General features: G+C 68.0%; 46 protein-coding genes and 1 pseudogene (1 of these 47 cut by a window edge). 24 read left to right on the top strand and 23 right to left on the bottom strand.

Annotated features, from left to right (window positions below; genetic code table 11):
* Positions 1-85: 85 nt before the first annotated feature.
* The 3 genes from D7V88_RS03110 to D7V88_RS03120 form a co-directional block, all read right to left on the bottom strand.
* Positions 86-1,003, bottom strand: a complete 918-nt coding sequence (locus tag D7V88_RS03110; RefSeq protein ID WP_147448581.1) for a M20/M25/M40 family metallo-hydrolase — start codon at positions 1,001-1,003, stop codon at positions 86-88.
* 310 nt (positions 1,004-1,313) lie between these two features.
* Entirely contained in the window at positions 1,314-5,540 is a 4,227-nt protein-coding gene (locus tag D7V88_RS45040; RefSeq protein WP_158624977.1) for a WD40 domain-containing protein, read from the bottom strand.
* Positions 5,541-5,668: 128 nt separating this feature from the next.
* Entirely contained in the window at positions 5,669-7,588 is a 1,920-nt protein-coding gene (locus tag D7V88_RS03120) for an SIR2 family protein (protein ID WP_147448583.1), read from the bottom strand.
* A 126-nt stretch (positions 7,589-7,714) separates the two neighbouring features.
* On the opposite strand from D7V88_RS03120, the gene D7V88_RS03125 reads away from it, so the two are divergent.
* The gene (locus D7V88_RS03125; RefSeq protein ID WP_147448584.1) at positions 7,715-8,824 is read left to right on the top strand and encodes a hypothetical protein; all 1,110 of its coding nucleotides are present in this window, start codon (positions 7,715-7,717) and stop codon (positions 8,822-8,824) included.
* A 9-nt stretch (positions 8,825-8,833) separates the two neighbouring features.
* Here the strand turns inward: D7V88_RS03125 and D7V88_RS03130 are convergent, their stop codons facing one another.
* On the bottom strand, positions 8,834-9,196 hold the full coding sequence (locus D7V88_RS03130) for a cytochrome c oxidase assembly factor Coa1 family protein (RefSeq protein WP_120539090.1): 363 nt from the start codon (positions 9,194-9,196) through the stop codon (positions 8,834-8,836).
* A gap of 64 nt (positions 9,197-9,260) precedes the next feature.
* Entirely contained in the window at positions 9,261-9,668 is a 408-nt protein-coding gene (locus D7V88_RS03135) for a cytochrome c oxidase assembly factor Coa1 family protein (protein WP_120539091.1), read from the bottom strand.
* A 268-nt stretch (positions 9,669-9,936) separates the two neighbouring features.
* Between D7V88_RS03135 and D7V88_RS03140 the strand changes: the two genes are divergently transcribed.
* Entirely contained in the window at positions 9,937-10,479 is a 543-nt protein-coding gene (locus D7V88_RS03140) for a DUF2378 family protein (protein ID WP_120539092.1), read from the top strand.
* 107 nt (positions 10,480-10,586) lie between these two features.
* A complete protein-coding gene (locus D7V88_RS03145) occupies positions 10,587-12,149 on the top strand; it encodes a right-handed parallel beta-helix repeat-containing protein (RefSeq protein ID WP_120539093.1) in 1,563 nt (520 codons plus the stop codon).
* Between the two features lie 67 nt (positions 12,150-12,216).
* On the opposite strand, the gene D7V88_RS03150 is transcribed toward D7V88_RS03145, so the two are convergent.
* Positions 12,217-12,780: a TetR/AcrR family transcriptional regulator gene (locus D7V88_RS03150; RefSeq protein ID WP_244237946.1), complete on the bottom strand. Its 564-nt coding sequence runs from the start codon at positions 12,778-12,780 to the stop codon at positions 12,217-12,219.
* Positions 12,781-12,928: 148 nt separating this feature from the next.
* Here D7V88_RS03150 and D7V88_RS03155 point away from each other — a divergent pair, with 148 nt between their 5' ends.
* From D7V88_RS03155 to D7V88_RS03170, 4 genes are read left to right on the top strand one after another with little or no spacing between them, the layout of a single operon-like run.
* On the top strand, positions 12,929-14,623 hold the full coding sequence (locus tag D7V88_RS03155) for an acyclic terpene utilization AtuA family protein (RefSeq protein ID WP_120539094.1): 1,695 nt from the start codon (positions 12,929-12,931) through the stop codon (positions 14,621-14,623).
* A 32-nt stretch (positions 14,624-14,655) separates the two neighbouring features.
* A complete protein-coding gene (locus D7V88_RS03160; protein WP_120539095.1) occupies positions 14,656-15,534 on the top strand; it encodes an SDR family oxidoreductase in 879 nt (292 codons plus the stop codon).
* A 1-nt stretch (position 15,535) separates the two neighbouring features.
* The gene (locus tag D7V88_RS03165; protein WP_120539096.1) at positions 15,536-17,152 is read left to right on the top strand and encodes an acyl-CoA carboxylase subunit beta; all 1,617 of its coding nucleotides are present in this window, start codon (positions 15,536-15,538) and stop codon (positions 17,150-17,152) included.
* Positions 17,153-17,162: 10 nt separating this feature from the next.
* A complete protein-coding gene (locus D7V88_RS03170; RefSeq protein WP_120539097.1) occupies positions 17,163-19,178 on the top strand; it encodes an acetyl/propionyl/methylcrotonyl-CoA carboxylase subunit alpha in 2,016 nt (671 codons plus the stop codon).
* Between the two features lie 120 nt (positions 19,179-19,298).
* Here the strand turns inward: D7V88_RS03170 and D7V88_RS03175 are convergent, their stop codons facing one another.
* The 3 genes from D7V88_RS03175 to D7V88_RS03185 form a co-directional block, all read right to left on the bottom strand.
* Positions 19,299-20,456, bottom strand: a complete 1,158-nt coding sequence (locus D7V88_RS03175) for a hypothetical protein (RefSeq protein ID WP_120539098.1) — start codon at positions 20,454-20,456, stop codon at positions 19,299-19,301.
* A gap of 207 nt (positions 20,457-20,663) precedes the next feature.
* Positions 20,664-21,359 carry a pirin family protein gene (locus D7V88_RS03180; protein WP_120539099.1) on the bottom strand — a complete coding sequence of 232 codons (696 nt, stop codon included), beginning with the start codon at positions 21,357-21,359 and terminating at the stop codon, positions 20,664-20,666.
* Positions 21,360-21,467: 108 nt separating this feature from the next.
* Positions 21,468-22,376, bottom strand: a complete 909-nt coding sequence (locus D7V88_RS03185; protein ID WP_120539100.1) for a LysR family transcriptional regulator — start codon at positions 22,374-22,376, stop codon at positions 21,468-21,470.
* A gap of 132 nt (positions 22,377-22,508) precedes the next feature.
* Here D7V88_RS03185 and D7V88_RS03190 point away from each other — a divergent pair, with 132 nt between their 5' ends.
* Positions 22,509-23,060, top strand: a complete 552-nt coding sequence (locus D7V88_RS03190; protein ID WP_120539101.1) for a YceI family protein — start codon at positions 22,509-22,511, stop codon at positions 23,058-23,060.
* 18 nt (positions 23,061-23,078) lie between these two features.
* Here D7V88_RS03190 and D7V88_RS03195 read toward each other — a convergent pair whose 3' ends face one another.
* The 5 genes from D7V88_RS03195 to D7V88_RS03215 form a co-directional block, all read right to left on the bottom strand.
* On the bottom strand, positions 23,079-24,005 hold the full coding sequence (locus tag D7V88_RS03195; RefSeq protein WP_120539127.1) for a DUF4382 domain-containing protein: 927 nt from the start codon (positions 24,003-24,005) through the stop codon (positions 23,079-23,081).
* A 73-nt stretch (positions 24,006-24,078) separates the two neighbouring features.
* Positions 24,079-24,999 (bottom strand): carboxypeptidase regulatory-like domain-containing protein, encoded by a 921-nt coding sequence (locus tag D7V88_RS03200; RefSeq protein WP_120539102.1) that lies wholly within the window; start codon positions 24,997-24,999, stop codon positions 24,079-24,081.
* The gene (locus tag D7V88_RS03205) at positions 24,999-26,645 is read right to left on the bottom strand and encodes a caspase family protein (protein WP_120539103.1); all 1,647 of its coding nucleotides are present in this window, start codon (positions 26,643-26,645) and stop codon (positions 24,999-25,001) included. The genes D7V88_RS03200 and D7V88_RS03205 overlap by 1 nt, the downstream gene beginning before the upstream one ends.
* Positions 26,642-27,445, bottom strand: a complete 804-nt coding sequence (locus D7V88_RS03210; RefSeq protein ID WP_120539104.1) for a hypothetical protein — start codon at positions 27,443-27,445, stop codon at positions 26,642-26,644. The genes D7V88_RS03205 and D7V88_RS03210 overlap by 4 nt, the downstream gene beginning before the upstream one ends.
* A 3-nt stretch (positions 27,446-27,448) precedes the next feature.
* Positions 27,449-28,024, bottom strand: a complete 576-nt coding sequence (locus D7V88_RS03215; protein WP_120539105.1) for an RNA polymerase sigma factor — start codon at positions 28,022-28,024, stop codon at positions 27,449-27,451.
* 96 nt (positions 28,025-28,120) lie between these two features.
* On the opposite strand from D7V88_RS03215, the gene D7V88_RS03220 reads away from it, so the two are divergent.
* Positions 28,121-28,333 (top strand): hypothetical protein, encoded by a 213-nt coding sequence (locus D7V88_RS03220; protein ID WP_120539106.1) that lies wholly within the window; start codon positions 28,121-28,123, stop codon positions 28,331-28,333.
* A gap of 107 nt (positions 28,334-28,440) precedes the next feature.
* Here D7V88_RS03220 and D7V88_RS03225 read toward each other — a convergent pair whose 3' ends face one another.
* Positions 28,441-28,866: an OsmC family protein gene (locus D7V88_RS03225; protein ID WP_120539107.1), complete on the bottom strand. Its 426-nt coding sequence runs from the start codon at positions 28,864-28,866 to the stop codon at positions 28,441-28,443.
* A gap of 228 nt (positions 28,867-29,094) precedes the next feature.
* Here D7V88_RS03225 and D7V88_RS03230 point away from each other — a divergent pair, with 228 nt between their 5' ends.
* The gene (locus D7V88_RS03230) at positions 29,095-29,445 is read left to right on the top strand and encodes a hypothetical protein (RefSeq protein ID WP_120539108.1); all 351 of its coding nucleotides are present in this window, start codon (positions 29,095-29,097) and stop codon (positions 29,443-29,445) included.
* Positions 29,446-29,494: 49 nt separating this feature from the next.
* On the opposite strand, the gene D7V88_RS03235 is transcribed toward D7V88_RS03230, so the two are convergent.
* From D7V88_RS03235 to D7V88_RS03245, 3 genes are all read right to left on the bottom strand, one after another.
* The gene (locus tag D7V88_RS03235) at positions 29,495-30,805 is read right to left on the bottom strand and encodes a PQQ-dependent sugar dehydrogenase (RefSeq protein ID WP_208726082.1); all 1,311 of its coding nucleotides are present in this window, start codon (positions 30,803-30,805) and stop codon (positions 29,495-29,497) included.
* A 135-nt stretch (positions 30,806-30,940) separates the two neighbouring features.
* Positions 30,941-31,585 carry an SRPBCC family protein gene (locus D7V88_RS03240; RefSeq protein ID WP_158624978.1) on the bottom strand — a complete coding sequence of 215 codons (645 nt, stop codon included), beginning with the start codon at positions 31,583-31,585 and terminating at the stop codon, positions 30,941-30,943.
* A gap of 233 nt (positions 31,586-31,818) precedes the next feature.
* On the bottom strand, positions 31,819-33,063 hold the full coding sequence (locus tag D7V88_RS03245; RefSeq protein ID WP_120539111.1) for an FAD-dependent oxidoreductase: 1,245 nt from the start codon (positions 33,061-33,063) through the stop codon (positions 31,819-31,821).
* An 849-nt stretch (positions 33,064-33,912) separates the two neighbouring features.
* On the opposite strand from D7V88_RS03245, the gene D7V88_RS44205 reads away from it, so the two are divergent.
* Together D7V88_RS44205 and D7V88_RS03250 are read left to right on the top strand one after the other, a co-directional pair.
* Positions 33,913-34,128 (top strand): hypothetical protein, encoded by a 216-nt coding sequence (locus tag D7V88_RS44205; RefSeq protein WP_244237948.1) that lies wholly within the window; start codon positions 33,913-33,915, stop codon positions 34,126-34,128.
* Positions 34,098-34,501 (top strand): annotated as a pseudogene (locus D7V88_RS03250) (SDR family oxidoreductase). Before D7V88_RS44205 ends, D7V88_RS03250 begins: the two are co-directional and overlap by 31 nt.
* Before the next feature lie 253 nt (positions 34,502-34,754).
* Here D7V88_RS03250 and D7V88_RS03255 read toward each other — a convergent pair.
* Genes D7V88_RS03255 through D7V88_RS03260 form a run of 3 tightly spaced genes read right to left on the bottom strand, consistent with a single transcriptional unit; the run spans position 34,755 to position 36,057 of the window.
* Positions 34,755-35,654, bottom strand: coding sequence for a hypothetical protein (locus D7V88_RS03255; RefSeq protein WP_120539112.1), 900 nt, complete (start codon positions 35,652-35,654; stop codon positions 34,755-34,757).
* Between the two features lie 16 nt (positions 35,655-35,670).
* Positions 35,671-35,829 carry a hypothetical protein gene (locus D7V88_RS42860; protein WP_158624979.1) on the bottom strand — a complete coding sequence of 53 codons (159 nt, stop codon included), beginning with the start codon at positions 35,827-35,829 and terminating at the stop codon, positions 35,671-35,673.
* A 9-nt stretch (positions 35,830-35,838) separates the two neighbouring features.
* The gene (locus tag D7V88_RS03260; protein WP_120539113.1) at positions 35,839-36,057 is read right to left on the bottom strand and encodes a hypothetical protein; all 219 of its coding nucleotides are present in this window, start codon (positions 36,055-36,057) and stop codon (positions 35,839-35,841) included.
* 146 nt (positions 36,058-36,203) lie between these two features.
* On the opposite strand from D7V88_RS03260, the gene D7V88_RS03265 reads away from it, so the two are divergent.
* The 6 genes from D7V88_RS03265 (at position 36,204) to D7V88_RS03285 (ending at position 43,995) form a co-directional block, all read left to right on the top strand.
* The gene (locus D7V88_RS03265) at positions 36,204-36,656 is read left to right on the top strand and encodes an IS5 family transposase (RefSeq protein ID WP_120539114.1); all 453 of its coding nucleotides are present in this window, start codon (positions 36,204-36,206) and stop codon (positions 36,654-36,656) included.
* A complete protein-coding gene (locus D7V88_RS43610) occupies positions 36,653-36,808 on the top strand; it encodes a hypothetical protein (protein WP_167509808.1) in 156 nt (51 codons plus the stop codon). Before D7V88_RS03265 ends, D7V88_RS43610 begins: the two co-directional genes overlap by 4 nt.
* A 328-nt stretch (positions 36,809-37,136) precedes the next feature.
* The gene (locus D7V88_RS03270) at positions 37,137-39,575 is read left to right on the top strand and encodes an ATP-binding protein (protein WP_244237949.1); all 2,439 of its coding nucleotides are present in this window, start codon (positions 37,137-37,139) and stop codon (positions 39,573-39,575) included.
* 3 nt (positions 39,576-39,578) lie between these two features.
* Positions 39,579-41,747: a Z1 domain-containing protein gene (locus tag D7V88_RS03275; protein ID WP_120539115.1), complete on the top strand. Its 2,169-nt coding sequence runs from the start codon at positions 39,579-39,581 to the stop codon at positions 41,745-41,747.
* On the top strand, positions 41,747-42,748 hold the full coding sequence (locus D7V88_RS03280; protein WP_120539116.1) for a PD-(D/E)XK motif protein: 1,002 nt from the start codon (positions 41,747-41,749) through the stop codon (positions 42,746-42,748). Before D7V88_RS03275 ends, D7V88_RS03280 begins: the two co-directional genes overlap by 1 nt.
* Positions 42,745-43,995, top strand: a complete 1,251-nt coding sequence (locus tag D7V88_RS03285; RefSeq protein ID WP_120539117.1) for a DNA cytosine methyltransferase — start codon at positions 42,745-42,747, stop codon at positions 43,993-43,995. Before D7V88_RS03280 ends, D7V88_RS03285 begins: the two co-directional genes overlap by 4 nt.
* Before the next feature lie 979 nt (positions 43,996-44,974).
* Here the strand turns inward: D7V88_RS03285 and trhA are convergent.
* Both trhA and D7V88_RS03295 read right to left on the bottom strand, forming a co-directional pair.
* On the bottom strand, positions 44,975-45,610 hold the full coding sequence (gene trhA / locus D7V88_RS03290; RefSeq protein WP_120539118.1) for a PAQR family membrane homeostasis protein TrhA: 636 nt from the start codon (positions 45,608-45,610) through the stop codon (positions 44,975-44,977).
* A gap of 139 nt (positions 45,611-45,749) precedes the next feature.
* A complete protein-coding gene (locus D7V88_RS03295) occupies positions 45,750-47,921 on the bottom strand; it encodes a methyl-accepting chemotaxis protein (RefSeq protein ID WP_120539119.1) in 2,172 nt (723 codons plus the stop codon).
* A 418-nt stretch (positions 47,922-48,339) separates the two neighbouring features.
* Between D7V88_RS03295 and D7V88_RS03300 the strand changes: the two genes are divergently transcribed.
* The 6 genes from D7V88_RS03300 to D7V88_RS03325 all read left to right on the top strand — a co-directional run.
* Positions 48,340-49,206 (top strand): alpha/beta fold hydrolase, encoded by an 867-nt coding sequence (locus D7V88_RS03300; protein ID WP_120539120.1) that lies wholly within the window; start codon positions 48,340-48,342, stop codon positions 49,204-49,206.
* Positions 49,207-49,884: 678 nt separating this feature from the next.
* Complete coding sequence (locus tag D7V88_RS03305; protein ID WP_147448585.1) at positions 49,885-51,285, top strand: hypothetical protein; 1,401 nt, start codon at positions 49,885-49,887, stop codon at positions 51,283-51,285.
* A gap of 11 nt (positions 51,286-51,296) precedes the next feature.
* Entirely contained in the window at positions 51,297-51,653 is a 357-nt protein-coding gene (locus tag D7V88_RS45445) for a DUF2019 domain-containing protein (protein WP_372241064.1), read from the top strand.
* A 156-nt stretch (positions 51,654-51,809) separates the two neighbouring features.
* Positions 51,810-54,356, top strand: coding sequence for a bifunctional lysylphosphatidylglycerol flippase/synthetase MprF (gene mprF / locus D7V88_RS03315; RefSeq protein WP_120539123.1), 2,547 nt, complete (start codon positions 51,810-51,812; stop codon positions 54,354-54,356).
* On the top strand, positions 54,353-55,912 hold the full coding sequence (locus D7V88_RS03320) for an AcvB/VirJ family lysyl-phosphatidylglycerol hydrolase (RefSeq protein ID WP_244237951.1): 1,560 nt from the start codon (positions 54,353-54,355) through the stop codon (positions 55,910-55,912). Before mprF ends, D7V88_RS03320 begins: the two co-directional genes overlap by 4 nt.
* 137 nt (positions 55,913-56,049) lie before the next feature.
* A protein-coding gene (locus D7V88_RS03325; RefSeq protein ID WP_120539124.1) for a carboxylesterase/lipase family protein crosses the window boundary here: on the top strand, positions 56,050-57,259 show its 5' portion. It continues 341 nt past the right edge of the window; 1,210 of the gene's 1,551 nt are visible here — the first part of the coding sequence; the start codon lies at positions 56,050-56,052; its stop codon lies beyond the right edge, outside the window.

Below are 57,259 nucleotides of genomic sequence, written 5' to 3' on the forward strand. Positions count from 1 at the left end.
CAAAGGCCCGTTATCGAGGCACGCGCCGCAACCTCTTTGACCTCAGGCGACTCGCGGTCGTCCAAAACCTTGAGGTCGCAGCGCGCTACCAGCTCGCGGCGTGACCTAACCTGTTCGACGCTCTAGATGGATGCTGCTCGATCCAGTGGAACACCGCCCTCAGTTCCTCGGCATGGAGCGGGAAGGTCCACAGGGGGACTGACTCGTTCGCGTCATGGATGCGGGAGTGCGAGTCATTGATGCCCAGTGCGAAATAGCGGGCACCTGCCGGTAGATTCAGGTTGAAGGGACACCCGCCCGAAACCGCCGTCTTGTTGAGTCCACGCACCTCCAGGCGAGCGGGAATCCCCCACCGCATGGCGAGCTCGCTCAGGCTGTCGATCAGGGCCTGCAGTGCCACGTCGGGAGGCTCGCTTCCTGTGCGTCCCGGGCCGATCTTGCGCGCGATGAGCCGCAGTGTTCCGTCTTCGTGATCGTGGTAGCCGGTCTCATCCAGCCAGAGGTCGGCTTCGAGTCCTGGCAATTGCTGGCCCAGGATCTGTCGGGCCGCCGAGGAGCCGGTTTCCTCTTCGCCTTGAATGAACCAGGTGAGCGCCGGGGTGTGCTCAATGAGGCCCAGTGCCACGAGGCGGGCTGTCAGAGCGCCCTTGTTGTCACTCACGCCCTGGCCCCACCAGCGCCCGTTCCTTTCGACCAATACCGGCGGTGGGCAATCCCCGTCGTGTGCTCCAGGAGAGCGGGAGGTCACGTCATAGTGGCCGTACATCACCACATGCCCACCCATGCCTCGGGCTGGCCGGTGTGCTTCGATCAGGGCCGGCGCGCCGTCGATGGGCCGATGCAACTTGCAGTCGAAACCCAGCGCGGCCAGGCGCTCGCCGAGCCACTTCGTACAGGCGTCGTGCTCCGCCCCTTCGGGACTCGTGTCGAATGAAAGCAGTGCCTTCAGCACCTCCTGTGTTCCAGGCAGGGGCACCGCCTCGTTCCGAATGCGCGATGTCATGGCGAAGCTCTCCACCTGCCTGACGCCATAGGGAGACGCTCAGCTTCCAGCTCCACTGTTGACACGCTGGTGTGGAGGAAAGCTCTTGCTGCGGGATGCTTGCTCATGCCCCTCCTCTCATGGCCTGGCATTCCGGGTCCTCTCGTCACGGGCCGGGCGGCAGTATAGCCTTGTGCTTTCCGGACGCTGCCTCTCCCAGCTCTATTGCTTCAGTATCGCCACGGATTCGCGCAGATGGATGCTTTGAGGGTGAGCAGTCAGGTGGCCCCGTTGGAGCCACCGGGGGAGGTGCGCGCGGAGTCAGCTCGCGTCACGCGGGTTTGGGCACCTCGGCCAGCCCCTTGCGGCGCAGGTCCGCGAGGTCCTCGGTGAGTCCCGTCTCCAGGCTCCGCTCGGCTTCGATGTAGCGCTGCATGAGCGGGACGGGGCAATACAGACGGCCGTCGCCGTCGGGGACGAGCACGTAGCTCAATTCGCGGTGGTCCATGGCCTCGTCGAAGTCCACCGCTCGGAGGTCAGCACCATGGGCGAGCAGTGCCTGTCGAATCTCTTCGCGCGTAGGGCGTCCCAGCAGCAGGGCTTGTCGCACCACTGCGCGGTGGAGCGGATGGTCTCCCCGCCAGCGCCGGCCCTGGTCGCGCAGGTCCTTGTCCTCGCGGAGGACTCGCTCGAGGTGCTCGCGCGTGAGGGTGTGGACATCGGACGGAATCGACTCGATCAATCCCTTGCAGGCCAGCACCAGCAGGTTGGCCCGGCGTCCGGCCTGCTCCAGCAGGTGTTCGGGGGAGGAGGGCGCGTCCCACTGGAGGCCCAGGGCCGCCATGGGGTCGGTGACGAGCGACAACGCCGACCGTGGATCCAGCGGCTCCAACCGGAGGTGCTCACCGAAATTGCGCAGGGGCTGTTTCTCGTCGAGCACCACGGCCCGGTAGAGGTCCCAGAAGCCCGCGAGGATGAAGTACGCCCGGCCCTCCTCGGCCAGCGCGCGCATGGCTTGCAGCACCGGGAAGCCTGACCGGGCTTCGGCGCGGATGAAGTCGTCGGCCTCGTCGATCAGCCACACGCGGGGCCGTGCGGGCGTTCCGGCGGCGGCCTCCTCGAAAGAGGGGAGCGTCGTGCCGGCTGGCGGCATGCGCTCGCGCTCCCGGACAAGCCGGCGGTGCAGGTCCGCGTCCGCCAGTTCCACGTAGCAGGCGTCCAGGTCCGAGCGCGCCTGGAGCCGCCGGAGCGAGGCGAGCAGGAGGCTGCTCTTGCCCATCTGCCGTTGGCCCACCACCAGGAAGTTGCGGACGGTGCGGTCGGTGATGGCGCGCACCTCGCGCTCGCGACCGAAGAAGAGGGGGTCCACCTTCACGCCGCCAGCCACCTGATAGGGGGACAGCTCGGAGACGGCGACCTGTTCGGAGAGGGTGGTCTCCAGCAGCCGGACGGGCTCGTCGGCGAGGAGCAGGTCCCGCAGGCCGTTGGCGGACAGCACGACTCCGCGGACCCCTGGAACGCCTTCAAGCACCTGCCGCGCGTTCTGGGACTCCGTGCGGTCCAACACGAGCACCTGGCTGGGACCCTGGCCGTCCTGGAAGATGTCCGCCATGCGGCGCCCAGCCTCGCCCGACTCCAGGCGCGTCCCGTCGATGACAATGACGGCCGTGTCCCGGGAGAAGCGCAGCCGCAGTGGTGGGAGAGACAACGCCCAGGTGTCCGTGCCCAGGCTGGCGCCAAGCCTGCCGCCAATGGCTTCCGCGAAGGCTGTTGCCACGGCATGTGGCTCTCTGGAACCTCGAAGTGCCCGCTCCCATCGGGTGACAGGGATGCCCGCGGCGGTGACGATGGAATCGAGCCGCTTCGCGCGCCGCAGCGCCTGGTCCGCCGCGACCAACTGCCCCAGGGGATAGTGCTTGATCGCGGAGGGAGACCGTTGGGCGTCCACCACCAGGGGGTTTCGGTAGACGCGCGCGTAGTACACGCCTGCGAAGAGCAGGATCGCTCCCAGGGCCAATGCCGCATAGGGCGTGAAGGGACCGGGAACCTTCACTTCGGGTTCGGAGAAAGTCCACGTGCGTGGCCACTGCGGATGGCTCGCGTCGAGGTTGAAGGAGAAGCGACCGCTCTGCATGAAGGCAGGAGGAACGGCGAACTTCAGCGTCTGCTCTTGCCCCTCCCCCAGGCTGAGTTCCTGCTGGGGACCGGCCTGCTTCGTCTTGCCCACCTGGAATGCGCTGTTGAAGAAAAGCGGTCCAATGGATTGCGTCCCCGTGTTCTTGAGGCTGACGCTCAGGGTCTTGCCTTCGATGGAGGGTGCGTTCGTCAGCTCCAACTGGGGCGTGCGCAACGGGACAGGGAGCTCGACTGCGCTCTCTGAGCCGAAGGCATGAACGATTCTGAAACGGAGGCTCGAAACCGGGGGAGGGCGACTGCCCTCGGGTCTCAAATAGGAGAGGCCTATCTGGAACTCCGCGGTCTGGCCCTCGTCCAGGTGCTGCAGCGGTGCCGGGGGCAGGAGCATCAATCCGGGAGGAAGTTCCACGGGTTCGATCCGGAGCCAATAGGCCCGCACCGCGCCCGGCTCGTTGGTGAGGGTGACGACGAGGCTTCCCGCGTCCCCGAAATCCCCCGGAGCCTTGCGAAGCACGGCGTGCGCGGAGAGGCGGGGGGGGGAGGAAGGCTCTGGCGGCAGGATGGGTTCGAGCGCGCCATCCGCCTGTCGTTGGTAGAGCAGTCGACCGTCGTCATGGCGGAAGAACGGTTGGCCTTCGATGTGGCCCAGCCATCCATTGCTGGCTCCGCGCAGCAGCCCTCGCAGGGCTTTTCCGCCCTGGGAAGACCACAGGCGCACCGCTCCGTCGCCATCCCCTGATGCCAGGGTGTTTCCATCGGGCGCGAAGGCGATGGCCGGCACATGGCTTGTCAGGGTCAGGGTTCGCGAGTTGGTTCCGGTCGCGATGTTCCAGAACTTGATGGTCTTGTCGATGCTCGCCGAAGCGAGGGCGCGTCCGTCCGGGCTGAAGCGGATGGAGGTGACGAACTGGGTATGGCCTTTCATGCGACGGCGCTCTCGTCCGGTGGCGACGTCCCACAGTCGGACCAGATTGTCATCGCCACCCGAGGCAAGGGTTCGTCCGTCGGGGCTGAACGCCACCGTCCGGACGATGGCCGCGTGTCCCTCCATGCGTCGGCGCTCGCGCCCGGTGGCGACGTCCCATAGCCGGACCGAGCCATCCTCGCTGCCCGAGGCAAGCATTCGCCCATCTGGGCTGAATGCGATTGAAAGGACGGGACTGGAATGTCCTTCCAGCAGGCGTTGTTCAGCGCGGGTGGCCACGTCCCAGAGTCGAACCGTCGGGTCTCCGGTGATGGCCAGCGTGCGCCCGTCGGGGCTGTAGGCGACCGACCGGATGGGGGAGGAGAAACCCGCGGGCAACGGCAGTTCACGACCGCTGGCCACATCCCACAATTTGACCGTGTGGTCTTCGCTGCCCGAAGCGAGGGTGCGCCCGTCCGGGCTGAAGGCCACGGACGAGACCTCCGCGGAGTGGCCTTCCAGATGGAACAGCTCCCGGCCGCTGGCCATGTCCCACAGCCGGACCGTGCCATCCTCGCTTCCCGATGCGAGCGTGCGTCCGTCCGCGCTGAAGGCGGCGGAGAAGACCTCGGCGGAGTGTTGCCCGCCCAGCCGTTGGGTTTCCCTTCCGGTGGCCACGTCCCACACCCGGACCGTGCTGTCATGGCTGCCTGATGCGAGGGTGCGTCCATCCGGGCTGAAGGCCACCGAATAGACCGCGGCGGTGTGTCCCTCCATGCGTCGAAGCTCGCGTCCGGTGGAGACATCCCAGAGGCGGAGGGTCTTGTCTTCGCCGCTGGAGGCAAGGGTGCGTCCGTCCGGGCTGAAGACAACCGAGGACACGTTGCGGGTATGTCCCTCCATGCGCCGCACCGCGCTCCCACTGTCGACATCCCACTGCTGCACCGTGCCATCCCGGCTGCCGGTGGCGAGGGTGTGCCCATCCGGGCTGAACGCCACCGACGACACCTGCCCGGTGCCCGACAAGCGTTTGCGTTCACGGCCCGTGGCCACGTTCCACAGACGGACGGTCTTGTCATCACCTCCGGAGGCGAGTTCGCGCCCATCCGGGCTGAAGGCCACCGAACGAACGAAACCGAGGTGTCCCTCCATCCGTTGTTGCTCGATGCCGGTGGTCACGTTCCAAAGGCGCACTGTCTGGGTCATGCCCCCCGATGCAACGGTCGCTCCATTCGGGCTGAAGGCCACGGAGAGGATGAGTTCCCGGTTCTCCCCCAGACGTCGCAGCTCACGGCCCGTGGCCACGTCCCAGAGCCGGAGGGTCATGTCCAGGCCGCTTGAGACAAGGGTTCGGCCGTCCGGGCTGAAGGCGATGGAGGAGATCTGCGCCGTATGACCCTTGAGGATCCGCAGCTCGCGTCCGGTGGCCACCTCCCAGAGATGCACCATCTGGTCGGCGCTTCCCGAGGCCAGGATTCGGCCGTCCGGGCTGACGGCCACGGAGAAGACGACTCCCATGGATGACCATTCGGCCCCACTGAGAATGCTCTCGGGCTCTCCTTCCGGAACGAGCGGGGCGAGCGTTTCCGCCGCCGCTCCCGTAGCCATCAGTATCAGGGTGACGAAGAGCGCACGGCTGTATCGGCTCAAGGCCTGACATCCTTGCGTGCCAGCACTTCACGTGCGACCTGCTCCACGGCCTTGCACCGAGGCACCGTCCTGCCTGCCGCATCGCTGCGCACCAGCCCCGCGAAATACAGCCGGACCTCCGGGTACTCCACCCGGTGATCGAGCGGCTCCAGGTCCTCCACGCGCTGCCCGTCCAGCAGCTTCGTGAGCACCGACTGACAGCCGCGCTCCCCGGTGTATCCGTTGCGCTCGTCCTCGCGCAGACACTCCAGCACGGCGCCCCGGAGCGACGGACCGCGCACGAGCTTCCCGGTGATGGACTCCGCGTCCAACGCACCATCGGTGATCATGACCTCGCGCAGCAGTCCCGGGTGCCCGCCCGTGGCCTCGTGGAGTTCCCGCGCCCAGCGCGCTCCGCCGTGCCCTCCGCTGTCCAGGAACTGGCGGACCTCGTCCACCGTGAGGTCCGGCACCTCGCGTCGCGGCGCGTCCTTGAACACGGAGAAGCTCTGCATGTTGTGCAACAGCCACGCGGAGCGCTCTCCGCCCGCGATCAGGAAGTGGAACTGCACCTTGGACGGCTCGTCCATCATCCGCCGCAGGTGCCGGCCCAGCGCCGTCAGGTGGTCAAAGGGTCCCCACTCGTAGCGCAGGATGATCAGGTGCTCCCGCCCCATCCGTGCCGCCTTTGCCCTCAGGTGCTCCACCAGGGCATCGAAGCTCGTCACCGTGTTCGCACCCGCGTCGTCACCGGCCAGGGCGCGGCAGTACTCCGCCTCCGTGCAGTCGGGGACGTTGGGTGGCGCAAGCCAGGTGACGCGGTTGCCGTACCGGGCCGCCACGCGACGCGCGAGCGCGCGGGTGCCTCCGTCCTCCGGCGACAGCAAGACCAGCCGGTGCTGGCCCTGAAGGATGCGTGTGTAGTCCTGCTCCAGGGCGGGGCGCGCCACGATGGGCAGCGCTTCCGGGGTGGGCGCCACGGGCGCGGGCCCCGGGATGGGAGGCGACATGGACTGCGGCGGCGCCGGCGTGACTCCGAAGGACAGCGCCTCCGTCTCCATGCTCAGGCTCACGCGCTTGGGACCAAACGCAGCCGCCTCCAGGCCGCGCAGGAACTCCGCCAGCGGCGCACCGTGATCCTCGTACTCCACGAGCTGGATGTTGTACTTCGGCCACAGCGCCCCACGGTCGATCGTTCCCTTCTTCATCAGCGCGAAGCTGGGCATCTGGCGCCCCCGCGTGATGCCGATGACGTGCTCCAACTGCTTGAGCACGTACGGGTCGCTGAAGCTGAAACCCATGTAGAGGAACGGTTTGGAGCGGATCCACTCGCGCAGGCGCACCAGCGCATTCGTGTACTGTGAGTAGCCGGTCGGCTGGGTCCCATCCCCATACAGGCGCTTGTAGTCCGCTCCCGCGAGTACCAGCGTGGACAGCCGGTGGACGGTGCCGTGCAGGTACCAGACGCGCGGTGTTTCAGGAGATGCCTCGGCGTCCATCAGGTTGAGCTCGTCGTCCTGATCGTTGGAGACGGCTTCGGCATCCTCGCGGCCCCAGAGCAACACGTCGTCGTAGTTGGGGGTCATCACCACCGGCGGTTGAAGCTTCCAGAGCGCGTGGATGACGGAGAGGTCCGCGTCGGACGGCTTGCGCACGCGGAACCGCTCACGCAGGAAGCGGTTGAAGCGGTAGGCCCCCAGGTCCTTGAAGGCCAGCTCCGCGGCGGTGAGGAAATCCCCCTGCGCGATGCGCTGGTTCACCTCCTGGATGGCCGACTCAGGAAGGGACTCCTCCTGCATCCGCTCGGAAAGTCCCTCCAGCAGGCGGGGCCAGGACGGGAACATTCCCCGCTTCACCCCCATGCTGATGCCGGCGCCCACGAATGGGACGACCTGGTGCCTGCGGACCGCCTCGACCAGCTCCCTCGGGAAGTTCATGGTGCCCCTCTTGGGCGGCACGATAGCCCGGCCCAGCCACTTCTCCTTTCCGGTTTTGTCCGGGGGGAAGGCTTGTGCCGGGGCAATGCTCCGGCTACACGCTGGCCGCCCGTGGGGTCCCCTCGCATGAGTCCTTCTTCGCAGGCCCCTTCGTCAGTGCCAGCCACGCCCACCTGGGTCCCCTGGGCGCTCACCGCGCTGATGCTGGCCCACCACTTCGGGCTGTGGGTCTGGACGTCCGCCAGCCGTGGAATTCCGCTGGTCCAGATGCTGGATCGCTGGGATTCGAACCACTACAGCCGGCTCGTGCTCGAAGGCTACACGTGGCCCCTCTGGGCCTTCCTGCCGCTCTACCCGGGGACGGTGTGGCTGCTGCTTCAGGGCCTGGGGGGAGCGCTGCCGCCGCAGTTCGTGGGCTGCCTGTTGTCCTCGCTGTGCCTCGTCGCCTTCGTCGCCTGGAACACGCGCTGGGGCCGTCAGGGACGACTGGGGAACTCGATGACTCCCGGCACGGGCTGGGGTTGGTTCCTCCTGCTCTACGGGCCCGCGAGCTTCACCCTGCACTCGCACCACACGGAGGGCCTCTTCCTGCTGCTGTCCTTTGGCGCGCTGGCCTTCGCCTCTCGCGGGGCCCTGCTGCCTTCCGCGCTGCTGGTGGCGCTGTGCGTGTGGACGCGCAACCAGGGCGTCTTCGTGGCCATCACCGCCGCGCTGCTGCTCGCTGGACGCGAGCTCTCATGGCGGGGCCGCGGCCTGCGCTTCGCCTCCCTGGGGGCGCTGGCCCTGCTGGCCTTCGGCGGACTCCTGGCCTTCGAGTGGGCGCGGGCCGGAGACCCCTTCATGTTCCTGAAGGCGCAGCGCGAATGGAACCACGTCGACTCCGTGTGGGGCGCCGTCCGGGGCCTCTGGCTGGGCAATCCCTGGCACCAGGGCTTCAGCGGCTGGCTGTTCTTGCGCCACGTCTTCGGCGCGCTGTGGCTCATCGCCGCGCTGGTGCTGCTTCGCCGGGACCGGGCCCTGGGCCTGTATGCCCTGCTGTCACTGCTGGTGATGCTGCCCCAGGGGGACCTGGGCAATGCGTTCCGCTTCGGCGCTGTGCTCTTCCCGGTGATGTTCCTCGCGGGGGACTGGCTGTCCACCCGGCCCGGCTGGGTGCGCTGGACGGTGGCCTTGCTGTGCGTGTGGCTCAACCACAAGGTCACCCACGCGTATGCCATTGGCCGGTGGGCCTATTGAGCGCGGCGGTCAGGGACCTCCGACGAGGTTGATCACCTTGCCGTCCTCCGCCACCACGCGCAGCCGGCTGAAGCCCCAGACCTTGCTGGTCTGCACGGCCTTCACCTCCAGCACGCCATCCTGCTTGCTGCCGGAGAGGTCGATCGTCATTTCGGCGATCGCGTCATCATCTTGATGACGCGTTTCACCTGAGAAGAAGAAGGCACCGCTGACGGGGGCGCCCAGGGACTTGATGACCTTCGGATTGTTCGTCACCCGCGCCAACGCCTCTTCGTGGGGGAACATGCTCCGGAACCACATGCCTCCGCAGCCGCAGCACATCAGGGGCAATCCCACGAGCGCTCCGACGACCCACTTCATTGTTGGCGACATTTCCTGCTCCTGACTGTGTTGGTCATGACGACTGTATTTCAGGTTTCCAAAGAGACGCCCGGGGTCAGTAGTTCCCCACGACGGTGATTCCCCTGCCGTCCTCCGCCACCACCCGCAGATTGCTGAAGCCCCAGAGGCCGCCCGCCTTGAAGGCCTTCACCTGCAGCACGCCGTCCTGCTTGCTGCCGGACAGGCGGATCCGCATCCGGGTGACGTGATGCCCCGTGGGCGCGTCGAAGTAGGATTCGCTCAAAAAGAAGAACTCGCCGTGAATGGGCGCTCCCAGGGCATGGATGACCGACGGGTGCTTCGCCACCCGCTCCAGGGCCTCTTCATGGGGGAGGGTGCTCCTCGTCAGCAGGAACCCCACGACGAAGACGGTGAGCACCACGAGGAACAACCCCGTGGACGCGCCGCGCGACCGGCCCTCCCCGGGGTGATCCAGGCCGTCTCTCAGGATACGAAAAGGCATCGGGCGGTCCTTCTGAACTCAGGGGTTTCCGGAAACACCCTATAGGCGCGGGCCCGAATCGGCGAAAATCAGGAAAAGGTACAGGGCCCTGGGTCGGTGCGCTTGTAACCAGATCCGTTACGTCCTTCCGCCTGCGAGCCCGGTGGCGGAGCCTTGGTGGTTCAGCTCCTCCGTTGTGCCGGGGCCCCTTCGGGATCGCGCCGGGAATGCGCTACGGTGGGGATGGGTACGGCGGAACTGGGACCGCCGCGACGTGGACAGGTGAAACGTGGCTGAAGAGATTGTGTATCGCCATACGATTGAAGGGCTCTTCCGTTCCATTGGCGACCGTCTCACGCCCGACCTGAAAGACAAGCTGAGCGATGCGGGATTGGATCTGGACGCGAATGCGCCTGGCAACACCTCCCGGACCGTGTTCGCCAAAGCCCTGCGCATCACCGTGCAGTACCTGCATCCGGACGTCGCGGAGGAGGAGGGCTACCGGCGGATCGGCAGCGGCATCATCCAGGGCATGGGGCAGACCCAACTGGGCAAGGCGCTCATCTCCATGTGGCCCATCTTCGGGCCCGAGCGGGTCGTCGTCCGCATCCAGGAGAGCTTCGCCAACGTGAACAACTACCAGAAGAGCGAACTGCTCACCCAGGGCCCCGCGCACCACCTCATCCGCGTGAGCGAGTGCAACGGGAACCCGGGCTACCTGCGGGGCATCCTCGAAGCGGGACTGGCGCGCGCCGGAGCCCGCAACCTGCGCGTCGAGCCCTTCGACTTCGACGGTCAGGCCTGCTCCTACCGCGTTCGCTGGGACCCCTGAGCACTTCCCTGACTGGCATGTTTTACAGGGTATGAAACAGATGGGCTGCTCTATGCTTCAGGGACACGCCGTTTCTTCACGGCCCTGAAGACGAGGAGCAGTCCTTGATGCGTTTCCAGAACCGCGGTCGCATGCTGTGTTTCACGGGAGCCGTGCTGCTCTCGCTGTCCTGTGGTCCCCAGGAGGAAGGGGACGGGCCTGTCGAAACGGACGGGACGTACGGCAGCCAGGAGGCGGCGCTCACGGCGCCGACGCTGCTGGAGGCGGTGCCGGGCGATGGGCAGGTGACCCTGCGCTGGAGCGCGGGCGCAGCGGGCACCCAGGGCTATCAGGTGCGCTTCCGCGTGGCGGGGGGAAGCTGGGCCTACCGGGGCGCGGGGACCGCGACGACGTTCGCCGTGACGGGGCTGAGCAACGGCACCCGCTACGACTTCCACGTGCGCATCAAGGGGTCCACGGGGGAGACGACCTCCGGATATTCGAATGGCCTGTCCGCGACGCCGACGGCGGACGAGTGCACGGGGACGGCGGTGCGCCACATCACCGTCACCGGCGCGGGGACGAAGGACGGCTTGTCAGCGCAGAGCGCGGGCACGCTCGCGAACCTGAACACATTCATCCAGGCGGTGGGCCCGGGCGGGACGGTGTGCATCCACGGGGGCCTCTATGGCACCGGCACCACGGTGTCCCAGGGCGGCGCGGTGGGGGCTCCCGTCACCCTCAAGGGCGTGGAGGGCCGACCCGTCTTCCAATCCACCTTCGAAGCCTCCACCCGCGCGAAGACGGGGCCGGTGGCCTTCCAGGTGCGCGCCAGCAACCTGGTCTTCCACAACCTGGAGTTCCGCCACGTGGGCACGTGCTTCGCGTTCAAGGGCGCGTACCCCGTGTCCAACGTGACGCTGAGCCAGTTCCGCGCGGAGAACCTGGCCACCTGCGTGGACATGGAGCGCTCCAGCACCGCGGCCTTCACGAACCTGACCATCCGTGACGCGATGATCCTCCAGTTCACGCGCGGCGGCATCTTCCTCGCCTCCGGCACCAACCACTCGCTCGTGGAGGATGTCTACGTGGACATGGAGCCGGACCAGATTGGCGGGCAGGGCAGTGACTACCCCGTGGGCATCGCCCTCTACGACACCACGAACAACGTGACGCTCCGCCGGGCCACGGTGATGAACGTCATCGGCATGAAGACGGGCTACACGCAGGGGGATGGTATCGACGGGGAGAGCTCCGCGAGCGACGTCGTCCTGGAGGACAGCTACTTCCGGGGCTCGCAGGATGGCTGCGTCGACACCAAGGTGCGCAACATGCTCATCCGGAACACCGTCGCCGCGGAGTGCAAGCGCAACTTCCGCCTGTGGCAGTCCGTGACGCCGGGCCCGCGCGTGGAGGACGTGTCCAGCTACCAGCCGCGCGACGGCCACTTCTTCATGCACTCGGGGGCCACGACGGCGAAGAACATCGCTGTCTACTCCAGCAACGCCGCGAAGCTGGTCGCCTATGACTGTGATTTATCCGGGTGCACCTTCAACGCGGAAGGGCTTCGCGGAACGCTGCTGGATGCCAGCAAGCTCAACGCGACCGGCACCGTGACAGGCAACACCCTCGTGTACGGACAGGTCGTCACCATTCCTGCCGTGCCCAACACGACGTCGTTCACGCCGTAGGCACGCCCGGGCGGCCCTTGTCGGAAGAGCCGCCCCTGCGACGGGACGGGATGACCCGAAGCGTGAATCAGTCCGGGTGAAGCTGCGCTTCGAAGATCCGCGCCCAGTGGGCGATGACCTTGCGGCGACGGGCGGTGTCGTCCTGGAGCAGGTTCGCGAGCGCCAGGCCCCGGAGCAGGTCGAGCGTCGCGCGCACGGAGTCGCGGACTCCCGGGTCGCGGTCTTCGAGTCCGAGCAGCTCGACGGTGAGCCGGTGGACCTCACGGCCCACATGCGCCTGGAGGGGGAGAAGGCGTGTCTTCAGCTCCGCGTCGGCCACGGCCGCCACCCACAGGTGGGTCGCGGCGGTGAAGAGCGGCCCTGCGTAGATGTCGTGGAGCAGGTTGAGCAGGGGCTCCACGCGCCTGCGGCTGGGCGGTAGGAGCTTCGCGCGTCGGGACAGCTCCTCCATCTGTTGATGGAAGACGTGCTCGACCGCGGCCGCGACGAGGGCCGCGCGCGTCGGGAAGTGGTGCTGGCAGGCGCCTCGCGACACCCCGGCCCGCTCGGCGATGGCGCCCACCGTCGCTCCGGCCCAACCCTGCTCGACGAGCACCTCGATGGCGGCCGACATCAGTTTCTGCCGCGTCACCCGGCTGCGTTCCTGCTCCTGCCTCGTCGCTCCGCTCTCCGTACCGCCCATGTCCCGACGCTGGGGCATGGGACTGAAAAAAGCAATCATGATTGCTTTTTTAGGCGTGGGGGGACAGACTCCGAAGCTCACTGGAAGGGGAGGAGAGATGGCGGCTCGCTCGCTGCGCATTGGCAATGCATCCGGCTTCTATGGCGACCGTTTCTCCGCCTTCCGCGAGATGCTGGAGGGCGGTCCGCTCGACGTGCTCACCGGGGACTACCTGGCGGAGCTGACGCTCCTCATCCTGGGCCGCGACCGGCTGAAGAATCCGGCGGGCGGCTATGCGCGGACGTTCCTGCGCCAGTTGGAGGACACGCTCGGCCTCGCGGTGGAGAAGAAGGTCCGCATCGTCGCGAACGCCGGCGGCCTCAACCCCGCGGGGCTCGCGGACGACCTGCGCGCGCTCACCGCGAAGCTGGGCCTGTCCGTGCGCGTCGCGCATGTCGAAGGCGACGATCTCGTCGGCCGGGCGGACGAGCTCGGCTTCGACCAGCCCCTCACGGCGAACGCCTATCTGGGCGCCTGGGGCATCGCGGCGTGCCTGGACGCGGGCGCGGACATCGTCGTCACGGGGCGCGTGACGGACGCTTCGCTCGTCGTCGGCCCCGCGGCTTCCCACTTCGGCTGGAAGCGCCACGACTGGGACCGCCTCGCGGGCGCCATGGTCGCCGGCCACGTCCTCGAATGTGGAGCCCAGGCGACGGGCGGCAACTTCGCGTTCTTCAACGAACTCGACGTGCGCCGCCCAGGCTTCCCGCTGGCGGAGGTCTTCGAGGACGGCTCCAGCATCATCACGAAGCACCCGGACACCGGTGGGTCCGTCACCGTCGACACGGTGAAGGCCCAGCTCGTCTATGAAATTGGCGGTGCCCGTTACGCGGGCCCCGACGCCACCGCGCGCTTCGACACCATCGAGGTGGAGTCCCAGGGCACCGACCGGGTGCGCCTGTGGGGCACCCGGGGTGAGCCGCCGCCTCCGGACGTGAAGGTGTGCCTCAACCGGCTCGGCGGGTTCCGCAACGAGGCGGACTTCATGCTCGTCGGCCTCGACATCGAAGCGAAGGCCGCGCTCGTGCGGGCGCAACTGGATGCGGCGCTCCGCCCGAGGCCGTCGGAGGTCGTCTACACGCTCGCGCGCACCGAAGGCCCCGACGCACCGAGCGAGGAGCAGGCCTCCGCGACCCTGCGCGTCGCCGTGAAGGACGCCGACGCGAAGGCCGTGGGACGCCCCTTCAGCAGCGCCGTGGTGGAGTTGGCCCTGGCCAGCTACCCCGGCTTCTTCCTGCCCCGGCTGCCCGGTGACGCCTCGCCCTTCGGTGTCTACACGCCGGCTTTCGTCCCTGCCGGCAAGGTGCCGCACATCGCGGTGCTCCCGGACGGGGCGCGCGTCGATGTGGCACCCCCTGACGAGACGCTTGGGCTGGAAGGGGTCGCGACACCGTCACTGCCGCCACCGCCGCCCCCGGGGGCCACGAAGCGCGTGCCGCTGGGCCGGGTGGCCCTGGCTCGCAGCGGGGACAAGGGCGGGGACGCCAACGTGGGCGTGTGGGTCCGCACAGAAGAGGCGTGGCATTGGCTGGTGCACACCCTCACGGAGGACCGGCTCCGGGCACTCCTTCCGGAAGCGCGCGAGCTCACCGTCCACCGGCACGTGCTTCCAAACCTGCGTGCGTTGAACTTCGTCATCGAGCGACTGCTCGGCGAGGGCGTTTCGTCGTCCACCCGCTTCGACCCGCAGGCCAAGGCGCTGGGCGAATGGCTCCGCTCGCGCCACATCGACGTCCCCGAATCACTTCTTTGAGCCGCGGGCCCCAGGGCATCGAGGGAAATACGATGGGATACCGTTCAGTCTTCGCTCCTGGCTCCTTCGCGGGCCGCACCATCCTCGTCACCGGCGCGGGCAGTGGCATTGGTCGCTGCACGGCGCATGAGCTCGCGTCGCTGGGCGCGCACGTCGTCCTCGTCGGCCGCAAGGAGGAGAAGCTCGCGCGGGTCGCCGGGGAGCTGGCGGCCGAAGGGCATGCGTCGAGCCAGCACGCGGTGGACATCCGCGACGAGGCCGCGGTGCGCGACATGGTCGCCGCCGTCGTTCAGGCGCATGGCCGCATCCACGGGCTCGTGAACAACGCCGGCGGGCAGTTCCCCTCGCCGCTCGCGCTCATCTCCAAGAAGGGCTTCGACGCGGTCGTCGCGACGAACCTCACCGGAGGCTTCCTGGTCGCGCGGGAGGTGTTCACCCAATCCATGTGCGACCACGGCGGCGCCATCGTGAACATGCTGGCGGACGCCTGGAACGGCATGCCGGGCATGGGCCACTCGGGCGCGGCGCGCGCCGGCATGTTCAACCTGACGCAGACGGCCGCCGTGGAGTGGTCCTCTTCCGGGGTCCGGGTGAATGCCGTCGCCCCGGGCTGGGTCGCATCCAGCGGGCTCGACACCTACAAGGACCCTGCCGTCCGCGCGCTCATTCCCACGCTGCGCCAGCAGGTGCCGTTGCACCGGCTGGCCACCGAGGCGGAGGTGAGCGGGGCCATCGTGTTCCTGCTCTCCGACGTGGCGGCGTTCATCACCGGCGAGGTCATCCGCATCGACGGCGGGGCGTCCTGCAACACCAAGGCGTTCCCGATGCCGGATCACTCGAACTCGAAGCCGTACGACGGATTCCACCTCGCAGCGGCGCCGCGGATCCTCGACGATCCGAAGGAGCAGTGACATGCCGACGCTCGTCTCCCAGATTGAATCGGCCTCCACCGCCTTCACCACGCAGCGCCAGGAACTGATCGCCCGCGTCGCGGAGCTGCGCACCATCGAGCAGAAGTCGCGCGACACGGAGCAACTGGCCCGTGAGAAGTTCACGCAGCGCGGACAGCTCCTGCCGCGCGAGCGACTGGCGCTGCTGCTCGACCGGGGCTCGCCCTTCCTCGAACTGTCCACGCTCTGCGGCTACAAGCACCACGACGACACCGACGGCTCGCTCGCCGGCGGCAACATGGTCATCGGCATCGGCTTCGTGTCGCAGGTCCGCTGCCTGGTGTTCGTGAGCAACTCCGCCGTGAAGGGCGGCACCGCGACGCCCTGGGGCGTCCAGAAGTCGCTCCGCGCGCAGCAGATCGCCCGTGAGAACCGGCTGCCCGTCGTGTCGCTCGTCGAGAGCGGTGGCGCGAACCTGCTCTACCAGCAGGAGATCTTCATCCCGGGCGGGGAGACCTTCTACAACCAGGCCCGGCTGTCCGCGGCCGGCATTCCGCAGATCACCGTGGTCCACGGCTCCAGCACCGCGGGCGGCGCGTACATCCCCGGGCTCTCCGACCACGTCGTCATGGTCCGGGGCAAGGCGAAGGTGTTCCTCGCCGGCCCACCGCTGCTGCGCGCGGCGACCGGAGAGGTCGCCACGGACGAGGACCTGGGAGGCGCGGAGATGCACGCCACCGTGGCCGGCACCGCCGATCATCTGGCCGAGGACGACGCCGACGGCATCCGCATCGCGCGGGAGATTGTCGCGTCCCTCGGATGGAACGACGCGTTGCCGCCGACCGCGCGCGCTGGCTTCGAGTCGCCCCGCTACGCGGTGGAGGAGCTGTGCGGCGTCGTCCCCACCGACCACAAGCGGCCCTACGACTGTCGCGAGGTCATCGCCCGGCTGGTGGATGGTTCGGACTTCACGCCGTTCAAGGACGACTACGACGCGCTCACCGTCTGCGGCTGGGCGCGCATCGAGGGCCGGGCGGTGGGGCTCATTGGCAACAACGGACCCATCACGGCCAAGGGGGCGACGAAGGCGGGGCAGTTCATCCAGCTCTGCTGCCAGGCGCGGACGCCCATCGTCTACCTCCAGAATACGACGGGCTACATGGTGGGAACCCAGTCGGAGCAGGGGGGCATCGTGAAGCACGGCGCCAAGATGCTCCAGGCGGTCGCCAACGCGACGGTGCCGCAGGTGACGCTCCTGATGGGCGGTGCCTTCGGCGCGGGCAACTACGGCATGTGTGGCCGCGCGTTCCACCCGCGCTTCATCTTCGCCTGGCCCAATGCGCGCACGGCGGTGATGGGCGGCGAGCAGGCCGCGAAGGTGCTGTCCATCGTCCATGGGGAGAAGGCCCGGCGCGCCGGGATGCCGTTCGACGAAGCGGCGATGGCCGAGTTCTCGCGCCCGCTTGTCGAGCAGTTCGAGCGCGAATCGGATGCCTTCCATTGCAGTGCGCGGCTGTTCGACGACGGCGTCATCGACCCGAGGGACACGCGCAAGGTCCTCGGGTTCCTCCTGGCGACGTGCGACGAGTCCGAGCGCCGCACGCTGTCTCCCAATACCTTTGGCGTCGCCCGGCTGTAGCGAGGGAACCATGAAGCGCATTCACAAGGTGCTGGTGGCGAACCGGGGGGAGATCGCCGTGCGCGTGCTGCGCACGTGCCGCGCCCTCGGCGTGCGCACGGTCGCGGTCTTCTCCGATGCGGACCGGGACGCGCCGCACGTGCGGCTCGCGGATGAGGCGGTGCGTCTGGGGCCGGCGCCCGTGAAGGAGTCCTACCTCTGCATCGACCGGGTGCTCGCGGCGGCGGCGGCGTCCGGCGCCAATGCCATCCATCCCGGGTACGGCTTCCTGTCGGAGAACGCTGAGTTCGCGCGCGCCTGCGAGGCGGCCGGCCTCGTGTTCATCGGTCCGCCGGCGGACGCCATCGAGCTGATGGGGAACAAGCGGCAGGCGAAGCTGCGCATGCAGGCCGCGGACGTCCCGTGCATCCCGGGCTACGAGGCGGCCCGTCCCGGCGAGTCGCTGGAGGATGACGCCCTGGTGCGTGAGGGTGAGCGCATTGGCCTCCCCCTCATGGTGAAGGCTGCGGCGGGCGGTGGCGGGCGCGGCATGCGCCTCGTGCGCGAGCCGGGCGCGCTGCTCGAAGCCATCCGCTCCGCGCGTTCGGAGGCGACGAACGCCTTTGGCAGCGGCGAGCTCATCCTGGAGCGGGCCATCGAAGGCGCGCGCCACGTCGAGGTGCAGGTCTTCGCGGATGCGCATGGAAACGCCGTGCACCTGGGGGAGCGCGACTGCTCCATCCAGCGGCGGCACCAGAAGGTCATCGAGGAGAGCCCGTCCCCGGCGGTCACGCCGGAGCTTCGCGAGCGCATGGGCGCCGTGGCGGTGCAGGCCATCCGCTCCATCGGCTACCGGGGCGCGGGGACCATCGAGTTCCTCCTCTCGCCGGGCGGCGACTTCTTCTTCATGGAGATGAACACGCGCCTGCAGGTTGAACACCCGGTGACGGAGTTCGTGACGGGGCTCGACCTGGTGGAGTGGCAGTTGAGGGTCGCGGACGGCGAACCGCTCCCGCTGAAGCAGACGGAGATCCGCTTCCGTGGCCATGCCATCGAGGCGCGGTTGTGCGCGGAGGATCCGGCGCGCGGGTTTCTTCCCCAGACGGGCCGCCTCCTCGCGTGGGCGCCGCCGGAAGGGGAAGGCGTCCGCGTCGACCACGGGGTGCGCGAAGGGCAGGACATCACGCCGTTCTACGACTCCATGCAGGCGAAGCTCATCGCGTACGGGCCGGACCGGGAGACGGCGCGCGAGCGGTTGGCCCTCGCACTGCGGGAGCTGACGGTGTTCGGCGTCACGACGAACGCGACCTTCCTCCAGCACGTCCTCGCGCACGACGCGTTCCGCTCCGGCCGCTACAACACGGGCTTCGTCGCGGAGCACCTGTCCCCGGAGGCGCTGGGCACGCTCGGTCAGGCGTCCACGGAGGAGCAGGCCCTCCTGGCCGCCTTGCTCTTCCACGACGACGCGGCGGCGCTCCGCCAGCGGGCAGGCTTCGACACGGCGCTCGCGGGCTGGAGCAGCTCCTACGCCCTGCCGGTGCCCATCGTCCTGCACGACGGGGGCACGGAGTTCCGCGCCTCGGTCCGCCCCGTCACGCCGGAGGAGTACGAAGTGCGCATCGGCGATGCGCGCGTCGCGCTCCGCCTCCGCTCCCTGGGCGCCGAGCGGGCCGAGGTCGAGATTTCAGACCGGCGCCGCGCGGTCCGCTACCGGCGCGCGGGGGGAACGTTGTGGTGCTCGCTGGACGGCGTCACGCGCCAGCTCCGCGACGTCACCTTCCGCCTTCCTTCGGAGCGTGAGCGCGCCAGCGACGGCCGTGTCCGCGCGCCGATGGACGGCCGCATCATCCGGGTGAGCGCCGAGGTCGGCGCCACCGTGAAGCGTGGCGACGTGCTGGTGGTGCTCGAAGCGATGAAGATGGAGTCATCGCTCGCGGCGCCCACCGATGGGGTCGTCACGGCGGTGAACGTCGCCGTCGGAGCGCAGGTGCCGGCACGCCACGTCGTGGCGGTCGTCTCGCCGGACGCGAAGGAAGTCGCCGCCTGAGCGCGGGCCCCTGCCTGGATCGCGTTGAAACAGGCAGGGGAGACGGATGCTGAGCACCGGTACGGCTGACCAGCACGCCGCTTCCGAGACAGGGAGCCGCGATGCGTCCTTTGTCTGATGCTACTTGGGGTTGTTTCGCCAGGTTCCCTTGTGCCATTTCATGACGCCGAGCTGGGGGAGCGTGAAGTTGGCCTTCAGCGTTTCGAAGTCCCGTTTGTCGAGCGCGCTGACAGGCCAAATCTCAGCCAACAGCAGGTCATACACTTCCTGCCCCTGCTTGCGCCCCTCCAGGACCTCTTTCAGCATGCCCTTCTGTACGGAGAGGGTGATGAGATCTCCGATGACCGCATCCCGCTTGTTGGTGTCGAGCTTGTCAGGGGCCTTCAGCTTCAGCTCCGTCGCGTACTCCAGATAGGCTTCGAGGCTGGCACGGGCAATGGCGTTTCCCTGCTTCGCCCATGCCGCCCAGAAGTCCACGCTGGGCGTCATCAGCACCTTCCTGGAGGGGACGGTGTCCGATGACCATGGATTGGAGCCCACGTAGAAATCACGTCCCATTCCAATTCCGGCGAACTTGATGCCGAGGGTCGCGGACGTGAACTCGTGCATGGGAGTGACGACGCTGGCGGTATCGAAGCGCACGCCCTTGTACTTGCTGCGCACCATCTCGCTCATGGGGGCGGTGGTGGTGTCCAGGTAGTGGCCGCCAATCTGATACAAGAGGTAGAGCATCAGCACGTCCTTGACGGCGGAGAACGCGCGTTTGCTGGTCAGCCACTCAACCACGGGCGCAAGCAGTTCGAATCCGTTGTGTGGCAGGAGCGCGTGATTCATTCCGGCGTCGAGTCCACACACCTTGATCTGGGGCAGGGCCTCCGCGAAGGCCGTCGCGTGTTCAGCCTTGCACCAGAAATGGATCGCGACGGCCTTCCCGACGTGGGTCGCCATGGCGGTGATGCCTTCAAGCCCGCTCTGTGGAACGGGACCCCACCAGATGTAGTGCAGCCGGGGAGCCGTTTCGGCGGCTTGCTGCTCGGCATGGAGCTGTCGGGAGGTCTCGGCGAGCCGGGTGACGCGGCGGTGCGCCAGCGCGGTCTCCGACCTGTTGCCACGGGCATCGTCGAGGGCGACGATGATGTCGGGAAACTGGACGGTATTGCCCTGCCCCCGGATGTGATTGAAGACCCGGAAGCAGATGTCCTGATCGCTGTCGGTCCCGGCCGTGGTGAGAAGCACCTGTCGAACGATGAGGTTCAGCGGCTCGCCACGGATTCGCATTCGTGAACGGTAGTTTCCGCCGGGCAGGGATGCCAGGGCGTGACGCGCCGGACCCCTCGACGCCCCGCTCCACCCCCTGGCGGGGAGCCCACACCGCGCGCCGCGTCATGGCGGTCGCCACGCCAGAAGCGAAGGAGGCCGCATGCCCGCGTGCGCCTCAACCCCTCACCGGAAGGTGAAGGGCCGAGGCGCATCGGCTGAGTCCTCTCACGCCAGGTCGAACAGCAGGGCCTCCATGGGCTCGGAGGCGACGAGCACGAGGCTCGACTCATCCGTCACGGCGACGCCGTCGCCGGCCTTCAGCGCCACGCCGTTGAGCGTGCCCGCGCCCCGGGCCACCTGGAGCCAGGCGTGCCTGCCCTTGGGCAGCGTGTACTCCGCCTTCTCCCCCTTGCTCAGCAGCGTGCTGGACAGCAGCACGTCCTGGTGCACGGTGAGGCTGCCGTCGCGTGCATCGGGGCTCGCCACCACCCGCCAGCGGCCCTGACGGTCCTTCTCCGGGAAGAGCTTCTGCTCATATTCAGGCTTCAGGCCCTTCGTGTCGGGGATGATCCAGATCTGCAGGAAGTGGACGTCCTCGTTGGAGCCGTTCATCTCGCTGTGCATCACGCCCGTGCCGGCCGTCATGCGCTGCACTTCACCGGCGCGCAGCAGTCCATTGCCTCCCGTGCTGTCCCGGTGCGCGATGGCGCCGCTGAGCGGGTAGGTGATGATCTCCATGTCCCGGTGCGGATGCGTGTCGAAGCCTTCGCCAGACGTAACACGGTCCTCGTTGATGACGCGCAGGGAACGGAACCCCATGTGGTCGGGGTCGAAGTAGCTCGCGAACGAGAAGGTGTGATGGGAATCCAGCCAGCCGTGGTTGGCATGTCCGCGGGCTTCAGAGGGTCGAACGTTGATCATGGTGTGTGCTTCCTTTCGAGAAACACAATGCGCCCCCGGACCCCACCTGGCCAGACTCGAACCCCGGGACACATCGTTCCACCCATGGGACGAAACGCGGACACCGTCTCAGCGTTTCGCGCGCTTGCCTGACTCCTGACGCAGCGTGGGCCAGTGCTCGCGCAGCACCTCCACGAAGGCCATCACCTTGGGCACGTGGTGCCGCGTGGGCGGGTAGACGGCATGCACCGGCGCTCCGGCGGAGCTCCAGTCCGGCAGCACGCGCTGCAACCTCCCGGAGTCCAGGTCCTCCACGCAGTGCAGGCCGGGCAGGAGCGCGACCCCGGAGCCCGACAGCGTCACCGCATGCAGCATGTCCGGCTCGTTCACGACAAGCCGCCCGCTGACCTTGACCTCGACGGCCCGCCCCCCGGCGTGCAGCGTCCAGACGTTGCCTTGCAGCTCCGTGCCGAAGAGCAGGCAGTCATGCTTCGCCAGGTCCGCGGGCGTCTTGGGCAGGCCCTTCTTCTGGAGGTATTCCGGGGAGGCGACGACGACGCGCGCGAATTCTCCCAGCCGGCGCGCCATCAGCGAGGAGTCCGGCAGGCGCCCGGCCCGCACCGCCAGGTCGAAGCCTTCCTCCATCAGGTCCACCGCCCGGTCCGTGCACAGCAACTCCAACTGGACGTCCGGGTGGCGCTCCAGGAACGTGGACACCAGCGGCGCGAGGAAGTTGAGGGACAGCGGCGTCGTCACGCGCAGCAGCCCGTGGGGGCCGGCCTGGAGGCGCGTCACCGCCAGCTCCGCGGCTTCGGCTTCCGCGACGATGCGCTCGCAGTGCGCGTAGTACGCCCGGCCCACCTCCGTGAGGTGAAGCTGGCGCGTCGTGCGCTGCAACAACTGCGCGCCCACGCGTTCCTCCAGTTCGGACACCTTCCGGCTCACGGTGGACTTGGGCATGCGCAGCGCGCGCGCCGCCGCCGTGAAGCTGCCGGCCTGCACCACCCGGGCGAAGACGAGGAGTTCGTTGAGGTCCATGGCGCTTGGGGGACGCGGGCACTGTCCCAGGGGTGGAACAGTCCGTCCTGTTCGTCCCATCTAATCCGGATGCCCCCGGGCCGCTACCTTGCTCCTTGTCGAACACCCCTCCCGACGAAAAGGAACACGACCATGGCTCAGACCCTCTGGAACATCGACACGACGCACACGGGCATCCACTTCAGCGTGCGGCACATGGTGGTCGCGAAGGTGCGCGGCAGCTTCCAGAAGTTCAGCGGCACGCTGACGCTGGATGAGAAGGATCCGACGGCGTCCTCGGTGTCGGTGAGCATCGAGACGGCGAGCATCCACTCGGGCGTCGAGCAGCGCGACAACCACCTGCGCTCGCCGGACTTCTTCGACGCGGCGAAGTTCCCGGCCATCACCTTCCAGAGCACCAAGGTGGAGAAGGCGTCCGGTGACGGCCTGCGCGTGACGGGCAACCTCACCATCCGCGACATCACCCGCGAGGTCGTCCTGGAGGCCGAACAGCTCGGGGTGGCCAAGGATCCCTGGGGCAACACCAAGGCCGCCTTCGAGGCGAAGACGTCCATCCACCGCAGCGACTTCGGCCTGACGTGGAACCAAGCGCTGGAGGCGGGCGGCGTGCTGGTGGGCGAGAAGATTGAGATTGCCCTGGAGGTCCAGGCCGCCAAGGCCCAGGCGACCGAACAGGCCGCCTGAGCCGGATGCCACGACGGACTAGAAGTCGATGGACGTGAGCGTGAAGTGCACGTCGGATTCGACGCCCGAGCTGACGCTGGTGGCCGCCGGGCGCGCGATGTCCGTCGTGAAGCTCACGCCCGTGGGCGCCACCAGATCCACCTGGTAGTCGCCGGGCAGCAGGTACTTGAAGTCCGCCACGGCGACGGAGTTCGTGGCGAGCGTGAAGGGCATGGTTTCGCGGCTGCCGTCGGCGTTGATGAGCACCGCGGAGAAGCCGGACAACTGGGTCGTTCCCGGCATGGGGAACGACAGGCCGTCACCCAGTTGGAGGGTGACCTCCACGTTGCCGGAGAACCGCATGTCCGCGCCCTTGATGATGGGGCGCATGACCCACTTGCCGGAGTTGCCGGCCTCCTTGCCGAAGCTCTGCGCGACGTCGAAGTCCACCAGGATGACCTTCTGGTCGTCATCGCTGGTGATGGTGACGTCGGCGTCCTTGTCGAACTTCACCTTGAGGCCGGAGCTGCTGGCGCTCGGCATTTGCAGGTCGCCGTCCACCTGGGCGCCTTCGGGCAGGCCCTCGTAGTTGGCGGAGGTGGCGAAGATGCGGCTCTGACCGTCCTGCTTCACCTGGATGTAGCCGCCCGTGATGACGAAGCGCAGCTCCTTGTAGGTCCCCGCGGGCACCTCCGCGTCCGTCACCAGGTCCGCGGTGTCGTTGGCCAGGGTGAGCAGGTCGGTGGTGACGGGCTCGCTCAGCAGCACGACGTCTCCCTTGCCTTCTTCGCCTTCCACGCTGCCCTTCAGGTAGACCTTGGAGATGGTGACGACCGCCTTCTCGATGCCGTCACCCGGAGCGTCGGTCAGCTTCAGCGTGACGCGGGCCTTGTCTTCGCCGCAGGCGGCCAGCAGCAGCCCCGTGGCCAGAAGGAGGGAAGAGGTCAGTTGACGCAAGGAGGGCATGCAGGAGCCTTGGGAGAAGAGGGAGAACGCATCCAAGGACCCGCCCCGACCTGGAACGGCCACTTCCCACGGCCTATCGCGGGAACTCCGCGCAGGTGGCGAAGCGCGCTGGATCCGGCAGGCAGCGGCTGTCCTGGCACGTCAGCCCTTCCCCACACGCGGGCCCGCCGACGCCACAGGCCGCCACGCAGGCCATGAGGTCGCCGGGCACGTCCTCGCATTGCGTGGACGGGGCGCACTGCCAGGTGCCCTCGCACGTGGCACAGGCGGCCCCGGGGCCTTCGCAGCGCTGACCCCGGCAGGCGAGCGGCGCGGCGCACTGCGAGTCATCCACGCACCCCACGCACCGGCCGTTGGGCGCGCAATGGCTGTCATCATCACAGCCGGTCTCCGCGCAGCCCCTCTGGCCCCAGGCCTCCTCCGGAATCAGCTCCAGCTTCAAGGGCTTCTGTTCGCCGGGACCCACGCAGCCCTGGCCGACCGCGGTGGTGAAGTCGGGCGCGGAGACGCGCACGTCGTAGCAGCCGTCCGGCAGCGGCCCCACGCGGCGCTTGCCGCCATTGTCGAGCGGCAGCGCTTCGTAGGGCGTGCCCGCGACGGACAGCCGGGCCTCGATGACCTTGATGCTGCCCCGCGACTTCACCTTCACGGAGAGCATACCGGCCGGCTGGGGCGCGACGTCCGCCACCTCCACGGACTGGCCGCCCTGCACGGTGAGGGGCACGCGCGCGGCCTTGGTGGCCGTGGCGACGATGAAGAGCTCCCCCGGGCCCGCAGGTGCATCCTTCAGCGTGAACTGGCCGTCCGGCTCCACGGTGGCGCGCAGGCCGGGCGCGCCCACCAGGGACACCAGCGCGACGGCCGGGTCGAACTCCGTGAGCCGGCCGTGCACGGTGCCCACGCGGAACGGCGTGTTGTCCAGGTTGCCGCAGGCGCCCAGGCCCAACGCGAGCACGGGGCAGGTGAGCTTCAGGAGCAAGAGTGCGCGACGCATCAGAAGCGGTACCCCACGCCGGCGCTTCCGCCGATGAAGCCCACGGCCTGTCCCTGTCCGTCCACCACCACGTACGTCAGCATCCCGTGGCCCTGCGCGGTCAATTCCAGACGTTCGCCCAGGCGATAGGCCAGTCCGCCCACCACACCCGGGCTGACGGTGAAGTAGCGCTGGCCCCCAGAGAAGGCTTCCACTTCAAAGGACCTGCGAAGGTACAGCGCGGCCACACGCGGCCCCGCGAAGAGCGTCAGCCGCTCCCAGCGCCAGAGGTACGGCACCGCCACGCCCAGCGTGAGCGTGGTGTAGCCGAAGGGCACCTCGCTGCCGGGGGCCATCTGGAGCGTTTGCCGGCCCCGGCCCAGGCTTGCGTCCACCATCAGCCCCAGGTCCTGGAGCGGTGCGTCCTCCAACCGGAGCACCACGCCCACCTGGGGCGCGGCGGGCAGCAGCTCGCGGCGGCTCTTGCCGTCGGCGAACGACACCATCCCACCCACCAGCGACAGCGCGCGGCGAGGCAGGGCGTCCGACAGCAGGCGCTCCAGGGGCAGCCGTTCGCCCCGGGCCAGGTCCACCTCGCGCCGCACGAGGACCTCCGAGCCCTTGGTGAGCTCCACCGTGCGCTTGCCCGGAATCACCGCGGTGCCTCCGGGCAATTCCAGGCGCGACTCGCCGTCCACCTTGAGCGTGAAGCCGTCCAGGCGCGGGTTGTAGGAGAACATCTCCGGCTGGCCCGTCCGGTCGATGCGGCCCGCGAGGATGACCGGATCCGCGCCCACCTCCAGGATCTCCGCCGACGGTCGCTGCCGGCCCTCGGTGAAGGCGAAGGTGCGGCGGCGCGAATAGTCGTGGGCCTCCGTGGCGGTGACGGCGCCATCCGCGTTGCGGTCCGCGGCGCCGCCCAGGCCTTCGATGAGGAAGTACGTGTAGATGTCGTTGCGCAGGCCCGCGTCCTCGCGCGCCGTCTCGCCCCAGTCGCTCGCGGCGAACACCATGGAGGCGCGCGAGGACTCTTCCAGGGGTCGGGCGTAGAAGCCGGACTTGATGCCGGCCAGCTCCACCTCCAGCTCGCGGGGCAGAAGCGACTTGCCGCTGCCGCTGTGGCAGGTGGCCAACACCAGCAGTCGTCTGCGGCTGGGCAGTTGTTCGAACTGGGCCTTCAGCGCGTCCATGGAGAGCGCCGTCTGGGGGATGGCGCGAAACGCCGCATCGCGGGTGACGAGGTAGCGGGTGAGCTCCCCCCGGCCGTCGCGCGCGAGCGTGCCGTGCGCGGACAGGTACACCAGCACCACGTCATCGGGACGGGTGGCTTCGCGCCGCAACTGGCCCAGCGCCGCGAGGATGGCCTCCTTCGTCGTCTCCTCCGGACGGGTGAGGACGCGCACCTGATCGAAGTGGCCGCGCGTGGGATCCTTCAGCACGCGCGCCAGGTCGGTGGCGTCCTTGGCGGAGAAGCGCAGGGCGCGCCACTGCGGGTCGTCGAACGACGACACGCCCACGAGCAGCGCGAAGCGCCGGGGCGTGTACGCGCGCGACAGGTCCGCCGCGTCGAGCCGCAGCGGCACGAGCCCTCCCTTGTCCCCGGCCATGGCGGAAGGACCCGCGCAGGCGGTGAGGGTGGCGAACAGAAGGAGGAGGAGGCACCTCACGGTTGGCGCGAAGTCTGTCCTGACTGGACGCGCACGTCGAACCGCGCGACCGTTCCCGGGCGTGAATCCTCCGCCGCGTCCGTTCCCAGGGCCGTGAGCGCGTCCGCTTCCGAAGGGGGCTCCCAGGACGTGAAGGCCACCAGCATGAGGGACAGCGGGCCCTCGTCCGCTTCCAGGCTCACCCCTGCGAGCCCCTCCGGACCCTCCAGGTCGTGCGTGCCCGCCTGAAGGGGGAAGTGCCCCAGCAGCTCCGGCGGCTGGCCCGGCCGCTGCTGGTAGAGCAGCGCGGTACCGGATTCCGTGGCGTGGTAGCGCACGAGCAGCACCTCCTGCTTCGTGACGTCGGCGCCGGCATCCAGCCTGCGCAGCCCGCCGTCCAGGCCCCGGGCCACCACCGCCAGCTCCAGCGAGAGGCGACCTGTGCCCTTGAGGCCCTCCTCCTGGAAGGGTGCCGGACCCTGGACCGGGCCCTTCACGAGGGGCACCAGCACCACCAGCAGCACGGAGGCCGCGAGCGCTCCGGCCATCCACCCCCAGTACCTGCCCGGCGGCGCGGCGAAGCGCCGGGGCGGGGCAGGGCGGCGCAGGGGAACGACCTTCGATGCGTCGGCCTCCACTGTTTTCGCGGGGGCGAGCTGGAGGAGCACGGCATCCACGCGCCCGTCGAGCGGGTCCGTGTGGTTGGCGAGGAAGGCCTCGCAGAGCTCGCACGGCGAGGCCAGGTGTTCACGAAACCAGGCGACCGCGACCGGGTCCCGGTTCGCGAGGTCGCGCATCACGGCGGCATCCAGGTGTCTCATGTCTCAATCCCACCGTCCGGCGAGCACCCGTTGGAGGAGCTCCCGCTTGATGCGCCCTCGAAACCGCTCCAACCGCATCGTGATGGTGCTCTTGCCCACGCCCAACTGTTCAGCGATCTCCCGCGCGGACAACTGCCCCTCCAGATAGAAGAGCTGCACGGTCTTCTTCTCCTCGCCCTCGGGCAGCTCGGAGATGAGCTGCCGCACCACCGCGATGTCCCGCTCCACCTGGAGCGCCGGGGGCAGGGCCGGCACGGTTTCCGGTTCGGGATCCGCCAGCGCTTCTTCCATCCGCCGCAGGGCCGTGCGGCGCTCCAACTTCGTTCGCGCCCGGTTGCGCGCGATGGTCAGCAGCCAGGGCGTGAAGGCCCCGGCCTCCTTCAACCGGGGCAGCCCCCGGAACGCGCGGACGTAGGACTCCTGGAGGACGTCCTCCACCTCATCCGCATCCAATGTGCCGAAACCCGCGACCAGGCGTGCGACCAGGGGCCGCGTGCGGCGGTAAAGTTCACCGAAGGCGGACTCCTCCCCCTGCGTCGCCCGCCGAACCTCGTCCGCGAATGCGTCCGTCTCACCCACCTGTGTGAAAGACCCCCGTCGTGGCGAATCGGCCACAGGCCTTGATTCTGGAGCGGGCTACCATGGGCGGCCTCACCACCCACAGGAGGCTTTCACATGAGGCACGTGTTCGTTGCATTCGCGGCGATGGGCTTGCTTGCGACCGGATGTGGTTCGTCGGCGGGCAGCGAGGATTCCATGTCGGACACGGGGTCGGTGAAGCAGGAGATCACCCCCTGTCTGGCCAACTGCTACGCGGGCTGTACCGGGGGCACCGTGCCCGTGAACCAGTGCAAGGCGGAGTGCCGCGCGGAGTGCGCGGGCTCCTAAAGCCACCCGCGCCCGGGCGCGCTCGTGGCCCCCGGGCCCTGAAGCGCGAAGGCCCCTGGACGACACCGTCCGGGGGCCTTCTTCGTTCAACGCGGAGGTGTGGGACTTCAGCTCGCGAGCTTCGCCTTGAGCGTGATGTTCACGCCGGCGAGCGCCTTGGAGACGGGGCAGTTCTTCTTGGTCTCCTCGGCGATCTGCTGGAACCGGGCGTCATCGGTGCCCGGGACGGAGACCTCGGTGCTCAGCGCGATGGTGGTGATGGCGAAGCCTTCGCCCTGCTTGTCCAACTGCACGTCCGCGTTCGTCTTGATGCTGGTGGGCTTGAGGCCCGCCTTCTCCAGCCCCAGCGACAGGGCCATGGAGAAGCACCCGGAGAGCGCCGCGCCAATCAGCTCCTCGGGGTTGCTTCCCTGCTGACCTTCGAAGCGGGTACCGAGCGAGAAGGGGACTTCGGAGGCGTGGCCGGGCTTCATCGAACCCTTGCCGTCCTTCAGGCCACCGGTCCACTGCGCACTGCCCTTGCTGATTCCCATGGCGTTCGTCTCCTGGAAGAGGATCGCGGCAACCTACCGCGTCTGTATTTCCTGCCGCGCCGCAAGGTAGGGCGCGGGTCCCTGGCTGACAATTCCTGGCAGCACCCGACATCGGGTCGTCAACCCTTCGGGCGACAAGGTTTTCGAGACGGGGCTTGCGTGGTTCGCATCACTCTGCCGGACTGCGGGCGCGAGGCATTGTTGCCTCCATCACCTGGAGTCTCCCGCATGCGAAACATGATTCGCGCCCTGGTCCTGATGAGCGTCACCGTGGGCATCCTGTCGGCCTGTGGCCCCGCGTCGGAAGTGGATGAGGCGCCCGCCGCCGCCATCAGTGTGGACGCGCAGGTCGAGCAGGAGATTGGTGACACGCCGAACTGTGGACTGGATGGCCAGCTCCAGTCGCAGATCATCTGGGCCGCTGCCTGCAAGGCGTGTACGGAGGTGGGGGGTGACGGAAGCTGGCCCCGGGGCGCCTACGGCCGTCCGGGCAACCTCCACCAGCGCTGCTGCTGGGGCTCCTCGTGCCAGGGCTGGAAGCTGATCCGCCCGGTCTGCGAGACCTGCGAGTTGAACTGACGTGTTGTCGACGGGGGGCCGCGGCGTCGTGCCGCGGCCTCCTGTGCCTTCAGCGCCTGGCGGACACCTTCCACAGCGTGTTGCTGGCGTCGTCCGCGACCAGCAGCGCGCCGTCTGGCAGCACCGTGATGCCCACCGGGCGGCCGTGCACCTGGGCCTGGGCCGCGTCGGCGATGAAGCCGGTGAGGAAGTCCTCCGGCGGACCCGAGGGCTGGCCGTCCTGGAACGGCACGAAGACGACCTTGTAACCGGACAGCTCCGCGCGGTTCCACGAGCCGTGCTGTCCGATGAACGCACCGCCCTGGTACTTCTTCGGGAACGCCTGGCCTTCGTAGAACGCCAGCCCCAGCGACGCGGTGTGCGCGCCCAGGGGCACGTCCGGCACCCGCGTCTTCGCCACCAGGTCCGGCCGCTGACCGGACATGCGGGGATCCTCGTTCGCGCCGAAGTACGCGAAGGGCCAGCCGTAGAAGCCGCCGTCCTCCACGTGCGTGAGGTAGTCCGGCACCAGGTCCTCGCCCAGGTTGTCGCGCTCGTTCACCACCGTCCACAGCGCCCGGGTCCCCGGCGCCCAGCCCATGCCCACGGGGTTGCGCAGGCCGCTCGCGTAGATGCGCTCCCCGGTGCCGTCCGGGTTGAGCTCCAGGATGTTCGCGCGGCGCTCCTCTTCCTTGAGGCCGTGCTCGGCCACGTTGCTCGCCGAACCCACGGACACATAGAGCTTGGTGCCATCCGCGTTGGCCAGTAGGTTGCGCGTCCAGTGGTTGTTGTAGCCGCCCGCCGGCAGCTCCAGCAGCTTCGTGCCCTGGGCCTCGAGCTTCGTCGCCCCGGCGATGTACGGGTAGCGCCAGACGCCATCCGTGTTGGCCACGTAGAACTGGTCGCTCAGCAGCAGCATGCCCAGCGGCTGCTTCAGGTCCTCCAGGAAGACGTCGCGCGTTTCGGGCGTGCCGTCATGGTCGGCGTCGCGCAGGAGGGTGATGCGGTTGGCGCTGTTGCCCAGGTTCTGCGAGCGCACCTTGCCGGACTCGATGGCTTCCTTCTTGTCCTGCTCGTCCTTGAACTCGGAGCTGGCCTCGGCGACGAGCACGTCCCCGTTGGGCAGCACGTACGTCCAGCGCGGGTTGCGCAGGTCGCCCGCGAAGCGCGTCACGTCGAAGCCCGCGGGGGCCACGGGGCGCTTGCCCTCCGGCCAGCCGACGACCGAGCTGTAGCGCTTCACATCGAAGCTGGGATCCGGCGCGGGCAGGGCCTGTGCCTGTCCCGGGGCGGACGGGGACGGCGGAGGGGAGCGGTGCGCGCAGGCCGTCAGGAGCAGCGCGGCCGCCATGCAGGGCGGGCCTCGGAAGAATGGGGGCATGGGCTTCTTCCTCTAGGGAGAAGCCTCCCTCCCAGGCGATGACTGGATGCGGGGCGCCGCGCCCGGGTGTTGAGTTGTGGGAAGCCCGGGCATCTGCTGCTCAGCGCAGGACATGTGGCCCCGCTCGGGCGTGGCTCACGAGGCCTCGTGCTCCCGTGAGGGAATCTCTCCGGTCTCCGCCAGGCTCTTGAACCGGCGCAGGGCCTTCAGCGACTGCAGGGCCGGGATGCCGCTCAGTCGCTTCGCCAGGGCCTCGGCGAGCACTCCGCCCGGGGGCAGCAGCTCCAGGTGCAGCGTCACCTCCGTGCCCCCGTCCGTCGGGGCGGGCCGGAAGCGCACCCAGCCCTGGGTCGCCAGCGCGTTGCCATGCGTGGACTCCCAGCGGATGAACTCCGGCGGCCGGTCCTCCACGATGCGGGAGTCCCATTCCAGCGTGCGGCCCAGCGGTCCGTGCAGCTTCCAGTGCAGGCTGTCTTCGCCGGTCCGCGTGACTTCCGCGAAGTGGCCCATGATGCGGCCCAGCGTCTCCGGCATGCGCCACAGGCGGTACAACAGCTCCGCGGGCTGGCCCACCGTGAGGGTTCGTTCCACCTGGATGGCGCGGGCGGCCGGTGCATCCTCGGACGGTGATGCGTGGCGTATCAGCCGGTCACCGGCCGCGGGGCTTCGCCGCCGGGAGTGGAGCCCCTGGTAGAGCAGGGCGCCGCTGGCCAGGGCCACCACCGTGCCACCGAAGGACCGGCGTCTCAGTCCCAGTGACACGAGCGTGCCGGCGACCACCGTCGAAGCCGCTCGGCCCCAGTGGCCCGGAAGGAGGTCCTCCCGGGAGAGGGTGGCTTGGGGTCCGAGGTCCCGTGGGGCCTCTGTTCGTGAAATCCGCATGGGGTCCTCCCGCCCGGGCGCGCGTGGGGTGTGGCACGTTCGCCGGGCTCTTCCGGGGACGCTTGGGGCCGGGAGGTCCCAGGACAACTGGACGGGTGCGAGGGCCGCTGGAACTGGCTGCCCGGCGTGCTTCAGCGCGAGGGCGAAGCGGCTGGCGTGGCCGGCGTGCGCACGTGCTCGGGCCGGAAGCCCATGCCCACGATGCGCGCGGGGACGCGGCGCAGGGCGGGCACATGTTGGACGAGCCACAAGGGCAGGGGCAGCCCCTTGCGCGTCGACGGGGTTTGCAGCGCGGGGCCCAGCACGCGGTCCTGGATGAACACCTGGGCGCTCTGCGTGAGGCGCGTGGGCAGCTCCCGCCGCTGCTGGACCCGGCGCAGGTCCTGGGGTGTCACGCGGCCCTGGAGCAGGGGGGCGGCGAGCAGGTTGGCGGCGGCCACGGCGTCCTGCACGGCGAGGTTGATGCCCACGCCGCCCACGGGAGACATCGCATGCGCCGCGTCCCCGATGCACAGCAGGCCGGGCTGGTACCAGGTGCGCAGCCGGTCCACGCGCACGGTCAGCAGCTTCACGTCGTCCCAGCTTGAAATCTCATGGGCCCGGTCGGCCATGAAGGGGGCCAGTTGCGCGAAGTCGTTCTGGAAGGCCTCCAGGCCGCGCTGGCGCAGGCCTTCGAAGGCACCCTTGGCGATGACCCGGCCGCACTGCCACTGGTCGCCGCGGTTGATGAGGATGAAGATCTGACCGCGCTCGAAGCGGCCCATGGGTTGCGATGGGTCTCCCGGTTTGCGCGACACGCGGAACCAGAGCACGTCCATGGGCGCGCCCAGTTCGTCCACTTGCAGGCCGGAGTGCTTGCGCACGGTGGACGTGCGCCCGTCGGCGGCGACGACGAGCGGGGCGCGCACCTCCAGGGGGCCTTCGGGGGTCCGTGCCTGGACGCCGACCACCTGCCCCTTGTCGCGCAGCAGGTCCGTCACCTCCGTGCGCCGGTGCAGGTGGAAGCCCGGCCAGGCGGAGGCCTTGCGCGCGAGGAAGTCGAGCAGGTCCCACTGGGGCATGAACGCGATGTAGCGCGCGTGCGTGGGCAGGTGGCTGAAGTCTCCCACCTGCACGTCATGGGTGCCGTTCTGGAAGCGCAGCTCGGAGGCCTTGGTGTGGGGCAGGGCGAGCAGTTCCTCCAGCCATCCCAGCTCATGCATCAGCTCCAGGGTGGATGGGTGGATGGTGTCGCCGCGGAAGTCGCGCAGGAAGTCCGGGTGCTTCTCCAACACCGTGACGTCCACTCCGGCGCGCGAGAGCAACAGGCCCAGCATCATCCCCGCCGGGCCTCCTCCCGCGATGCAGCACTGCGTGGTGATGGTTCGCGCGGCCATGGTGTTCCCCCTGCCTGGAGTGAAGCGGGCAGGTGAATCCTAACCGCGTTCACATGCGCAAGGCGCGCGCGACGCGGATGGACAGTCAATCAGTAAAGGCCTTCCAGGAAATTGTGTATGCTACCCGCTCGCGTTGCCCCTTGAGAGCGGGTGCTCCCGTGCGCGCTCAGCGATGGCTGGCAGCGCGTCACCGTGCCTTGCGCACGAGGAGGCCCACCATGAAGCATGTTGTCGCGATGGTCGTTGGATGTGTGCTGTTTCTTGCGTGTGGTGTGCCCCAGGAGGAAGCGGCGTTGGAGTCCCTGGGCAGTCAGTCGTCCGCGTTGTGCAACACGTCGACCCCGTGCGCATACGGCCCGCCCCTCCAGTGCTCGGGCAACCTCTGTAGTTCCGTTTCGGGTGCCTCGGTCACCTGTGATGGCGTCACCGTCAACTGTGGAAGCGCCCCCGCGAGCGGATGTGTCATCAATGGCGTTGCGTACCCGGACGGTTCGGAAAACCCATCCAACTCCTGCCAGTGGTGCTACGCCAACATCAGCAATACGTCCTGGACCAACGCCGCGGACGGAGAGATCTCCACGTCCGTGTGCAAGAGGACTGGCACTTGGGGCTCCTGTGGGCTCAATGAGTGCCGGGGGTGGCCTTGTGATCCGGACGGAGCCGGAGAGGAATGCGTGGCAAGCTGCCGGAACGGTCAAACTGCCTGCGGCTTCGGTACCAACACCGGTAGCTGAGACCGACCCGGCGCCGCCAGGGGCCCGTGGGCTGTCCAACAACCCAGGCAGGCTGATTCCCTGACGCCGAACAATCGCTGCTCATGACATGTCCGGCAGAAGTCCCTTTGCCGGAATGTCTCTGCTGCTGACAGTGGTGGAGCTCATCAAGGTCGCTGGGCGCAAGGCGGTGGCCCTGCCCGCGGACATCCGCACCGAGGCCGCCTGCCGCAAGCTCGTTACCGACGCCGTGAGCAAGCTCGGGGGCCTGGACATCCCAACAACGCCGGTCGCCAGCAGAGCCAGGACTCCATCCTGGACATCACGACCGAGCCGTTCGACGCGACCGTGAAGACGAACCTCTACGCGATGTTCTGGATCACCAAGGCGGCCGTGCCGCACCTCGAGCCCGGGTCCGCCATCATCAACACCACGTCGGTGAACGCCTACGAACCGTCGGAGAACCTGCTCGACTACGCGATGACCAAGGGAGGGAGTACGATCTTCACCCAGGGGCTCGCCAAGCAACTGGCCAGGCAGGGCATCCGGGTGAATGGCGTCGCGCCGGCCCCCTCCTGGACGCCCAGTCCGGCCAGGACACGCCCATGGGCCGCCCCGGCCAGCCGGTGGAGATCGCCTCCGTCTACGTGGAGCTCGCGAGCGCCGAGGCGAGCTACACCACCGGGCAGATCCACGGGGCCTCGGGCGGTCGCGGGAACCCCTGACGACGGCCCCCGCTTTTCTGCCGGGCCTGGCGAATCAGGTCACATCGGGTCCACGGCACGTTAGGCTGTGGACCGCCGCTGTCCGGCGCCAGGAGACGCACCATGCCCAAGGGTCAAGAGAAGGCGAAGAAGGACAACAAGCCGAAGCTGTCCACGAAGGAGAAGCAGGAGAAGAAGAAGAAGGCCAAGGAAGAGAAGAAGAAGTAGCCCTGGCCCCGTGTCCCTGCGCGCCTCGCCGCACGACGGCAGCGCGTCAGGGGACGCAGCCGGGCTCGGCTGGACTCCAGTTCGAGCGGGAGTCCAGCGTCAGTTCCTGCCCCGCCACGGTGCCCGTCACGCCCCGGGCGGTGAGCCGGAACTCCTGCGCTGGCATCTCGCCCCAGACCTCGGCGCGGTAGATGAAGCGGCAGCCTGCGGTCCATGCGGCGTCGGGTACTGGCGCGCGGGAGCCGTCGAGGCAGGGCTCCGGGGAGAAGCCCACCGTGTCGGCCCGCTCCGAGTAGCGGTCGCGCTCCCCGAAATACGCCTTCTGGGCCGTGAAGAGCCCGCGCAGGTTGAGGGTCCCCTCGCACAGGGGCGCTGGCAGGGGCGCGCCCTCCGGCCTTCGCACGCCATGGCATTCCTCCAGGACCAGCTCGGGAGGCCACACGCGCAGGGGCTTCCCGCCCACGAAGCCATCCGTCATGGAGTACGTCAGCCCTTCGGCGATGCCGCCCACCCCCACCGCGCGCACGCTGTACGTGGTGTCGTCGGGCAGCGTGCCCGCCACCCTGACCGCGTAGCGGAAGTGGCATCCCGCGAGCCAGCCCGCGTCCGGGGTGGAGACCCGGCTCCCATCCGCACAGGCCGCGGGGACGGGGAGCAGGGCGAGGTCCTCCGTCCAACGGTCCTTCTCGCCAAAGAAGTTCCGTTGCCCCTCCATCACGCCGCGAAAGCCGAGGAGCGCCTCGCATCGCAGGCGCTCGTGCAGCTCCCGTGCGGTGCTGCTCGTCGCGGACGTCGCCGGGGCCGGTGCTTGGGGCCGCACCAGAGCAGGAGCGGGCCGCGAGGGCGTGGGGGACGCCGGCGCCAGGGGCTTCTCCGGACGCTCACAGCCGCCCAGCATGACGAGCGAGGACCCGATGACCGCGGCCCGGTAGGAAAGGCGTTTCACTCAGGACTCCTCGGGCTCAGGGATTGGCTTTGGATGGCACCCGGCACGCGGCATGGCCGAGGATGACGTCGCCGTCGACGGTGCTCGTCGGCGTGGGCGTCCAGCCGGCGGCGAGCCGGGCGTCCAGGATTTCATCGGCCTTCGGTTGGTGGTCCCACACGGAGACCGCGTTCACGCCGCCCAGTCACGTGGTGTCGAAGACGAGGTAGCGCTCGCCTTCCCAGTGCACCACCACGTCGTGGGTGAACTCGTCCTGCACCACCACCGCCGCCACGTCGCGCGGCGGCGTCCGGGCAAACCCCCAGCGCACCACGTCCTGGAGCAGCGTCAGCGGCCCAAGCTCCCGCTCCAACTGCGCGCGCTGGACGGGCAAGAGCCCGGAGTGGTCGGTCAGGGGCACCATGTCCGCAGCATACCCCTGGTGGACTAGGGGCTGTCCCTGATCTCCGGTCCGGAAATTCAACCTGGCGGATCGAACATCGGGGTTGGACCCGGCTTCGGGGGCAGCAGGAGGTTGCCAACCAGCGTCAGGCATGAGCAACGCGGGCTGTGCGCCGACATGAACTGAGCGATGCCGAGTGGAGCCGCATCGAGCCCCTGCTGGGCTCCCGCAGCGGCCCGCCCTCGAAGCGTGGGGACCGTGACTTCATCAACGCCGTCATCTGGCGCGTGAAGACGGGGGTGCAGTGGCGGGACCTGCCCGAGAGGTTCGGCCACTGGAAGACCGTCTACAACCGCTTCCGCCGCTGGGCGAAAACCGGGCGCTGGGAAGCCATCTTCAAAGCGCTGCGGCTCGACGTGAATGAGCTCGGCTCTCTGGCTGACGCCTCCGTCGTCCGGGCGCATCAGGACGCCTCGGGCGGAAAAGGGGGGCCCGAAGCAATGCTCTGGGGCGTTCTCGAGGGGGTTTTTCAACTGGAGTTACCCCAGTCAAATCGGACATCCTCTCGTGCAATGCCGCCGACCTCGCCGAGCGCGGCGTCATCGCGGTCAACCCGGTGAGCGGCTGGTGGAAGGACCAGCCTAAGCGCGAACGCAGCGAGCACGGCGTGTGCTACGCGCTGGTGGTCTTTATCGAGACGCCCGGCGTCGACACCGACATCTGGACGCCGGTCGCCACCCAGGTCGGCCTGCCGGTCGCCATTGAACCGTAACCTCGCGTCTTTGCTCGCGCGGATGCTGTCGCGCGCCTGAACACGTGTTGAGCCTGAGCGAAAAATCGTCTAAGCAGCGCGTGGCTCATATGGTCGAGAGGAGCGTGTCGTGTAAGGCTCCAACATGCCGCCCGGTCGCCCAGCTCGCTTGTCTCGCCGCTTTCTCCGAGTTCTGCCTATCGACGATTTGCGGCGAATCGTCGATCACTATGGTCTCCCGCGCGCTCGGACGCACGAGCAGATGGTCGTAGCGGCGATGACGCGTGTGGGACCCGATCTCACGAACTTGGTCAGCCACTCGGGGCCATTGACGTTGGCTGACTGGAACTTGGTCGCGACGAATCTCGGAGGTCAGGCGCGGCGCTCTTTCGAAGACCTGCAAGCCGAGTTGGCGTTTCGTCTCGATCCCGTCGCACAGGAGTTCGATCTCGACCAGACGGTGTCCGAGGTGCGCGAGGATGCCCGCGCTGTTCGTCGTTTGGCGACCCTGCTCAGGACTGATCCGAACTCGCTCCAAGCGCAGTTGCAGGCGACGCACGGGCGCACCTTGCTCGGAAACTACGTGAGCCAGCTCCGCTCCGAGAGCGCGACGGCGCTGGATAAGGAGGATGATGACGAGGAGGTTGGTGTAGACGTGGCGGAGAAGTCGCCCGGTCGTGCCGATCGCGCAGCACGCGACGACGCCTCGCCCGCGATGAGTCTCGGCGAACTGCTGCGACCGGCGCTGGCGGTCGTCGACGCCAGCTCGGGTTGGCCAACCAAGGGAACGCTCACCGTCGACAGTCAGACCTTCGACGTAGCCATCTATGCGCGCCGCATCGGCGGGAGTGCTCGGGGTCGCCACCTCGAACGCCGTTTCCAGAACCCGGCCCAGGGCACACCGATCATCGACGACCCGAACCGCCACGAGTTGCTGCTTGGTATCTGGCAGGAGCAGGGCCCCGGGCGGACCGTCATCGTCGCCTTCGATCCCTACCGCCGCATGGGTCGGACGACCCGGTTCTCGATGTTCATGCCTCTGTCGCTGCTCGAAGAGGCCGCCGACACCGGGTTCGCCACGCACGACAATACGTCGGGCGAGACGTTGTACGCGTTCCGGCCGGAGAACATCGACCGCTATGTGCAGGCGATGATTTCGGAAGGCATCTGGACGACGAGCAAGGCGAAGGCCGCCGAACACCAGGCCACGCCAACAACGACGACCGCCGCCACATGGTCGGTCGCCCATTCGAGTCAGCTCAACATCCGCCCACAGGTGGGGATGTACGCCGCGTTCGCGCGTCTCAACTACAAGCCTTGGTTCGCCCTTGCCGAGTTCATCGACAACTCGATCCAGAGCTTCCTCTCGAACAAACAGCGCCTCGCCGACGCCGGCCACGCAGGCCCGCTCGTGATCGACGTGAACATCGACGACAACGAGATCGCGATCACCGACCGCGCAGGTGGCATCGCCTGGGTGGACTTCCCGCGGGCCTTCTCACCGGCAACGCCACCTACCGATGCCACCGGCCTCAGCGAGTTCGGCCTTGGCATGAAGGCGGCAGCCTGCTGGTTTGCGAAGAAGTGGACCGTTCGCACCTCCGCGCTTGGTGAGCCGGTTCAGCGCACCGTGATCTTCAACATCCCGGCGATCATGCGCTCTGGGGCTGAGGTGCTCCCGATCGAGACGACCACGGCGAGAGAGAGCGACCACTTCACCGTCGTCACGCTCACTGACCTCAGGGTGCGCCCAAAGGGCCGCACCCTGGCGAAGATCAAAGATCACCTGCAGAGCATCTACCGCGTCCTCATAAACGAAGGCATCGTCAAGCTCCGTGTCACGACTGCGGGCAGCGTCGAAGAACTCTCCTACGACCCACCGAAACTGCTCGACGCCCCGTACTACAAGACTCGCAACGCGAGTTCGCGGCTCTGGCGCCAGACGTTCGACGTGGACTTCGGCGACCGTAAAGTCACGGGCTGGGTCGGCATCCTCGAGAAGGGTAGCCACGTCCACGCCGGCTTCAGCGTTTTCCGCCGACGTCGGCTCATCGAGGGCAGTGTTGGAGAAGCCTACAAGCCGTCCGCTCTTTTCGGCACTCCCAATAGCTTCGCGTCACAGCGTGTGATCGGCGAGATGTTCGTCGAGGGCTTCGACGTCTCGCACACGAAAGATGGCATCCAGTGGGGAGGCTACGAGGACGAACTCCTCGACAAGATTTGGCGACAGATCAACTCGCCTGACTGCCCGTTGCTCGACCAGGCCAACGGATACCGCGCGCGGAAGACGGCAGACCAACTTCCGAAGGACTTTGGCGCGAACGCGCTCGCAGATGCCTTCGAGGCCATCGCCGACGCCGGTACGAGCAAGGCCATCAGCGAAGTTGCCGCCACGCCTCCCGCCGCCGAGGTTGATCAGGCGTCGCCGTCGCCCGAGCCCAAGGCGGTGCTTCAGCAGCGCGAACACGTCCTCGTGCTGCCGTGGGAGGGCTCATCCATCAGGGTTGTGCTCCAACTCGTCCAGGACCAAGCGGCCGACTTCTTCGTCGCGGCCATCGAAAAGAGCGTAACTAGTGAGGAGGTTCTCACCGTTCGGCTCAATCTCGACCACCGATTCAGCATCGCGTTCATCAACGACAACGAGCAGGCGCTGCAGCCGATCCTGCGCATCTTGGCCGCCCTTGCGCTGTCGGAGCGCATGGCTCGCAAGAGCGGCATCAGCCATACCAGCATCGTGCGCAGCGGCGCGAACAAGATCCTCAACGCGCTCTCGGTGGAGCATTCCTAGTTCATGACAACGACCTTCGACGAAGCCCGTGTGATTGCCCCTGCCGGTAGTGAATGGTCGCCCGTGATCGGCGAGACCACGATCAGCCTCGGGCAGTATCTGGAGAGGATTGGCAAGCTCAAGACCCCTGAGGCCGTCACGCGGGTGCGCGACGACGCCCTGGCAATCGTGCGGAACTGCCGCCCGTTCACCAGCGCCACCGACGATACCCGAACGGGTCTCGCCATCGGCTACGTCCAAAGTGGCAAGACGATGTCGATGACCACGGTCAGCGCCCTCGCGCGAGACAACGGCTGCCGTATCATCATCCTGTTGGCCGGCGTGACGACCAACCTCCTGCAGCAGAACGCTGATCGATTTCAGAAGGACCTCCGCGAAGCGTCGGGGCGGCCATCCGCGTGGCGCATCCTTAACTCGGCCAAGGGGTTCGGCGAGCATGCGGTCAGAGATCTCCAGCGTGCTGCCGAGGACTGGCGCGATGGCTCGTTTCGGGAGGACGACAAGAAGACCCTGCTCTACTTGGTCCTGAAGAACCACGCCCACCTCGACGGACTCGCCTCGCTCCTCAGCAAGGTCGACTTGCGCGGCATCCCGGCGCTGATTCTCGATGATGAGGCGGATCAGGCAGGCCTCAATACGAAGCCGAACGCCGCCGAGGCATCAACCACCTACAAGCGCATCGCACGGGTTCGCGCGGCACTCCCAAACCACACCTACCTCCAGTACACGGCGACGCCGCAGGCACCGCTGCTGATTGCGCTGGATGACATGCTCTCCCCCGCATTCGCCGAACTCGTGCGCCCTGGCGATGGCTACACCGGCGGGCAGACGTTCTTTGGCGTCGACGCCAACCCCGCGCTCGTTCACGCCATCCCAGCTCACGACTTGGACGTCAGCGCAACTGAAGAACCGCCCGAAACGCTGCTCAGCGCGATGCGCGTCTTCTTTGTCGGCGCCGCCGTGGGAGGCCTTCGGAACCAGCCTCGTCCGATCTCGATGCTGATCCACCCGAGCCAGCGCCAGGACGACCACAAGCGCTACTTGGCGTGGGTGCAGGCGATCATCGGGAGGTGGACCACCGGCTTGCGGAGCCAAGACAGCGATGAGCGCACCGATACGCTCGCTGAGTTTCGCCCGGCCTACGATGAATTGCGCGCGATGGATTCAACGCTGCCCACCTTCGACGAGCTGGTCGTGCAGCTCCGGCGCTGCGTGAGCGACGTCCACCTGAGCGAGGTCAACTCGAGCAACGGCAACGACCAGGTCGATTGGGACAATGCCGAGACCCACATTCTTGTCGGTGGCGAAAAGCTCAACCGCGGTTTCACCGTCGAGGGGCTGACGGTCACGTACATGCCGCGCAGCGCGGGTGACTGGAACGCCGATACCATCCAACAGCGCGCCCGCTTCTTTGGCTACAAGCAGGCGTACCTCTCACTCTGCAGACTGTACCTGCACCCTGATGTCATTCACGCCTACCGGTCGTATGTTCGCCATGAGGAGGATGTGCGAACCCAGCTCGCGCAACATCGTGGTCGGCCGCTGCGGGAATGGCGACGAGCCTTCTTCCTCGACTCGCAGCTCAAGCCGACCCGCAAGAACGTCCTCGCCGACCCCTACTATCGGATCTCGGCCGACCATGAGTGGTTCTTGCAAGAGCAACCTCACCTTGATCCAGAGGCCTCCGCTCGCAACGGTGTGATGCTTCGGGAATTCGAAGCGGGCCTTGCCTTCGAGGCCGACGAGGCGTTCTTCAAACACCGGGTTGCGACGGCTCTGCTTGTTCCACTGTTCCGCGATGTGCTCCTCGCCTATCAGGTTCGCGGCGGCGACGTCGCGGACTGGTACGGGCAGCTCGTCACGCTGCGCGACATCTTGGACGACAACCCGGAAGCGCAGGTCCTGGTCATGCAGATGGACGCAGGCCATCCCCGTGTGCGAAGCGTGGATCCGAGAGCCGGTGCCATCAAGCTCCACCAGGGCCGGTCGTCAGCCACGGGCGAGGGGAAGTATCCCGGCGACGCGAAGATGCATGACACGACGTTCGTCACGCTCCAGATTCATTGGCTTCAGATTTCAAAGGTTCCCGACCTCAAGAGCCCGGTGCCGGCGATCGCCGTCCATATCCACACCAGGCTCCGCAAGGACGACGTCATCGCGCAGGGGCACTGATGGACCTCTGGAGCACATATCGCGCACTACCACGCCCCTCGCCTGAGGCTGCGTACACGATCGCGCATGGTGCCGGAGCGCTTCGCCTCGCGCGCAGTTCGGCCAATCAGCCGGCGCTCCTAATTGCGACCACTGGGAGCGGGCTAACCCCGCGACGGCTGGCGAACCTCACCTTCTCACCTCCGCTAGAGATGATTGTCGCCCGCGCCGATGGCGCTTCCGAACACGCGCGTTTCGCGGTACTCGTCTGCACCGCCGACGATGCCGAACTAGAGCGCTACTTCTGTCGGGTGGTCGGAGTATTCTTCGGCAACGTGGGCGACGGTTCCATCACTGCGCCTTCTGCTGAGGAAGTGGAGCGGACGCTCGACGGAATCACCACGCTGTTTAGCGCTTTGAACCGAGCGCCAAGGCAGTCGGTCCAAGGACTCTGGGCCGAACTCGCGATCATCGCGTGGGCCCGTGTACCAGAGGCTGCCATCTCGGCTTGGCACTCGGAACCAACCGAACTTCACGACTTCGCGATCGGATCACATCGGCTCGAGATCAAGTCCACGCTGACCAAGCTGCGCGAGCACCACTTCCAGCTCGACCAACTGAGCACTGCGATCACGGGCGAGACGGTCATCGCCTCGCTCATACTGCAGCAGACTCCGCACGGGGTGAGCGTGTTCGACCTCGTCGAACAGATTGGAATTCGAGTCGGTGACGAGGCTACCGCCCGGCTGGAGACCATCATCGCCGACTCTTTGGGGCGCGACTGGCCGGGTGCCGACGCCGATGACGTGCGCTTCGACCTCAATGCCACGAGACAGACCCTAAAATTGTATCGCGCCGTAGACGTTCCGACCGTGCCGCAACCGCTACCTGCAGGGATCAAGCGGGTGCAGTTCGTCGCTGACCTCTCGAACGCACACGAGTTGCCCCTCGACCAGGCCCGCGCACTCGCTCCGCTGTACGCCGACCTTTTGCCAGAGCTATTCGTAGGAGTACCCGCATGACCAAGCCCAAAGTCATCAGCCTGTTCTCGGGTGCCGGTGGTCTGGACTACGGCTTCGAGGCCGCCGGATTCGAGACCGCAGTCGCGCTGGAGATGGACCACGCGTGCTGCGAGACGCTGCGTGAAAATCGTCCGTCGTTGACCGTCATGGAGAGCGACATCCTGAAGGTCCGCGGCAAAGACGTGCTCAAGGCTGCCGGCCTGAAGATTGGCGAGGCGGATGTTCTGATCGGCGGGCCGCCGTGCCAACCCTTTTCGAAGGCGGGCTACTGGGCGCGAGGCGACGCTCTCCGGCTGAGCGACCCGCGTGCAGCAACACTCGCTGCCTACCTGCGCATGCTGGAGGAGACCAAGCCACGCGCGTTCCTGCTCGAGAACGTCGAAGGCCTCGCCTACCGGGGCAAAGATGAAGGACTGCGCCTGATCCTCGACGAGATCGAGGCGATCAATGGCCGCATCGGCACCAAGTACCGACCGGTGTTCCAAGTCGTCAACGCCGCGAGCTACGGCGTGCCGCAGCTTCGAAAACGCCTCATCATGGTTGGTGCGCGCGACGGCAAGATATTCAACGTCCCATCGCCAACCCATCGAGTCTCGGTCACCGAATCCGATCCTGTAGATGTGCATCTCGCGCCGCCGCACACCGCTTGGGATGCGCTTGGCGATCTCGTCCTTGCTCCCGAAGAAGACGTCGCCGCCACAGGGCACTGGGCCGACCTGTTGCCGTCGATCCCGGAGGGGTCAAACTACCTCTGGCACACTGACCGTGGTGGCGGCGTCCCCCTGTTCGGTTGGCGTCGCCGGTACTGGTCCTTCCTACTGAAGCTCGCGAAGAACCTGCCGTCGTGGACTGTTCAGGCACAGCCCGGCCCGGCTATCGGTCCGTTCCACTGGGACAACCGGCGCCTCTCGATGCGAGAACTCTGCCGGATTCAGACCTTCCCCGACGACGTCGTGGTACGCGGCAGCCGTCACGTGGTTCAGAAGCAGATCGGTAACGCCGTGCCCTCATTGCTGGCCGAGGTGTTTGCCCGGGCAATTGGCGCCCAACTTCTCGGCATGCGGTCTTCGGAGAAGCCGCTGCTGATGCCCCCGAGGCGAGAACCATCAGAAGCATCGCGACCTACGCGTCGGATTCCAGCGAAGTACAAGGTGCTGGTGGGCAATGACTCTGCTCACCCAGGGCCCGGTCAAGGTCGTGGCGCCCTTGAAGCACGCGGCGCTCGTCAGCCCTCTCTGCCAACGTGAGTGAGACAGTTCGTACCCGGTAGTTTAGTGTGCAGGGCGAGCCAAGCAGGGACGATGAATCCGGTGGTGAAAGAAGCTCGGGTTGGGGAGACCGAGGTGGTGGAGAAGGCGAAGCGTCGTCGCTTCACGGCGGAGGACAAGCGGCGCATCCTCGAGGATGCGGACCGGTGCACGAAGCCCGGTGAGGTGGGGCGCTGCTGCGTCTTGAGGGGTTGTACTCCTCGCTCTTGAGCGTGTGGCGACGACCGATTGAGAGCGCCGTGAGGTCGGAGGACTGGCGGCCCTGGCGCCCTCCAAGCGAGGCCCCCCGGCGAAGGTGGCCGAGCCAGGGGCCCGGAGAATCGCCGAATTGGAGAAGGAGCTGGCCCGCTCCCAGGCGCGGCTCAAACGCGCCGAGGCTCTACTGGAGTTCCAAAAAAAGTATCGGAAATCCTGGGAGTGGAACTGCCCAAGCAAGACGAGGAGCCCTGATGGACGCGGCACGCGAGGCCGTGGACGCGCTGGGAATCGCCGGTGTGCCAGGTGCTGGGCCTGCCGCGAGCCACCTTCTACGTCGGACTGCGGCCGAAGCAGGGGCCGGCCCGTGGACGCCGTCAGCCCCAGGCCTTGTCCCCCCAAGCCGCGGGCCGAGGTGCTCACCGTGCTGCATGAGCCGAGATTTGTGGATGCAGCGCCTGCGGAAGCCTACGCGCCACTGCTCGATGAAGGGCGCTACTGTGGCCACCGTCCTCGCCGCCTTCGCTGCGCACCCCGAGCGCTTCTCCCACGGCCCGCCGAAGGCCCAGGCCCTTCCGAACGCCGTCTGGATCAACAACCCCGCGCCGCACCCCACCTCACAGAGAGCTGCGCACTAATCTCTCCGTTTCACTGTCTCATTCACGTTGACAGGCTCCGCAGTCTCGTCATTGCGCGTCGGTCAGTTCGCCCCGGCTCATGCTCTCTCAACGCCGGGCGCCCTCGACCTATTTGCGGGCACGCTCTAACGGCCCAGCACGTCCAGCAGGATGACGTAGTGCAGGGCCGCCGCGGCGATGACCATCACGTGGAAGAGTTCGTGGTAGCCGAAGAACGCGGGCCTCGGGTCCGGCCACCGGCGCGCGTACACCACGGCGCCCACGGCGTAGAGCACGCCCTCGAAGATGAGCCAGCGGACCCGCACAGGCCCGATGACCCCCGACAGCCGCAGCATCACCGGCGTCGAAACGAGCCCCAGCGCGACGTAGAGCGCGGAGCGCAACCCCCGCGACGTGGAGATGCCCAGGAGCGTGAGCGTCGCGCCCGTGAGCGCCGCGCCCCACATCACCCAGAGCGACTGCCGGCTCCAGCCCCCCGCCAGGTCCAGCGTGGCCAGGGGCGTGAAGCTCCCCGCGATGAGGATGTAGATGGCCGCGTGGTCCAAGCGCCCCAGGCGCTGGTAGGTCGCGGGCGTCCAGGTGGGCCAGTGGTAGGTGCCACTCACGCCGAACATCAGGACCATGCTGAAGCCGAACGTCAGGTTGGCCCCGTACTGCACGCCCTGCACGGGGGCCCGCGCCATCTGGAGGCACGCCACCAGCGCCGCGATGAACGCGAGCATGTGTGACACGCCTCGCAGCCGGGGCTTCAACTCGTCCATGGGCTGCTCCTACTCCGGGCAGGTCATGGTTTCGTCAGCGAGCGGGTGAGCGCTTGCATCAGGGCGTCCAGGGGTGGGCACCCCCGCGCCCGGGTCCGTCCGATATCCGGCACACCCCGGCCTCGTGCCCGCCCTGACGTCAGGCGGCCTCCGGCTGCTGTTCGTCCAGCGTGCCGGACTTGAGCGCCTGGCTGGCGATCCCCGACATGCTCTCCGCCAGCGTCTGGACGGAGCGGGTGACGGTCTGCGTCTCCTCGACGACCTTCAGCGTGCGCCGCATCTGGCCGGACAGCTCCTGGATGGCCTGGGCAATCTGGTAGGTGCCCGTGTCCTGCTGGGCCACGGCTTCGGTGATCTGCCGCACGCTGCCGCTGGTGTCGCCGATGATGCCCGTGAGCTTCTGGAGCTGCGAGCCGGAGGTGCGCACCGCGTTCAGGCTGACCTGGACGCGCTGTTCGCCCTGCTCGCTCATCTTCGCCGTCTCCCGCATGGTCGCGCTCACGCCGTCGAGCACGTCGCGGATGCGCTGGGTGGCGCGGATGGACTGATCCGCCAGGCTGCGCATCTCCTTCGCCACCACGCTGAAGCCCTTGCCGCTGTCGCCGTTGCGCACCGCTTCGATGGCGGCGTTGATGGCCAGCATGTTGGATTGATCCGCCAGCGTCTTCACGTCGTCCACGATGCCGGACACCTCGCGCGTGCGCTGATCGAGCGCGAGGATGCGCGCGGCCATCTCCGACACCTCGGTGCGGATGGCCGCGAGGTCCAACAGCGTGCGGTCGATGGCCGCGCCACCTTCGCGTCCCACCCGCTCCGCGCTCTCCGCCGAGGCCGCGAGCAGGCGGGCCTTGTCGGCCGTCAGGTGCGAGCCCTGACGGATCTCCTGGACCGTCTGCTCCAGCTCCTGGAGCGCGGAGGCCTGACGGCTGATGCCTGCGGTCTGCTCCTCGCTGGTGGTGCGAAGCTGCTGCACGACGGCGGCGAGCTCATTCGCGCCATGGCCCATGCTCTGGGCCAGGGCCCGCACCTCCTTGCGCCGGGCATCCAGCAGCCGGGCGTGCTCCGCCAGCGAGCGCACCACCAGCGAGGAGCGGCGCGCCACGATGCCCACGAGCGACAGCGTGAGCGCGAGGAAGCCCCAGTGCACCTGGCTGTCGGTGGGCTCCATCAGCCCGAGCGTGGGCAGCGTGCTCAGCAGGAGGACGAAGGTGAGGACGCAGAGGCCGGCGACGAAGATGCGCGCATCCACGTCGCCCCGCCACGCCTGGACCGCCGCGACGCCGACGCAGAGCAGGAGGCCGGGGAGCGAATAGAGGATGAAGGCGGGCAGCAGCCGCCAGACGATGCCCAGGTCGATGAGCGCGAGCACGGCCTGGATGACGGCGGGAATCGTCACCACCGCCGCGAACCGGCGGAACCAGCGCAGCTTGTCCGGGCCCGCGGTGTCGGAGATGAACCACGCGAGTCCCGGGAGGACGGCGTAGGAGCCCAGCAGCGTGAGGACGCTGCCGCTGGCCTCCGACTTCCAGAGCGCGGTGGACAGGGTGCTGGCGCCCAGCAGGAGCATGCCCGAGCCCGAGGAGAAGACCGCGAGCGCGACGAGCAGCCGCTGCTGGCGGCGCAGGATGGCGGCGCCCAGGGACGTCAGGCCGATGGCCACCAGCAGCGTCCCCATGACGAAGGGCGCAAGGCCCCTGCGCGTCTCCGCCGCGAGCACCTCATGGAGCCCACCCACCCGGGCGTCGCGCGTGACGCCAATGGCCGGCCCGGTGCCCTGGATGCGCAGGAGCACATGCCGGCCCACGCTGGAGGGCGGCAGGGGCACCACGTGCCAGGCCATGTTCGCCATCGTCTCCTTCCCCTGGGGGGCCAGCTTCCCGCTCTTGTGGACGAGCTGCCCGCCGGCGTACGCCTCGAAGGCGTTGGCGACATTGCCGAGAAAGAGCGCTGGTTCGAGCCAGGGGCCCGCGGGCACCGGGATGCTCACCCAGAGCATCGTGCGGTCGCCCCGACCCGGCGGCTCCTTCAGCGCGGTCATGGGCTGCCAACCCTCCGTCGCTTCCGCCTGCGTCGCCCACGTGGGCACGCCGTCAGGCCCCAGCGGCGAATCCCCCCAGCGGAAGCGCCAGCCTTCGAGCGCGGGCACCGTCGTCGTCTGGGTCGGCTCCGCGTGCGCGGCGGGGGCCACCGCGAGGACCATAAGCAGCGCGGTGCCCAGGGCCGCCAGCCGTGAGACATTCGACGGCCGGATGTTCTTGTTGCGAGCGAACCCGCGATGGCGGTCGAGAACGAAAAGGCAGGATTGACCCATTTGAAACAGATGCTCTAGCGCCTGGGGGTCCTCTGTAAAATGGGTCCCTGATGCCTCGCCCGCCTTGCCTGCTGGCACGCCTCTCATGTCCCGAGGAGCAGCCCCTGGCGGGAGACAGCGGAGCAGGTCTGTAAAACATGTAACCGGCGTCTGGGTTTTTCATGTGACGCCTTGGCGTGAGGGTGTCTCACCGGGTTGTCTCACGCCGGCAATGGTTCTCTGACACGGCCGGTTCCCGGGCGTGCCCTGCGTCCAGGGGCGGTGGACCTGCTGCGTTGGGCGCGGGTGGCGCGAGCAGGGACGCGCAGGGGAGGAAGCAGGGGCTGTTGCTCCCCAGGCAACACCGCCGGTGCGCTCCACGCGGTAGCCTCTTCTTCACCGTGCGTGCTACCTCGCACGCCTTTCTCCAGGAGCCATCATGGTCGCCACGTCCGCCCGGCAGGGCACTCCGCACCGGGGCTGCACACTGAGCTGGTTCGTGGAAGGGGACGGACCTCCGGTGGTGATGATCCAGGGGGTGGGCATTGGCGCCGAGGGGTGGCGGCCCCAGGTGGAGGGCCTGGCGTCGCGGTTCGACTGCCTCTGCCTCGACAACCGGGGGTTCGGTGGCAGCCAGCCACCGGGCGAGCCGCTGACGGTGGAGTTGATGGCCGAGGACGTGCTCGCGTTGATGGACGCGCGGGGCTGGGCGAGCGCGCACGTGGTGGGGCACTCGTTGGGCGGGCTGGTGGCGCTGTACATCGCCCACCGGGTCCGGGAGCGGGTGCGCAGCCTGGCCCTGCTGTGCACGTTCGCGTCGGGCGCGGTGCCGACCCGGCTGACGCCGCGGATGCTCGCGATGGGACTGCGGACGCGGCTCGGGACGCGGCGCATGCGCCGGCATGCCTTCCTCCGCATGGTGCTGGCTCCCGGGGAACTGGCCCAGGCGGACCCGGACGCGCTCGCGCAGCAACTCGCGCCGCTGTTCGGCCATGACCTGGCGGATCAACCTCCCGTGGCGCTGCGACAGTTCCAGGCCATGGGCCGCGCGGATGCCACACCATTCCTGCGCGGGTTCTCGGGCCTGCCGACCCTGGTGGTGAGCGCCACGCATGATCCCATCGCGCCGCCTTCCGCCGGGCAGGCGCTGGCGGCGGGGATCCCGGGAGCCCGTTACGTGGAGGTGCCCAATGCCTCCCATGGCGTCACGTTGCGCTTCGCGGAGCAGGTCAACGCGCTCCTGCGTGAGCATCTGGACGGTGCGGAGGCCTTGAGGCAAGTGGAAGGTCTTGCAATGCCTACGTGACGATGGCACATCCAGAACACCCGCGCCCTGTCGGTAGGTTTGTGCCCGCAGTTGCTCTGAACAATGTGGAGACGACTGCGGCGGGGTGTTTCTGAGGTTGATTTGAATTCTTGGTTGTGCGGGCGAAGTCGAGCAAGTGTTCGGGGATGTCCGCTCAGTCGTGCGTGAATGTTGCCTGCGCCCTCGTAGAGCTTTCGAAGCAGAGAGATTAATTTTTCTATATCGGAGGATGCCTGATGTGTCTATTTTGGGCTTGCTTGGAGGCCGTGAATCAGGCCGCCTCGGGCAGAGACCGCACCGTCACGATGGGTGATGACGAGCGCCTCCAAAAGAAGCTCTTAAGCTGTTCGGCGCTCTAGAAACAGCCGTCCGGAGATTTCCTGCTCGCGGCAAGCGCATGGATTCTGCTTCCTCATCAGGAGTCTGTCTCTATCGTGGAGCGTGTAGGCTCCCAACAGAAACTTCGCAGAGGCCTCGGCAAAGGACGATTGCTGCTGCCCCCTGAAGAATCGAGTGCTTGGTGTGATGCGCGCTGACGTGCTGATGTTGTGCTTGGCTCTGCTAAGCACGGGATGTGCTGGGGTGGAGATGTCCTCCGGGCGGAAGGGGACTCGGGAACTTCGCCAGCGCTCGACTCCCGCAGCGATCGTCGTGGACGGGAGGTCACGGAACTCCGGGATGCAGGATGCCGATTCCGACGATGGGGGAGAAGAACATCTACGGAACCGGCGTCCGAAACGCCTGCCTCCGGGAACGGCGCTGATCGAACTCCGTTCCGGGGACATGTTTCGTCAGTACGTGGAGCTGGGTCTTCTGGATGTGGACTCCTTCGAAAAGCTCCTGGTGCGTGCGGGGTTGGACGACCTGGAGGAACTGCCCGTCCGCCGAAATCCCTTCACTCCCGAGGATGCAGTCGCGGTCCTGCGCGAACTGATGGCAAAGCCGATGACGTTGGGAACCTTCCCTCCGCGGATGGCGGCGGGCTTCCTCCTGCGCGAGGTATTGGCGCACGGTGAAGTATCACGCGAGGAAATGGCGCGCCGGGTGGCGCGCTTCGCTCGTGAACAGGTGGCGGTACTGCGGCCGGACGGCTACCTTGCGTGGGCCCTTGATGGAAGCACTCAGCAGAAGGTTGCCCCAGTCGTGTGGAAGGACGGGGTGTTCCGCGCGGGCTACTTCGAACTGGGGCGGTTCTACAGTGGCAAGGGCGGCGTCTTCCGCAGCGTCGATGCGCAACTGCGCGCCTCGGACTGGCGGCCCCTGGCCGAGGTGTACGATGACGCGGATGTCATCAACCGCTCCCTGGACGGCGCGGAGGATGCCTTCGTCGAAATGTACCATGCCGTGGGACAGCTTCTTTCCCATCCCATGGACAGCATCGCGGGACTTCGAGATCTGCCAATGGGAATGGCGGCGCTCCTCTCGTCCTCGCCCGAATATTGGGAACGCTTCCAGTACATGACCGCAGGCGAGCGGATCCGCGAGACGGCCCGGGTGATGACGAACGTCATCGCGCTCTGGGGCACGGCTTCTGCCTCCATTCGCACGGTGACACGCGCCCTGGCATGCGTGGACGCGACGGTGCCCGTGCTGTCGCTTTCCACGGACGGACTATTGGTTGTGGAGCGTATCGCGGTGCCGGTGGGCCGCTCGGCGGCGTTGCTGGGAGGAGGGCCTGGAGCCGGCATCATCCTGCAAAGGGTGGATGATGCAGTGGATTCGACCGTGGAGGCCGGTGGAGAATCGCCAGCTCCCTGGGCGGCGAGTGGGACTCCTGCGTACTCGTCCTTCAAATCCTTCAAACGGGCGATGGGTTCAGCGGGGGAGGGTAAGGAGTGGCACCACCTCGTGGAGCAGACGGACGGGAATGTGGCGCGCTTCGGGCCGAAGGCACTCCACAACCGCGAGAACATCCTCCCGCTCGACAAGTCTCTTCACTCACGCATCAGCGGCTACTATTCCTCAATCCAGCCATTCACACGAGGAAGGACCGTGCGCGACTGGTTGCGGCCACAATCGTTCGTGGAACAGAGAGAGTTCGGATTGAAGATGATGAGGGACCTCGGGGGCGCTCCTTGAAGCTCACGTCCATGCGTCGTGCATTGCCAAGCGAGTTGGAAGCCGCCTACGCGGAGGCTGCGGTCCGACAGGGGCGGGCTTCACTGGAAGGCGATTTCCGCACCGCGAACGCACAGCAGAAGACACTCGTGGCTGTTTGGGGGGAGCTGAGGACTCGTGGAGAAGAAGGCCAGGCCTCGCTCCTTCGGTTGTTGGACCACCAGGAACAAGATGTCCGGGTCTGGGCGGCCTCTCATGCCCTGTCGTTCGCGCCAGCTCGGGCTGAAGAAGTGCTTGAGCGCGCATGCCACGCATCCCCCAGTCCCTCCAGACTCAATGCGGAGATGACGCTCCGGGAGTGGCGAGCAGGGCGGTTGCCAGAGGATTGAGCTGCTTGCACGGCTGCTGGAACCGCAGATGATCAGGGGCCAGGGTGGGGCGGAATGCCCCGGATGGGGCATTCCGGGCACATCCCGGCCCCTCCGTCCGCCCGGACGGTGGGTGGCATGCGGAGTGCTGTGTCCTTCCTTCGGGAGGCCGAGGGAATGCCGAAGGCGCAACGAATCCTCATCACCGCGCTGCCCCTGCTGCTTTTGAGCGTGGCGGCATATGTACTGCACCGCGAGCTGTCTCATTTCCGGCGCGAGGATGTGACCGAGGGGCTCGCGGCCGTGACGACCGGACGCATCCTCCTGGCGCTGGCCTTCACCGTCGTGAACTACCTGGCCCTCACGCTGTACGACGTGCTGGCGCTGGGCCACGCGGGGCACCGGCTGCCCTACGCGCGCGTGGGGTTCACGTCGTTCGTGGGGTATGCCTTTGGACACAACCTGGGCGCTTCGTTCCTCAGCGGCGGCTCGGTCCGCTACCGCCTCTACTCCGCCTGGGGACTGAGCGCGCTGGATGTCGCGAAGGTGTCCGCCTTCAACGCGCTCACGTTCTGGCTGGGATTGGCCGCGGTCACCGGCACGTCGTTGCTCGTCGAGGGGGGTGGTGGCGTGCTGCCCCTCTCACCCCTCCTGGCGCGGGGGCTGGGCGTGGCCCTGTGGCTGCTGCTCGCGGGTTACTTCGCGGCCTGCGCCCTCGTCCGCCGACCGTTGCGCGTGCGCGGGCTGGAGTGGACCCTCCCGACCCCCGCGCGGGCCCTGGCGCAGCTTGCGGTGTCATGCGGAGACTGGGTGCTCGCGGCGTCTGTGTTGTGGGTGCTGCTGCCTTCGGACAGTGGGGTGTCGCTGCCGTCGCTCACCGCGTTGTTCGCGCTGGCGCAGCTCGCGGGCATCGCCAGCCAGGTGCCCGCGGGCCTGGGCGTCTTCGAGACCGTGATGCTGTCGGCGCTCACGCCCCGGGTCCCGGCGCCCCAGGTGGTGGGCGTGCTGCTCATCTACCGGCTCGTCTACTACCTGATGCCCTTCACCGTGGCGGCGCTGCTGCTCGCGGGCCATGAGCTGCTCCAGCGACGTCACCACCTCACCCGGTGGGCGAAGGCGGTGCACAGCTCGTTCGCGCCCGTGGTGCCCTGGGCCGCGTCGGCGGTCGCCTTCGTCGCGGGCGCGGTGCTGCTGTTCTCCGGCGCGACCCCGGCGGAAGCGGAGCGGCTGGCGGTGCTGCGCAGGCTGGTGCCGCTGTCGCTGCTGGAAGTGTCGCACCTGCTGGGCAGTCTGGTGGGGCTCGCGCTGCTGCTGCTCGCGCGAGGACTCCAGCGGCGCCTGGACGCGGCCTATGTGCTGACACAGGTGCTGCTGGTGGCGGGCGCCGTGTTCTCCGTGGTGAAGGGCGTGGACTACGAGGAGGCGTCGCTGCTGCTCGTCCTGGCCGCGGCACTGGCCCCGTTCCATCAACAGTTCTACCGACACACCTCGCTCTTCGCGGAGGCCTTCAGCCCCGGGTGGCTCCTGGCCACGGTGGCGGTGGTGGGCGCGTCGGTGTGGCTGGGGTTCTTTTCCTACCGCCATGTCGACTACAGCCATGACCTCTGGTGGCGCTTCACCTTCTCCGGCGACGCGCCGCGCTTCCTTCGCGCCAGCGTGGGCGTGCTGGGTGCCACGGCCCTCTTCGGACTGGCCGCGCTGCTGCGTCCCGCCGGGCCGCGCACGCACCCTCCCACGCCCGAGGAGCTCCAGCGCGTGCGGCCCCTGGTGGCGAGCGCGTCGGAGTCCATGGCCTCGCTGGCCCTGGTAGGGGACAAGTCCCTGCTGCTCAACGAGGAGGGCTCCGCGTTCCTCATGTACGGCGTGTCCGGCCGCGCGTGGGTGTCCATGGGCGACCCGGTGGGCCCGGATGAAGCCGCGACCGAGCTGGCGTGGCGCTTCCGCGAACTGGCGGACCGTCACCATGGCTGGGCGTGCTTCTACCAGGTGGGCCCGGGCGCGCTGCCTCGCTACCTGGACCTGGGGCTGACGCTGCTCAAGCTGGGCGAGGAGGCCACGGTGCCGCTCGCGGACTTCTGCCTGGAGGGCCCGGAGCGCCGGGGGCTGCGCCATGGCGTGCGCCGGATGGAGCGCGAGGGCTGGACCTTCGAGGTGAAGCCCCGCGAGGCCGTTCCGGAATGGATGCCCCGACTCCAGGCCATCTCCGACGCGTGGCTCGCGGAGAAGCACACGCGCGAGAAGGGCTTCAGCCTGGGCTGGTTCTCCCCGCGCTACCTGGAGCAGGGCCCCGTGGCCGTGGTGTTCAAGGACGGCGTCCTTACGGGCTTCGCCAACGTGTGGGCCCCGGACACGAAGGAGGAGCTGAGCGTGGACCTCATGCGCTACGTGCCGGGCAGTCCGCACGGCGCCATGGACTATCTCTTCACGTCGCTCATGCTGTGGGGGCGCGAGCAGGGCTTCCGCCGCTTCAACCTGGGCATGGCGCCCTTCAGCGGCTTCGAGGAGCGCACGCTCGCACCGGTGTGGAACCGGCTGGGCGCGCTCGTCTTCCGGCACGGCGAGCACTTCTACAACTTCCAGGGCCTGCGCCAGTACAAGGAGAAATTCCGCCCGGAGTGGGCGCCGCGCTACCTGGCCTCGCCAGGAGGGCTGGCGCTTCCAGGCGTGCTCACGGGCGTGGCGTCGCTGGTGTCTCGCGGGCTGGGTGGGGTGGTGGCGCGATGAAACACCGTGCAGGCTGGTTCGTGGTGGGCGCGGTGATGGCGTTGTCCCTCGCGCTCATTCCGTGGGCTCGCACCTGTGCCTCGCCCACCGCGCCAGGAGTCGAGTCGTCGCATTCCGATGGAGAGGTGGCTTCCACCGCCCAGGCACCCGCCGCGCCTCGGGTGGAGACCTTGCATCCCGGAGGTCGCTTCGGCCACGTCACGGTGGTGACTCCCTCCGGGACGCCCTCGACGGTGGCGCTGCTGCTGGCGGACGGGCCCGCGGATCAGGGCCGGGGCGCGGAGCTGTCCCTGGTGTTGGCCTCGCACGGTGCGCTGGTGCTCGCGGTGGATGCGAACGCGTACCTGCGCGCGCTGGAGAAAGGCGGACGCTGTGCGTATCCGGCCGGCGACCTGGAGGTGCTCAGCCAGGGCTATCAGCAACACGCGAAGCTGCCCGAATACCTGCACCCCATCCTCGTAGGCGATGGCACGGGCGCGGCGCTGGCCTACGCCGCGCTGGCCCAGGCTCCTCCGGGGACGTTCCGGGGGGCGGTGAGCGTGGACTTCACTCCGGAGCTTCCGACGTCCGCGGCCTTCTGTCCGGGCTCGGGCCTCGTGCGCTCCCGCGCCGACAAAGGCACCCATGAAAGGCTCTCCCCGGCACGGGTGCTGACCGAGCCCTGGGTGCTGCTCGTCGCGGACCACGACCCCGCCCACCGCGCGAAGGCCGCGAAGGACTTCACCCGCACGCTCGAGTCCGGGCGCGTGGTGACGGTGCCCGGTCCCGGCCTGCGCCACATGCCCGTGTCCGTATGGCAGGTCCCGCTGCTGGCCGCATACGCCGCCGCGGGCGTGCCGCTCTCCGCCGAGCAGCTTCCTCCCGTCACCGCCCACCCCCTGCCGGACGCAGGGACCGGCGCGCTCGCGGGGGACACATCCGTGGAGGGCCTGCCCCTGGTGGAGGTCCCGTCGATGGCCCAGACCCAGGGCGACACGCTGGCGCTCATCGTCACCGGAGACGGCGGCTGGGCGAGCCTGGACCAGGCCATGTCCGAGTCCCTGGCCGCGAAGGGAATCCCTGTCATCGGCTTCAACTCGCTGCGCTACTTCTGGAAGCGCCGCACGCCGGAAGAGACGTCCGCGGACGTGGCCCGCGTGCTGCGGCACTTCCTGGCCGCGTGGGGCAAGCAGCGCGTGGTGCTGCTGGGCTACTCGCGCGGCGCGGACGTGGTGCCGGCCATCGCCTCGCGCCTTCCGGTGGACCTGCGTGGCCGGGTGCGGCTGCTCGCGCTGCTCGCGCCTGGAAGGCAGGCGGAGTTCGAGGTGCACGTCACCGACATCTTCGGCGGAAGGGGCCGCCCCACGCACCCGGTGCTCCCGGACGTGCAGGCCCTGAAGGGAACGCCCGTGCTCTGCCTCTACGGCGACGAGGAGCTGGCCGACAGCCTCTGTCCCTCCCTCTCCGACGTGCCCGGCGTCCGCGCGGAAATGCTCAAGGGTGGACACCACTTCGATGGGGACTACGCGGGCCTCGCGCGCCTCGTGCTCGGGGCGCTCGGTATGGCTTCTCCCTGATGCTCCCGGGTCGCAGACCTTCGTCGGATGGAGGACGGGTGTCTGTCTTTGGAAGGTGATGCATTGACTTGCATCGGTTGAACCTCTACTTCGCATCCGCCCGTTCCTGGTGAGCGGGCCTCTGGGGGGTTCAAACCATGGTCAAACAGTCCGCACCCGTCGTCAGCACGGTCGAAGGGCAGCTTCGTGGCACCGCGGAAGAGGGTGTGTTTGCCTACAAGGGCATTCCCTACGCCCAGCCCCCCGTGGGGGATTTGCGCTGGCGCGCCCCCAAGGCGGTCGTCCCCTGGAAGCACATCCGTGAGGCGACTGCCTTTGGCAATGCGTCGCTCCAGTCGCGCGAGGCCTGCATCGAAGGCGGAGGTGGCGACCCGGGTACCCTCAGCGAGGACTGCCTCTACCTCAACGTCTGGACGCCCCGCGTGGACGCCCAGGCGAAGCTCCCCGTCATCTTGTGGATCCACGGCGGCGCGTTCGTCATTGGCGCCGGAGGCCTGCCGCCGTACGACGGCGTGCCGCTGGCCTCCCGCGATGCCGTCTTCGTCACGTTCAACTACCGCCTGGGCCACCTGGGCTTCTTCGCCCATCCCGCCCTGGAGGCGGAGCGCAAGCAGGGCCCGGCGAACTTCGGCCTCCTGGATCAGTTGGCGGCGCTCCAGTGGGTGAACCGCAACATCGAGCGTTTCGGCGGCGATCCCAGCCGCGTCACCCTCGTGGGCCAGTCCGCTGGCGGCAAGAGCGTGCTGTCGCTGTTCTGCATGGAGCAGGCGCGCCCGTACTTCCACCGGGGCGTGGCGCTCAGCGTGTACGGGCTGGATGAGGTCCCCCTGGAGCAGGCGCTGCTGAGGGGTGGGGCCCTGACGCGGGGCATGGGCGTCCCGGACGCCGAGGCGACGCCCGCGCGTCTGCGCGCGCTGCCCGCGGAGGAGTTCTGGAAGCAGCCCGCGGAGACGTCCACCGCGCCCGTGGCCATCAGCGGCGACTCCGTGCTGCCGCAGTCCATCCTGGCCACGTTCCAGGCCGAGCAGCAGGCGCGCGTGCCCCTCATCCTGGGGAGCACCAACGACGACGTCAGCGTGATGGAGGCCTTCGGGCGCGACCCGATGGAGATCCTCCAGGCCCTGCGCGACAAGGGCGTCCCCATCAAGCTGCTCTACCCGGGCGTGAACGACGACGTGGAGCTGGCGCGCCAGGTGTGCCGCGACATCCTCTTCACCCTCATCCCCCGGCAGATCGCGGACCTGCACTCGAAGGCGTCCCACGTGTGGCGCTGCTACTTCGAATACACCGCCACGCGGCTGCGCGAAGAGCGGCCCCACGGCGTCCGCCACGGCGAGGAGATTCCCT

The sequence above is a fragment of the Corallococcus terminator genome, assembly GCF_003611635.1.
Taxonomy (GTDB): Bacteria; Myxococcota; Myxococcia; order Myxococcales; family Myxococcaceae; genus Corallococcus; species Corallococcus terminator.

Bases quoted from the DNA above. Each gene is read 5' to 3' on its own strand.
- D7V88_RS03110 (WP_147448581.1), bottom strand. From the start codon at position 1,003: ATGACATCGCGCATTCGGAACGAGGCGGTGCCCCTGCCTGGAACACAG.
- D7V88_RS45040 (WP_158624977.1), bottom strand. From the start codon at position 5,540: ATGGGAGTCGTCTTCTCCGTGGCCGTCAGCCCGGACGGCCGAATCCTG.
- D7V88_RS03120 (WP_147448583.1), bottom strand. From the start codon at position 7,588: ATGAACTTCCCGAGGGAGCTGGTCGAGGCGGTCCGCAGGCACCAGGTC.
- D7V88_RS03125 (WP_147448584.1), top strand. From the start codon at position 7,715: ATGAGTCCTTCTTCGCAGGCCCCTTCGTCAGTGCCAGCCACGCCCACC.
- D7V88_RS03130 (WP_120539090.1), bottom strand. From the start codon at position 9,196: ATGTCGCCAACAATGAAGTGGGTCGTCGGAGCGCTCGTGGGATTGCCC.
- D7V88_RS03135 (WP_120539091.1), bottom strand. From the start codon at position 9,668: ATGCCTTTTCGTATCCTGAGAGACGGCCTGGATCACCCCGGGGAGGGC.
- D7V88_RS03145 (WP_120539093.1), top strand. From the start codon at position 10,587: ATGCGTTTCCAGAACCGCGGTCGCATGCTGTGTTTCACGGGAGCCGTG.
- D7V88_RS03155 (WP_120539094.1), top strand. From the start codon at position 12,929: ATGGCGGCTCGCTCGCTGCGCATTGGCAATGCATCCGGCTTCTATGGC.
- D7V88_RS03160 (WP_120539095.1), top strand. From the start codon at position 14,656: ATGGGATACCGTTCAGTCTTCGCTCCTGGCTCCTTCGCGGGCCGCACC.
- D7V88_RS03165 (WP_120539096.1), top strand. From the start codon at position 15,536: ATGCCGACGCTCGTCTCCCAGATTGAATCGGCCTCCACCGCCTTCACC.
- D7V88_RS03170 (WP_120539097.1), top strand. From the start codon at position 17,163: ATGAAGCGCATTCACAAGGTGCTGGTGGCGAACCGGGGGGAGATCGCC.
- D7V88_RS03175 (WP_120539098.1), bottom strand. From the start codon at position 20,456: ATGCGAATCCGTGGCGAGCCGCTGAACCTCATCGTTCGACAGGTGCTT.
- D7V88_RS03180 (WP_120539099.1), bottom strand. From the start codon at position 21,359: ATGATCAACGTTCGACCCTCTGAAGCCCGCGGACATGCCAACCACGGC.
- D7V88_RS03185 (WP_120539100.1), bottom strand. From the start codon at position 22,376: ATGGACCTCAACGAACTCCTCGTCTTCGCCCGGGTGGTGCAGGCCGGC.
- D7V88_RS03190 (WP_120539101.1), top strand. From the start codon at position 22,509: ATGGCTCAGACCCTCTGGAACATCGACACGACGCACACGGGCATCCAC.
- D7V88_RS03195 (WP_120539127.1), bottom strand. From the start codon at position 24,005: ATGCCCTCCTTGCGTCAACTGACCTCTTCCCTCCTTCTGGCCACGGGG.
- D7V88_RS03200 (WP_120539102.1), bottom strand. From the start codon at position 24,999: ATGCGTCGCGCACTCTTGCTCCTGAAGCTCACCTGCCCCGTGCTCGCG.
- D7V88_RS03210 (WP_120539104.1), bottom strand. From the start codon at position 27,445: ATGAGACACCTGGATGCCGCCGTGATGCGCGACCTCGCGAACCGGGAC.
- D7V88_RS03220 (WP_120539106.1), top strand. From the start codon at position 28,121: ATGAGGCACGTGTTCGTTGCATTCGCGGCGATGGGCTTGCTTGCGACC.
- D7V88_RS03225 (WP_120539107.1), bottom strand. From the start codon at position 28,866: ATGGGAATCAGCAAGGGCAGTGCGCAGTGGACCGGTGGCCTGAAGGAC.
- D7V88_RS03230 (WP_120539108.1), top strand. From the start codon at position 29,095: ATGCGAAACATGATTCGCGCCCTGGTCCTGATGAGCGTCACCGTGGGC.
- D7V88_RS03235 (WP_208726082.1), bottom strand. From the start codon at position 30,805: ATGCCCCCATTCTTCCGAGGCCCGCCCTGCATGGCGGCCGCGCTGCTC.
- D7V88_RS03245 (WP_120539111.1), bottom strand. From the start codon at position 33,063: ATGGCCGCGCGAACCATCACCACGCAGTGCTGCATCGCGGGAGGAGGC.
- D7V88_RS44205 (WP_244237948.1), top strand. From the start codon at position 33,913: ATGTCTCTGCTGCTGACAGTGGTGGAGCTCATCAAGGTCGCTGGGCGC.
- D7V88_RS03260 (WP_120539113.1), bottom strand. From the start codon at position 36,057: ATGGTGCCCCTGACCGACCACTCCGGGCTCTTGCCCGTCCAGCGCGCG.
- D7V88_RS03275 (WP_120539115.1), top strand. From the start codon at position 39,579: ATGACAACGACCTTCGACGAAGCCCGTGTGATTGCCCCTGCCGGTAGT.
- D7V88_RS03280 (WP_120539116.1), top strand. From the start codon at position 41,747: ATGGACCTCTGGAGCACATATCGCGCACTACCACGCCCCTCGCCTGAG.
- D7V88_RS03285 (WP_120539117.1), top strand. From the start codon at position 42,745: ATGACCAAGCCCAAAGTCATCAGCCTGTTCTCGGGTGCCGGTGGTCTG.
- trhA (WP_120539118.1), bottom strand. From the start codon at position 45,610: ATGGACGAGTTGAAGCCCCGGCTGCGAGGCGTGTCACACATGCTCGCG.
- D7V88_RS03295 (WP_120539119.1), bottom strand. From the start codon at position 47,921: ATGGGTCAATCCTGCCTTTTCGTTCTCGACCGCCATCGCGGGTTCGCT.
- D7V88_RS03300 (WP_120539120.1), top strand. From the start codon at position 48,340: ATGGTCGCCACGTCCGCCCGGCAGGGCACTCCGCACCGGGGCTGCACA.
- D7V88_RS03305 (WP_147448585.1), top strand. From the start codon at position 49,885: ATGCAGGATGCCGATTCCGACGATGGGGGAGAAGAACATCTACGGAAC.
- D7V88_RS45445 (WP_372241064.1), top strand. From the start codon at position 51,297: ATGCGTCGTGCATTGCCAAGCGAGTTGGAAGCCGCCTACGCGGAGGCT.
- mprF (WP_120539123.1), top strand. From the start codon at position 51,810: ATGCCGAAGGCGCAACGAATCCTCATCACCGCGCTGCCCCTGCTGCTT.
- D7V88_RS03320 (WP_244237951.1), top strand. From the start codon at position 54,353: ATGAAACACCGTGCAGGCTGGTTCGTGGTGGGCGCGGTGATGGCGTTG.